This is a genomic window from Lentzea sp. NPDC058436, assembly GCF_042721515.1.
In the GTDB taxonomy this organism is placed as follows: Bacteria; Actinomycetota; Actinomycetes; order Mycobacteriales; family Pseudonocardiaceae; genus Lentzea.
The window spans coordinates 1-57,671 of sequence record NZ_JBHXLF010000012.1; the positions used below are offsets into that span (position 1 = coordinate 1).

The following is a 57,671-nucleotide window of genomic DNA, read 5'->3' on the forward strand; positions in this document are numbered from 1 at the left end:
TGTGTTATTTCTCTTGTGGTTTAATTTCTTCCTAACTGGGGGGCCGTCCCACACCCCTGCTCACGTGCAGCAAGAGCTATGGCGCGACTCGTGACGGGACCCCACCGCCGGTTCCTCTTGTCAAGGACGGCTCGCCTGCGGCATCGCGGGAGAGCGGACGGCTCGCCTGCGGCATCGCACCGATCACACGGCTCGCCTGCGGCATCGCGGAAGCGCAAGGGCCTCCCGTGTCCGGCTTGCCGGACTGCGGGAGGCCCCTGTGTGTGGCTGGGTCAGGCGTTGCCGTCGAACAGGCTCGTCACGGAGCCGTCCTCGAACACTTCCTGGATCACGCGCGCCAGGAGCGGTGCGATCGAGAGGACGGTCATCTTCGGGAAGCGCTTCTCGGCCGGGATCGGGAGCGTGTCGGTGAACACGACCTCGCGCGCGCCCGAGTCCTGCAGGCGCTGGGTTGCCGGGCCCGAGAGGATGCCGTGCGTGGCTGCGATCACCACGTCGGAGGCGCCCTCGTTCAGGAGCTGCTTCACGGCGCCTGCGATGGTGCCGCCGGTGTCGACCATGTCGTCGATCACGATGCAGAGGCGGCCCTCCACCTTGCCGACGACCCTGTTCGAGACGACCTCGTTCGGGCGGAGCGGGTCGCGGGTCTTGTGGATGAACGCGATCGGGGCGCCGCCGAGGGTGTCCGCCCACTTCTCGGCCAGCTTGGTGCGGCCCGAGTCTGGGGAGACGACGGTGATCTCGTGGCCCGCGTACTTGCCGCGGATGTGGTCCGCGAGGAGCGGCATGGCCCACAGGTGGTCCACCGGGCCGTCGAAGAAGCCCTGGATCTGCGCGGTGTGCAGGTCCACGGAGACCAGGCGGTCGGCGCCTGCCGTTTTGAACAGGTCCGCTACGAGGCGGGCGGAGATCGGTTCGCGGCCTCGGTGCTTCTTGTCCTGACGGCTGTACGGGTAGAACGGCATGATCACGGTGATGCGCTTGGCGCTGGCGCGCTTCAGGGCGTCGACCATGATCAGCTGTTCCATCAGCCACTGGTTGATGGGCGCGGTGTGCGACTGGATGACGAAGGCGTCGCAGCCGCGGACCGACTCCTCGAAGCGGACGAAGATCTCGCCGTTCGCGAAGTCGTAGGCCGACTGCGGGGTCACCGTGACGTTGAGGTGCTTCGAGACCTCTTCCGTCAGTTCCGGGTAGGCACGCCCGCCGAAGAGCATCAGGTTCTTCTTCGGTGTGCCGGGCATCTGCGGGTTCACGGTCAGCGACCCTCCTCTGTCTTCTCGTCGGCATTCTGCTTCGCCAGGGCCTCGGCCGCTGCCTGGGCGGCGGCCGTGCCCTCACGACGGCTGAGGACCCAGCCTTCGAGGTTGCGCTGGGGGCCTCCGGACACGGCCAGCGCGCCCGGCGGGACGTTGCGGCGCAGGACGGTGCCCGCGCCGGTGTACGCGCCGTCGCCCACGGTCACCGGTGCTACGAACATGTTGTCCGAGCCGGTGCGGCAGTGGGATCCGACGATCGTGCGGTGCTTGTTCACCCCGTCGTAGTTGACGGTCACGGATGCCGCACCGATGTTGCTGTGATCGCCGATCGTGGCGTCGCCGATGTACGACAGATGGGGGATCTTCGAGCCCTCGCCGATCGTCGAGTTCTTCGTCTCGACGAACGTGCCGATCTTGCCCTTCACGCCGAGCGACGTGCCGGGGCGGAGGTAGGCGAACGGGCCGACGGACGCGCCGTCGCCGATCACCGAGTCGCTGCCGTGGGTCCGCACGACGGTGGCCTTGGAGCCGACCGTCACGCCGGAGAGCGTCGTGTCCGGGCCGACGACCGCGCCGGAGCCGATCACGGTGCCCGCGCGGAGCTGCACGTTCGGTTCGATCAGGGCGTCCTGGCCGACCTGCACGTCCGCGTCCACCCACACCGAGGCCGGGTCGACGACGGTCACGCCGCCGCGCATCAGGCCCTCGACGATGCGGCGGTTCATCTCGGCGCCGACGGCCGCTAGCTGCACGCGGTCGTTGATGCCCTCGACCAGCCAGCGGTCGGACGCGATCAGGGCGCCGACGCGCAGGCCGTCGCCGCGGGCGATGCCCAGGACGTCGGTCAGGTAGAGCTCGCCCTGCGCGTTGTCGGTGGACAACCGCGAGAGCCCGTCGCGCAGCACCGCCGCGTCGAACGCGTACACGCCCGAGTTGATCTCGGTGATCAGCTGTTCGGTCGCGGAGGCGTCCTTCTGCTCCACGATCCGCAGCACGGAGCCGTCGGAGTCGCGGACGATCCGGCCGTACCCGGTGGGGGTGTCCACCACGGCCGTGAGGACGGTGACCGCGTTGCCGGCGGAGCGGTGCTCGGCGAGCAGCGCGGTGAACGTCTGGGTGTCGAGCAGCGGCACGTCGCCGTAGCTCACGATGACCGTGCCGCCCAGGTCGCCCGGCAGCTCGGCCAGGCCGCAGCCGACCGCGTGCCCGGTGCCCTTCTGCTCGGCCTGCACCGCGACGGTGACCTTGCGGCCCAGCGCCCCGGCGAGAGTGTCCAGATGCTCAGTGACTGCTTCACGGCCGTGTCCGACGACGACGGCCAGGTGGTCGGGGTCTGTGCCGGCCGCCGCGCGCACCGCGTGTTCGACGAGTGAGCGTCCGGCGATCCGATGCAGCACCTTGGGCGTGGACGACCGCATGCGGGTGCCTTCCCCGGCGGCGAGCACGACCGTGCTGACAGGGCCCTCGAGCATCAATGCTCTCCCTAACAGGCTGGGTGGTTCGAAGTCCGCGGACCAGCCTAAGCCTCCGCGGACGGCTCCCCGGCCACGGCCGCAACCTGGCAGCCACCTTGACGCTTCGCCACGTACATCGCCGAGTCCGCCCTTGACAGGGCCTGGTTGGCGGATTCGCGGGGGCGCAGGGAGATGACGCCGACCGACAGCGTGACCCCTCTGGAGAGGTCGATTGGCAAGCCCGCCACGGCATCCACGGCCCGGCCCAGTGCCGCTTCCGCGGCGTGCAGAGGGGCTCCCGGCAGCAGCACGACGAACTCGTCGCCGCCGTAGCGGGCCACCATGTCGTCACCCCGCAGGGCCTGCCGGAGTGTGCTGGCAATCACCCGAAGAACATCATCACCCTCGGCATGTGAATGCCGGTCGTTCACGCCCTTGAAGCCGTCGAGGTCGACGAGCGCGATCGAGAACGGGTCGACCTGTCCCGCGATGAGCTCGGCCATCTTGTCGTCGAGCGCGCGGCGGTTCGGCAGCCCGGTCAACGGGTCCTGCAACGCCTGCTGCGCGATGGCGCCGTGGGCGCGCGTCAGCCGTTCGTGCTCGCGGCGGGTCTGCAACGTGTTCTTGCGACCCTCCCGCATCTGCCAGAGCTCCTGCTCCAGCCTCGCGTTGTAGGCCTGCAGCGCCGACGTCGTGTGGGGTCCGCAGAGGTGCGCGTACTCGCGCTCCAGGGACAGCACCAGCGACGGTTCCGACGTGTCGTGCTCCATCTGCGTGCGCGTGTCGTCGAGGACCTTCAGCGCGTCGTCCAGCCTGTTCGCCTCGACCAGGCACCGGGCCAGCGCGATCGCGACGATGATCAGCTCCCGCGCGTACATCGACAGGCCGCGCAACGACCACAGCCGGTCGAGGTGGCTCTCGTTCGGGCTCGTCAACGCGTGCGCGGCGCCGAGGATCGGCACCTGCTCGGCGGCGTCCCTGTCGCGCCTGCCGGGGTGCAGCGACTGCCGGAACGGCACCTCGGCGGCCTCGGCGAGGCCGGACGCCATCCGGAACTGCTCGCTCGCCTCGTCGTCCAGGTTCACCCGTTCGAGCCGCAGGCCCCAGCCGATCCGCAGCCGGGCGCGGTTGACCAGGTGCACGTAGATCTGGTGGGGCTGGCCGCTCTCGCGCAACGCGTTGTTCGCGCCCGCCAGCACGTCGTCCGCCATCTCGTAGACGCCGAGCTGGGTGAGGACCAGCGCGATGTCCTGCAACGTCGTGGCGAGCAGCTGGTCCCAGGTCCGCTTGTCGAAGACCGGGTCGACGTCGGGTTCCTCGTCGAGCATCATCGCGAGCGCCGACGCGATCTCCGTCAGCGCCTTGTCCTCGGCGTTGCCCAGCAGGAACCGGCGTCCGCGCAACGCCCGCGCGTCCGCCTCCAGCACGATCAGGCCGTGGCGGCGGCAGTGGGCGAGCATCTCGTCGAGCTGCGGGTCGGACATGTCGACGAGCCCCGGCGTGACCAGGCGGACCACGGCCGCGGCTCTGAGCAGCTGCGCGACGATGCGGGGCTCTCCACGACCCTGCGCCTCGGCGAGGATGTGGTCGATCTCGGAGGCCGCGTCCAACTGCGCGGCGAGGTGGCTGCTCTGGGCCACGGCGACAAGTTCGCTCGCGCGACCCACCAGCCACGCATCGGACATCTCGTGGTGGCGGTGGCCCACGTTCCCGTGCTCGTCGACCGTTTCCTCGGGCAGCTTCCACCTCCCAGGACCGCGACCCTGTGCCCTCAAGGCCCCTGCTCCGCCACCAGGATTCGAACCTGGACCATCTGAACCAAAATCAGAGGTGCTGCCTTTACACCATGGCGGAACGGGCGGACTCGCGCCCGCCTCAGCGCACATGGTGTCACGAGTGGTCCTCTTCTTGTCCAACCACCACTCGCTCGGCTCAGTTCAAGATCACGGCTTGGCACCGATTGACCTGGTCAGGAAGTCGCCGAGCGCGCCACGATACGTGTCGGTCGCCACATTCCACCCCGAGGTGTGGTCGGCGCCCGGGATCTCGACGTACTGCAACGGCCACCCCAGGCCGTTAGCCGCGGCCGCGAGATCGCGGGACGACTGGGCCGGCACCGTGCCGTCCGCCGAGCCGTGGACGACCAGCGTCGGCGGCTTGAGCGCGGGCGGGTTGGCCACCAGGTCGAACCGGTCGAAGTCGATGTCCGCGCGCCAGCCGGACACGACCTCGGCGACCGGTGTGAGCCACGTCGGCACGCCCCGGTTCTGCGCCTGGAGGTTCAGCGTCTGCGTCCAGTTCGTGACGGGGGAGTCGAGCACCACGGCGCTCACGGCGGACGCGGAGCTGGACCGGGCCAGCGTCTGGCCGATGATCGCGCCGCCCATCGACCAGCCGTAGAGCACGACCTTCTTCGCGCCCTGGCCCTGCGCGTAGTGGATGGCGGCCTCGACGTCGTGCCACTCGGTGTCGCCGAGGTGGTAGAGGCCGTCGGGCGACTTCGGCACGCCGGGGTCGTTGCGGTAGGTGATCAGCAGGACGGGCAGCCCGGCGCCGTGCAACTGCGGAACCACGCGCAGCGCCTCTTCGCGGGACGCGCCACGGCCGTGCACGGTGATGACCCACGTGTCCTGGTTCGACGCCGGGACGAGCCACGCGGGCATGTCACCGAGTTCGCCGGGGATCGCGACGTCGCTGTAGACGAGGCCGAGCGTCGTCTTCGGGTTGCCGTCGTAGAGGTCGGTCTCGATGCGCACCTTCGTGCCCTCGGGCGGTGCGGTGCCATCGAGCAGAGGACGTTCCACGCGGCCGGCCTCGTTCGAGGAGACGTCACCGACCTTCGCGGCGCCACCGGGCCAGACGACGCCGAACGTGCCGCGCAGCGTCGTCAGCTTCGACTCGGCGAGGACGAGGTTCTTGCCCGCCAGGCCGAGCGCGGTCTCCGGGTAGCGCTGCGGCAACGCCTCCGCGGGCTTGAGCAGCTCGTTGCTGTAGTACCAGCCGACACCGCCCAGGGCCGCTGTGACCAGCACGAGCAGGACGAGCAACGAGGTCGCGGTGATCCGGATGATCTTGCGTCTGGCCATTCGTCGATGATGCCCGGTCGAGGTCTCGATTCCAGCCGACACAGCGCGGTGACCCGGAAATCCGCCCACGAGTTTCCAGGTGGGGTATGGCGCGGCCAGGCGAACCTAACCTACGCTTCCGTAAGTTACGGTTCCGTAGGTTCGCTGACCCCTCACCCCACCAGAGGTTCGCGCATGACCACGACGATGGACCAGTCCACCGACAAGGGCCCCAAACCGCTGTTCGACGGACGACGCAACCACGCCGAACAGCTCGGCGTGTACGTGTTCGTCATCGTTCCCCTGATAGCCCTGCTGGCCGCCGTGCCCTTCGCCTGGGGCTGGGGCCTCGGCTGGGTGGACGTGGCCCTCTTCGTCGCCTTCTACTACCTGTCCGGCCTCGGCGTGACGATCGGCTACCACCGCCACTTCACGCACGGCTCGTTCAAGGCCAAGCGCCCGTTGAAGATCGCGCTGGCGATCGCGGGCTCGATGGCGTTGCAGGGACCCGTGATCGACTGGGTCGCCGACCACCGCCGCCACCACGCGTTCTCCGACCGCGAGGGCGACCCGCACTCGCCGTGGCTGTTCGGCAGCGGTCCCGTGGCGCTGGCCAAGGGCTTCTGGCACGCGCACATGGGCTGGCTGTTCGACCGCGACAAGACCAACCACAAGCGGTTCGCGCCCGACCTGCTGGCGGACAAGGACATCGTGTGGGTGGACAAGCACTTCGTGCTGTGGACGACGATCTCGCTGGCCGCGCCCGGCGTCCTCGGCGGCCTGGTCACGTGGTCCGTGTGGGGTGGCCTGACCGCGTTCTTCTGGGCCGGCCTGGTCCGCGTCGCGTTCCTGCACCACCTCACGTGGTCGGTGAACTCGATCTGCCACATGGTCGGCGACCGCCCGTTCGCCGCCCGCGACCGCTCCGCCAACGTCTGGGCGCTCGCGATCCTGAGCTTCGGCGAGTCGTGGCACAACCTGCACCACGCCGACCCGACCTCCGCGCGCCACGGCGTGAAGCGCGGCCAGCTCGACATCTCGGCACGGCTGATCTGGGTGTGCGAGAAGCTCGGCTGGGCGACGAACGTCCGCTGGCCGAGTGAACAGCGGCTGGCCAGGATCACCGCGAAGAAGTGACCTTTGTAGGCTGACTCGGTGGCCAGGGTCAGGATGACGGGCAAGGAGCGGCGGGAACAGCTCCTGGACGTCTCCCGCGCCCTGTTCGCCGAGAAGGGCTTCGACGCGACCTCGGTCGAGGAGATCGCCGCTCGCGCCAGCGTGTCGAAGCCCGTCGTCTACGAGCACTTCGGCGGCAAGGAAGGCGTCTACGCCGTCGTGGTCGACCGCGAGATGCAGCGCCTGATGGACCAGATCGTCGACGCGCTGGACGGCGGCGACCACCCGCGTGAGCTGCTCGAACGGGCCGCCTGCGCGTTGCTCGACTACATCGAGGGCTCGACGGACGGGTTCCGCATCCTGGTGCGCGACTCGCCCGTCGCCTCGTCCTCCGGCACGTTCTCCTCGCTGCTCAACGACATCGCGTCGCAGGTCGAGCACATCCTCGCGCTGCACTTCGCGAAGCAGGGCTACGACCGCAAGCTCGCCGCGCTGTACGCGCAGGCGCTGGTCGGGATGGTCGCGCTGACCGGTCAGTGGTGGCTGGAGGCGCGCAAGCCGAAGAAGGACGAGGTCGCCGCCCACCTCGTGAACCTGGCGTGGAACGGGCTGTCGGCGCTGGAGCACAAGCCGAAGCTGCGCAGCCGGTCCTGAGCTCTTGGTGCATCTGCACGTATGAAGAGCCCTTTGTTAGTGCACAAGGCTGAAGTCGTGGCGGACGGTGAAACGGCGCGTGCACGCTGGAGCGATGACTCCGGGTGGAACGGCTTGACGTCCGGGCTGTCCGTCGAGGGGTCGGACGGCCCGGACGGGATCACGCGTTCCCGCTCAGCCTGAGCAGCTTGTCGTCGCTGCCGTTCGACGACGTGATGTAGAGCGACCCGTCCGGCCCGGTGCGCGCGGCGCGGAGTCGTCCGTACTTGTCGTTCAGCTCGTCCGGGATGCTGACGTTCTGCACCTTGCCGTCCGCGTCGAGCGTGAACAGCAGCAGCTTCGTGCCCTTCAACGCGGTGATCGCGAGCTTGCCGTTCCAGAACGCCGCCTGGCAGATCGCCTCGGTCGGCGAGCCTGAAGACCACACCGCCGGCACCGCGTCCGGGAACCGCTCCAGGTCGGTCATGGGCACGCTCTCGTCGTACCTGCTCTGCGTGCCGCCCTGCGACGGGTCCCAGCCGTAGTTGGCGCCCTTCTTCACGAGGTTGACCTCGTCGTCGACGGACGGGCCGTGCTCGCTGGAGAAGATCTGGTCGCTGTCCGGCCGGAACACCACGCCCTGCACGTTGCGGTGGCCGTAGCTGTAGACGCGGCGCTCGTTGGCGTTGCCGGAGCTCGCGAACGGGTTGTCCTTCGCGCCCTCGCCGGTCTCGGCGTCGATCCGCAGCACCTTGCCGCCGAGGCTGGTGCGGTCCTGCGGGTTGCGGGCCTGCGCGATGTCGCCGGTCGCGACGAACATCGTGCCGTCCGGCGCCAGCGTCGGCCGGCACCCGGAGTGGCGGCCGCTGGAGTTCGACGGCATGCCGGTGAGCAGGTCCTTCACCTTCGTGGCCTTCGTGCCGTCGAGGCGGAACGTCACCAGCCGCACGTCGTTGCTCGTGTTGTAGCAAACGGTGAAGCGCTGCCCGTCCGGGTGGATCACGAGGCCCATCAGGCCGCCCTCGCCGCGCGCCTGCACGTCGTCCAGGTTGATGTCGAGGGGCGTGACCTGGCCGTTCCTGACGATCTTCATCGTGCCGGGGCGTTCGGTGACGAGCATGGCTCCGTCGGGCAGGAACCCGATGTCCCACGCGTGCTGGAGACCGCCCGCGACCTCCTCGACCTTCAGCCCCGTCGGCGCGGGAGCCTTCGACGGCGCGTTGCCGCCCGGTTCCGGCGACGAGCAGGCCGCGACGACCAGCACCAACCCTGCAGCAACGAGTGCGCGCATGTCCCAACTATGCGTTTTGTGCCGTGGTGGTTCCGTAAGGCCGCTCCACGGGCAGCAACGCGCGCGCTCCGTCCAGATCACGCTCACGCACCTTCTCGTGCACCTGGCGGGCCAGCGCGGTCACGTCCGTGATGCCGATCGTCCACTCGTGCACGTACTTCTCCACGGCTTCGCGGGTCAGGCCGATCTGGATGGACCTGTGCGGCAACGCCTCGTGGTTCAGGCCGCGTTCCGGGTCCCACTGCACGCGCACGGACGGCTTGCCGCTGACGTTGCTCTCGACCGCGTTGGAGACCGCCCAGTCGAAGCCCGCACGGGTGATGCGCACGGCCAGCACGCGTTCCTGACCCTCCTTGAGCGCGTACCCGCAGCGGTACATCATCCAGAGGAACGACGGCTTGATCCACGTCATCCGGTCCATCTTGAACGGCGGCACGAACCGTTGCGCAGCCACGGCCGGATCGGCGATCGCCGGTGAATAGGCCTGGTAGACCACGATGGACTGATCGTCGTGGTCAGCCCGTATTTCCCTTTGCTCCACAGCGACGGGATGTTAGACACCCCCGGTGCAGAACACCCTGGGGTTTTCCGACCTGCTCCGCCTGATCGACGAACGCTCTGCCGCGTTCCGGGCCGCCATCGCCGCAGCCCCGAGCCTCGACGTGAAGGTCCCGACCTGCCCCGAGTGGACGCTCGCCGACCTCGCTCAGCACATCGGCGACGGCCGCCGCGTCTGGGCGGCCACCGTCGCCGCGGGCCCCGCGACCGCGAGGGCCGCCGGCAGGAACGTTCCGATGCCCGAACAGCGCGACGAACTGCTGGCCTGGCTTGAGGACGCGACCACCGAACTCCTGCAAGCCCTCGAAGCAGCGGGCCCCGACCAGGGGTGCTGGGCCTGGTGGACCGGCTCGCCGCACACCGCCGGCGCCGTCGCACGCCACCAGCTCCAGCAGCTCGCGGTCCACACCTACGACGCCCAGATCACCATCGGCGCCGAGCAACCGCTGCCGGAGGAGATCGCGCTCGACGGCGTCGACGAGTTCCTGCGGACCTGCGTCACGACGACGTCCCCCTGGCCGCACGAGCCCGCGACCATGGCCTACCACGCGGCGGAAGGCCGGAGCTGGTGGATGAGGTTCGACGAGAGCGGCGCGCACGTCGTGCCCCAGGTCGCGCCGACCGCCGACTGCACCGCCACCGCCAGTGACCTGGTCCTCTTCATGTACGGCCGCTACGAGCTGAGCGAGATGAAGACCAGTGGCGACCGGCGCGTGTTCGAACGGCTCATCGCGTGGGAGCCCGCCTGAGCCGCGCCAGTGCCGCGGCAGCCGGCCTTTGCCCCGTGTTCGGCGTTCAGACGGCCGCATCGGGGTGCCGGCCCCGCGTCCCTGTACTGGTAGTACCGGGGCGCGGGGCCGGTGCCGCGAGGTGGCCCGCTGAGCGTCGAAGACGCGGCGAAGGTCGGCTGCCGCGGCACTGAACCACCCGATGAGGGGTCGCGGAACGAGCTAAGGTGAGTGGTGAGACCCCTCGTCCCAGGCAGGGGTCTGTCCGGCGTCCGCGACCCGTTCGCCGCTCCGCACTCGACCGGGGTTTCTCACATGCCGCTGCTCGGCCTGCTCGATGGTGTCCTGCCCGACAAAGCCCTCCGCACGTTGATCGACTCCGCCGGTGTCCCCGAGCTGGAGCTGGACGGTCCGCTGGCCGCCCGCCCGCTCGTGACCGCCGCGCTGTCGACGGTCAGGCCCGTCCTGGCCGTCACCGCCACGGGCAGGGAGGCCGAGGAGCTCACGAACGTCCTGCGCGACCTGATCGGCGCCGACAAGGTCGCGTTCTTCCCCAGCTGGGAGACGCTGCCGCACGAGCGCCTGTCACCGCGTGCGGACACGGTCGGCGCCCGCCTGCAGGTGCTGCGACGGCTCAGGCACCCCGAGGGCAACCCGATCAAGGTGCTGGTCACGACCGTCCGCAGCCTCATCCAGCCGATGGCGCCGGGCCTGGGCGACCTCAAGCCCGTGCACCTCGTGGTCGGCGAGGAGCAGGACTTCGTCGAACTGGTCACGCGCCTGGCGGAGAACGCGTACAGCCGCGTCGACATGGTCGAGAAGCGCGGCGAGTACGCGACCCGCGGCGGCATCCTCGACATCTTCCCGCCCACGGCCGAGCACCCGTACCGCGTCGAGTTCTGGGGCGACGAGGTCAGCGAGATCCGGCCGTTCTCCGTGCAGGACCAGCGGTCGCTGCCCGAGGAGGTCCAGGAGTTCGTCGCGCCGCCGTGCCGCGAGCTGCTGCTGACCGAGGACGTGAAGCAGCGCGCGGCCGGGCTCGCGGAGGAGCACCGGTCCGACGCGCACCTCGCGGAGATGCTGGAGAAGATCTCGGGCGGCATCGCGGTCGAGGGCATGGAGGCGCTCATCCCGGCGCTGTGCCCCGGTGAGCTGCAGCTGCTCACCGACGTCGTCGAACCCGGCACGCACGTCCTGCTCAACGACCCCGAGAAGATCCGGGCCCGCGCGGCCGACCTGGTGCGCACCGGGCAGGAGTTCCTCGAAGCGTCCTGGATGGCGGCCGCCGCCGGTGGCAAGGCCCCGATCGACCTCGGCCGCAGCGCCTACCAGGGCATCGGCGAGGTCTCGGAGCAGGCGAAGGCGAACGACCGTCCGTGGTGGACGCTCAGCCAGCTCACCACGGACTCCAAGGACGTGGTGCACCTCGACGTCAAGCCGGTCGAGGCCTACTCCGGCGACGTCGAGCGCGCGTTCGCCGACCTGAAGGCGCACACGGCGACGGGTGGCGCGGCGGTGCTCGTCGTGCCCGGCGCCGGTACCGCGCACCGGGCCGAGGAACGGCTCAAGGAAGCCGAAGTGGCCGCGGTCTGCGTCGAATCCCTCGACGTGGCACCGAAAGCCGGCATGGTCACGGTCGTGCGCGGCGCGCTCGAAGACGGCTTCGTGCTGCCGGACCTCGCACTGGTGGTGCTCACCGAGACCGACCTGACCGGCGGCCGCGGCGGCACGTCCACCAAGGACATGCGCAAGATGCCGTCCAAGCGGCGCAACGCGGTCGACCCGCTGGCGCTCAAGGCCGGCGACTTCGTGGTGCACGAGCAGCACGGCATCGGCAAGTACGTGGAGATGGTCCAGCGCACGGTCGCCGGCGCCACCCGCGAGTACCTGGTGCTGGAGTACGCGTCGTCCAAGCGCGGCCAGCCCGGCGACCGGTTGTTCGTGCCGACCGACCAGCTCGACGAGGTCAGCCGGTACGTCGGCGGTGAGCTGCCGACGCTGAACAAGCTCGGCGGCAGCGACTGGAAGAACACGAAGTCCAAGGCGCGCAAGGCGGTCAAGCAGATCGCGGCCGAGCTGGTGCAGCTCTACGCGGCCCGGCAGAGCGCCCCCGGTCACGCGTTCGCGAGCGACACGCCCTGGCAGCGCGAGCTGGAGGACGCGTTCGCGTTCACCGAGACGCAGGACCAGATGGCCGCGATCGACGAGGTCAAGGCCGACATGGAGCGCGGCGTCCCGATGGACCGCGTCATCTGCGGTGACGTCGGCTACGGCAAGACGGAGATCGCGGTCCGCGCGGCGTTCAAGGCGGTGCAGGACGGCAAGCAGGTCGCCGTGCTGGTGCCGACGACGCTGCTGGCCCAGCAGCACCTCAACACGTTCGCCGAGCGCATGCGCCAGTTCCCCGTGAACGTCAAGGGGCTCAGCCGCTTCACGGACTCGATCGAGTCCGCGCAGACCGTCGCCGGTCTCGCGGACGGCGAGGTCGACATCGTGATCGGCACGCACCGGCTGTTGCAGAAGTCCGTGCGGTACAAGGACCTCGGCCTCGTGATCGTCGACGAGGAGCAGCGCTTCGGTGTGGAGCACAAGGAGCACATCAAGGCGCTGCGCACCCACGTCGACGTGCTGACGATGTCCGCGACGCCGATCCCGCGCACGCTGGAGATGTCGCTCGCCGGCATCCGCGAGATGTCCACGATCCTGACCCCGCCGGAGGAACGGCACCCGATCCTCACCTACGTCGGCGCGTACGACGACAAGCAGGTCGGCGCCGCGATCCGCCGCGAGCTGCTGCGCGACGGCCAGGTCTTCTTCGTGCACAACAGGGTCTCGTCGATCGAGAAGGCCGCGCGCCGGATCCGCGACCTGGTCCCGGAGGCACGGGTCGTCACCGCGCACGGCCAGATGAACGAGGACAGGCTCGAAAAGATCATCCAGGGCTTCTGGGAACGCGAGTTCGACGTGCTGGTGTGCACCACGATCGTCGAGACCGGTCTCGACATCTCCAACGCCAACACGCTGATCGTCGAACGCGGCGACCTGCTCGGCCTCGCCCAGCTGCACCAGCTGCGCGGCCGCGTCGGCCGTGGCCGCGAACGCGGGTACGCGTACTTCCTGTACCCGACCGAGACGCCGCTGACGGAGACCGCGCACGACCGGCTCGCGACGATCGCGCAGAACACCGAGCTCGGCGCCGGCATGGCCGTCGCCATGAAGGACCTGGAGATCCGCGGCGCCGGCAACATCCTCGGAGCCGAGCAGTCCGGTCACATCGCGGGCGTCGGCTTCGACCTCTACGTGCGGCTGGTCGGCGAGGCCGTCGAGGCGTTCCGCAAGCACGCGGGAGCCGACGGCGGCGTCGAGGAGGAAGAGCTCGCCGAGGTCCGGGTGGACCTCCCGGTCGACGCGCACATCCCCCACGAGTACGTGCCGGGCGAGAGGCTGCGGCTGGAGGCGTACCGCAAGATCGCGGCCGCGTCCGACGAGGCCGCGCTCAAGTCCGTCTGGGACGAGCTCAAGGACCGCTACGGCACCCCGCCGGAGCCCGTCGAGCGGCTGCTCGGCGTCGCCCGCCTGCGGCACGCCTGCCGCCGCCACGGGGTCACCGAGGTGATCGCGATGGGCCAGAACCTGCGGTTCGCGAAGCTGGAGCTGCGCGACTCGCAGCTGGTCAGGCTGCGGCGGCTGTTCCCGAAGGCCCTCTACAAGCAGGCGATGGGCACGGTCACCGTGCCCAGGCCCACGGAGGGGGCGGCGGGCGGCCGAATGGGTGCACCGCAGCTGCGCGACCAGGAGCTGCTGGACTGGTGCGGTGCGTTCCTCGACTCACTCGCGGGGACTCCCGTGACCCCGGTCACCAAGGCGTGAGAGGGTAGGTCCTCGTGAGCACTGTTCTGAAGCGTTTCTCGCTGGTCGGTGTGGCTGTGGCGTTGCTGGCCACCGGGTGCGCGGCTGGTCCCGCGAAGGCCGGGTCGGCCGCGATCGTCGGAGATCGGACGATCAACCTGGAGACCGTCCAGGACCGCACCGTGAAGGTGCTCAAGAAGGAGCCCGCCGCCCAGCAGATGCAGGACCAGGGCAAGCTCGACCAGGTCTCGAAGCTGGTGGTGGCCGACGAGATCTCCCACCTGATCGCCGCTCGGGCCGCGGAGCTGGAGAACATCACGGTCGACGAGACCAAGGTGTACGACGCGATCCAGGAGAAGGGCGGTCCCGAGGCGGCCGCCAAGCAGAGCGAGCAGGACGAGACCACGATCTACCGCCGTCAGCGCGACGTGCTGGTGATGGGTGAGCTCGCCCGCCGCAACCTCTCCACGCTCGAGGTCGTCATCGACTTCTTCCAGGTCCAGGACCCGAAGGAGGCGAAGGAGAAGGCGGCGGAGGTCGTCGCGGACTCCTCGAAGATGTCGCGGTTCGTGCAGGAGGCCCCGCGCACCTCCAGCGGCCAGCAGGCGTCGGCGACGAACCAGCGGGTCCGCGTCACCGAGAACCCGTCGCTGGTGCACACGATGCTGTGGGGCGTGAAGCCCGGCACCGTCGTCGCCTTCCCGGCCGACGAGCAGCAGTCCAGCTGGATGGTCGCGCTCGTCAAGGAGCGCAACAAGGTCTCGGCGAAGCCCGGTGAGGAAGACCTGATCGAGCGCATCGACCCGCAGCTGCTCGCCGCGTTCGGCCTGCGGATCGCGCAGTTCCACACCGCCGACCTGAACATCGAGGTCAACCCCCGCTACGGCGTGTGGGACCCGACCAACGCGCAGGTCGTCGGCAACGCCGGCGAGCGCGCCGGTTTCGTCGGCGTGGCAGCGACCAAGAACAAGTCTTGATCACCGTCGTAGTCCTGAGCGAGCGGCTCGGAGCCGTGCTGCCCGCTGCCGCTCTGCCCGCGTTGCGCACGGCCGAGGCCGTCTACGCGGGCGAGGGCGTGCCCCCGGAGTTCTGGTCCTCGCTCGGGGTCGACGGGCCCGCGCCCGCCGACGTCCCCGACGGCTCGGTGGTGATCACCACCTCGGCCGGCGAGTACCCGGACGCCCACGTGATCACGACGCCGGAGCCGCTGGGCGCCGCGCTGCTCGACGCGGCCGCGGTGATGGACAGGCTGCGGTCGCCGGGCGGGTGCCCGTGGGACGCCGAGCAGACTCACGACTCGTTGCGCCAGTACCTCGTCGAGGAGACCTTCGAGCTGCTGGAAGCCATCGAGGACGGCGACCGCGCGGCGATGCGCGAGGAGCTCGGCGACGTGCTCCTGCAGGTGCTCTTCCACGCCCGCGTCGCCGCCGAGGACGCCGACGACCCGTTCGACATCAACGCCGTGGCGTCCGAACTGGTCGCGAAGCTCGTCGGACGGCACCCGCACGTCTTCGAGGGCAACGACCCCGCCGTGCACGACGCGACCTCGCAGCAGCACCGCTGGGAGGAGCTCAAGCAGGCCGAGAAGCAGCGCGAGTCCAGTGTGGACGGTGTCGCGCTCGGTCAGCCGGCCGTGGCGCTGGCCGCGAAGCTGGTGCAGCGAACCAAACGCGCGGGCTTCCCCGTCGACCTGCTCCCCGAGGGCGACGACACGGGCACGACGTTGTTCGCCGTGACCGCTTTGTCCAAGCTCGCGGGCGAGGACCCGGAGACCGAGCTGCGCCAGGTCTCCCGCCGTTTCGCCGCGAACGTCCGCGAGGCGGAGGCCAAGGCACGGGCCGAAGGTCTTGATTCTCTTGCAGCTGAAGACTGGCGGCGCTTTTTGCCCTCCTGAAACGGCAGGCGTGGGCTAACGTCGATCACGTGACTTACCTGCGGTATCCGCATCTGCGCGGTGACTTGGTGACGTTCGTGGCCGAGGACGACGTGTGGCTCGCGCCCGTCGACGGAGGACGGGCCTGGCGCGCGTCCGCTGATCAGGTGCCGGCCCGCACACCCCGTTTCTCGCCCGACGGCACCCAACTGGCCTGGGCCAGCTGGATCGACGGTGCTCCGGAAGTGCGCGTGGCGCCTGTGGACGGTGGCCCCGCACGCCGTTTGACGCACTGGGGCGTCGTCCGCACGGCCGTGTCCGGGTGGACGCCGGACGGGCGAGTGCTGGCGGTGTCGACGACCGGGCAGATGTCCCGCCACCGCAAGCAGGCGCACGCCGTTCCCCTGGACGGCGGGACCGCGGAGGTGCTGCCGTACGGGTGGGTCAACGACGTGTCGTTCGGCCCGGACGGCCAGGTGGTCACGTCCTCCAGCTACATGCAGGACCCGGCGTACTGGAAGCACTACCGCGGTGGCACGGCGGGCAAGCTGTGGGTGGACACCGAGGGCTCCGGCGACTTCGCCCGCGTGCTGGCCGACCTGAAGTCGTCGCTGACGAACCCGATGTGGGTCGACGGGCGGATCGCGTTCCTGTCCGACCACGAGGGCGTCGGCAGCGTGTACTCGGTGCTGCCGGACGGCACCGACCTCCAGCGCCACACCTCCGGGGAGTTCTACGCCCGCAACGCCTCCACCGACGGCTCGCGGGTGATCTTCCACCAGGCCGGTGAGCTGTGGCTGCTCGACGGGCTGTCCGAACTGCGCAAGCTCGACATCAAGCTCGGCGGGCCCCGCACCGGCCTGCAGGCCCACCACGTCAAGGCCTCCGGCAACGTCGAGTCGTTCGCCGTCGACCACAGCGGCCGCGCGTCGGCCGTCGAGGTCCGCGGCTCCGTGCACTGGGTGACGCACCGCGACGGCCCCGTGCGCGTGCTGGCCGACCGTTCCGACGTCCGCGCGCGACTGCCCAAGGTGCTCGGCAAGACCGACCACGTGGTGTGGGTGACGGACGTCGAGGGCGAGGAGGCCCTGGAGATCGCGCCCGTCGGCGGTGTCGAACCCGGCAACACCGCGCGCCGCGTCGCCTCCGGTCAGCTCGGCAGGGTCATGTCCCTGGCCGCGTCGCCGGACGGCGCACGCGTGGGCGTCGCGACGCACGACGGCCGGCTGCTGCTGGTGGACGTGGCTTCCGGTGAGGTGCGCGAGGTCGTCCGCGGGGCGAACGCGCACATCACGCACCTCGCGTTCTCGCCCGACTCGTCGTGGCTCGCGTGGTCGCACCCCGGCCCGACCCCGTTGCGGCACATCAGGATGGTGAACGCGGCGGATCTGTCCGTTGTGGACGTGACGCCGCTGCGGTTCGCCGACTTCGCGCCGACCTTCACCGAGGACGGCAAGCACCTGGCGTTCCTGTCGATCAGGACGTTCGACCCGGTCTACGACGCGCACGTGTTCGACCTCTCGTTCCCGACCGGCTGCCGCCCGCACCTCGTGCCGCTGGCCGCGACCACGCCGTCGCCGTTCGCGCCGATGCACGGCGGCCGCCCGGTCGGTGACGAGGACAAGGACTCCGACGACGAGGACGAGAAGACGCCGACCACGAAGGTCGACCTCGAAGGCCTCGCCGACCGCGTGGTGCCGGTGCCCGTCGCCGCCGCCGACTACGTTTCGCTGAAGGCGGCTCGCGGCGGTCTGCTGTGGCTGCGCCGGCCGTTGCTCGGCGTGCTGGGCGACAACCTGGCGTCGCCAGAGGCGCGCCCGCCGCGCACGGTGCTGGAGCGGTTCGACTTCACCAAGCGCAAGACCGAGTGCCTCGCGGACAGCGCGGAGGCGTTCGCGGTGTCCGGCGACGGCAAGCGGATCGTCATCGAGGACCGCGGTGACCTGCGGGTCGTGCCGTCCGACAGCAAGACCGACGACGACTCGCCGGACTACGTGGAGATCGACCTCTCGCGCGTGCGGGTCGTGGTCGAGCCCGCCGCGGAGTGGGCGCAGATGTACGCCGAGAACGGCCGCCTCATGCGCGACCACTTCTGGCGCACCGACATGGGCGGCGTCGACTGGCAGGGCGAGCTGGACCGCTACCGGCCGCTGGTGGCCGAGGTCGGCAGCCACGACGACCTCGTCGACCTGCTGTGGGAGGTCCAGGGCGAACTGGGCACGTCGCACGCGTACGTCTGGGGTTCGCCGTCGCACGTGCCTGCCTCACGCCGTCAGGGCCTGCTGGGCGCGGACCTCACGCGTTCCGGCGACTCGTGGGTGATCGAGCGCGTGATCCCCGGCGAGACCTCCGACCCGCACGCGCGTTCGCCGCTGTGCGCGCCTGGCGTGGCCGTGCGCGCGGGTGACGCCATCGTGGCCGTGGACGGCCGTCCGGTCGGACCGGCGGGCCCCGGTGCGTTGCTGGTGGGCACCGCGGGCAAGCCCGTGGAGTTGACCGTGCGTCCCGCCGGCGGTGGGGAACTGCGTCGGGTCGTGGTGGTGCCTCTGGCCGATGAGGAGCCTCTGCGTTACCACGACTGGGTCGCGAACCGCCGTACGTTCACGCACGAGGCGTCCGGCGGGCGCGTGGGCTACCTGCACGTTCCCGACATGATGGGCGCCGGCTGGGCTCAGCTGCACCGCGACCTCCGCGTCGAGTTGGCTCGTGAGGCCCTGGTGCTGGACGTCCGCGAGAACGGCGGCGGCCACACCTCGCAGCTGGTGATCGAGAAGCTCGGCCGCAAGGTCATCGGCTGGTCCGTCGCCCGCGGCTACACGGCCTCCGAGTCGTACCCGCAGGACGCGCCTCGCGGCCCCGTCGTGGCGGTGGCCGACGAGTTCGCCGGGTCCGACGGCGACATCGTCAACGTGGCGATCAAGGAACTCGGGATCGGACCGGTCGTGGGTGTGCGCACGTGGGGCGGTGTGATCGGCATCGACATGCTGTACACGCTGGTCGACGGGACGATGGTCACCCAGCCGAGGTACGCGTCGTACTTCAAGGGCCACGGCTGGGACGTCGAGAACTACGGCGTCGACCCGGACATCGAGGTCGTCATGTCGCCCGCCGACCGCGTGGCCGGCCGTGACCCGCAGCTGGAGAAGGCCGTCTCGCTGGCACTGGAGACTCTCTCCTCCACGCCTGCCGCTCACGCTCCGGAGTTGCCGCCGCTGAAGTGAACACCCCATCGTGTGACTAAAGAACTGTGACGGACTGTTCCATGTGGACGATCAACCAGATGGAACAGTCCTCACCGTTCGGGGGTGTGCTGGAAGATGAGTCATCGTGAAGAGCCGCGCAGTGGCCGCGGGTGCTTCGGGGCCGTGGTCGTGGTGCCGTTCCTGGCGCTGGGCGGCATGTTCGCGTTGATCGCCTTCACCGGGGCGGGCGGTGAGTCGCCGCTGGCCGCGCCGCCGCCCTCCGTCCGGCCCACCTCGTCGTGGTGGACCGAGCCGTTCGAGACCGGGGTCTCGCTGGCCACCGTCACCGAGACCGTGGTGGTGGAGGGTGCCGCGCGGGAGGTTCGGGCGGCTCGGATGGCCACTCAGACGCGGGAGGTCGGCGGGGCCACCGTCACCGAGACCGTGCGGGTCAGTTCGACGAAACCCGCTGCCGTGGAACGGAATGAGCCCTCCGAGCCCGACGAGGAGGAGCCGGCATCCTCTTCGCCTGTGGTGACAACGACTTCCGCCGTGGTGTCCACTGTGGAGACCGCGCCGCCGCCAGTGGTGGAGACGCCTGTCGTCACGGTGCCTCCGTCTGTTGAGGTGCCGCCGTCCACTCCGCGGGCCGAGGACCCCGTTCCTCCGGTGACCACGCCGGCCGAGCCGCCGTGCGACCGTAGCGAGCCTCCGGCGGGGGAGGACACGGTTGGTGGGGACGAGGGTTCTGCCGAGCCTGCCGATGAGTCGGCTGCGGGTTCTGCGGTTTCGGCTACGGGTTCTGCGGCTTCGGCCACGGGGTTCGAGCCTTCGGCGGGGGCCTGAAAGCGGGGCCGGGGCCGTCTTTCCACCCGGTCCCGGCCCTCTCGCCGGTCGTTCTGGCTGCTCGCCCGGCCCTTCAGCCGCGCTGCTGCGCGCTCGCCCAGCCCTTGTGTCCCAGCGCTACTGCTGCGCGCTCGCCCAGCCCTTGTGTCCCAGCGCTACTGCTGCGCGCTCGCCCGGCCCTCCGCAGCGCTACTGCTGCGCGCTGGCCCGCGCGTAAGCGTCCGCTCCGCTGAACACGTTCTGCCCGTACTCCACGGAGTTGTTGTAGGCCAGCACCGCGGCCCACCACCCCGGACCGGTGCCCAGGTCCCGCGCCCCGCCCCCGCACAGGTAGCGGGCGGCGGTGAGGGCCGCGTCGTCGATGTTCTGCGGGTCCGCGGGGAGGCCGTCGCCCGCCGCGCGCTTCGCCCAGCGGTTCCAGGTGCCCGGGATGAACTGCATCGGGCCCACGGCCCTGTCCCACGTCGTGTCGCCGTCGAGGCGGCCGCCGTCGGTGTCGTGGATGGCCTTCACGCCGGGGCCGCCGTCCAGCGGGATGCCGATGATCGGGCGGGACGGCATGCCGTTCTCCTGGAGGCGGGCGCCGTTGATGTTGCCGTGGTGCGACTCGATCCTGCCGATGCCCGCGAGGGTGGCCCAGCTGATGCGGCAGGCCGGTGCCTCCCGCTGCATGGCCAGGTCCGCGGACGCGTAGGCGTGCAGGGCGCGGACCGGGATGTCGGTCTTCGACGCCACGCGGGTCGCCCAGTCGGAGAGCGGGTTCGCGGTCTCGGTGGTGCCGGGGGACGCGGCGCTGCCCGGTGCGGCGGCGCCCGGTTCGACCTCCTGGACGGGGACCAGGAACGGGGGCGGGCCCAGCGGTGCGGCTTCCCTGCGGTTCAGCGCGCCCAGGCCCCAGGCGCCCGCGGCGACCAGGACGATGAGCAGCAGCACCAGGACGATGCGGCCGGCGATGTTGCCTTTGCGGTTGCGGCGGGCGGGTTCCTGGAGAGACGGCGACGGCGGGACCACGGCACCCAGGCTACGTGCTCCGCGGCGCTGGTGGCGGGCTGAACCGTGACGCAACCGGCACTGATGGCGTCTGGACAATCAGGTGAGGCTTACCTTAAATAGGGCGACCTAATTTTCGGAGGCGCCGGGATGTTGTTCGCCAATGGGCTCATCGGGCTGCGTGAGGGGCTTGAGGCTGCCCTTGTGGTGAGCATCCTGATCGCATTCCTGGTTAAAACGGACAGAAGGTACGCGCTCAAGTGGGTGTGGGTCGGTGTCGCGACCGCGGTGGCACTCTCCGTGGCGGCGGGTGCGATCATCACCTTCAGTGCTGCCGGCATGACGTTCGAGCAGCAAGAGGCGTTCGGTGGGACGATGTCGATCATCGCGGTCGCGTTCGTCACGGGAATGATCTTCTGGATGCGCAAGGCGGCCAAGACGATTGCCGCGGAGCTGCGCGGCAAATTGGACGAAGCGCTCAAAATCGGACCATTCGCCATCATTGTCGTGTCCCTTTTGTCCGTCGGACGGGAAGGGCTCGAAACGGCGGTCTTCTTCTATTCCAGCGTGCAGGCGGCCGGAGGCGGAACCACCCAGCCATTGATCGGGTTCATGGGCGGCATCGGGGTTGCTGTGGCGATTGCCGCACTTCTGTACCAGGGCGCGATCCGGTTCGATCTTGGAAAGTTCTTCACGGTCACGGGTGTGCTGCTCGTGTTCGTGGCGGCGGGGGTCCTCAGCTACGGCATCCACGACCTTCAGGAGGCCGCGATCCTGCCCGGCCTGAACACGCTGGCGTTCGACATCAGCGACACCCTGCCGGAGGACTCCTGGTACGGCGCGCTGCTCAAGGGCTTCTTCAACTACTCGCAGCGGACGTCCGTGCTGCAGGCCATCGCGTGGGTCGCCTACGTGGTGGTGGTCCTGACCCTGTTCCTCATCCGGCCGCGCCGCCGCGCCGCCGTGGCCAACTGATCAACTGGAGCGATCGTGCGCAAGGCAGCAGTCATCCTGGGTTCTCTCGCGGTGCTGGCGGCGTGCAGCGGCAACGGCGGCACGACCGGCGCGAGCGGCACCATCGCGGTCGAGGCGAGCGACGACGCGTGCAAGGTCGCCAAGACCGAGGCGAGCACCGGCAACGTCACGTTCGAGGTGGCCAACAAGGGCACCAAGGTCACCGAGTTCTACCTCTACGCCGAGGGTGACCGGATCCTCGGCGAGGTCGAGAACATCGGACCCGGCCTGAGCCGCAAGCTGATCGTCGAGGTCACGGAGTCCGGCAAGTTCCAGACGGCGTGCAAGCCTGGCATGAAGGGCGACGGCATCCGCGGCGACTTCACGGTCACCGGTGACGCCAAGAAGTCGACCGACGGCAACGCGTTGCTGGCGGAGGCGACCAAGAGCTACCAGCGCTACGTCAACTCGCAGGCCGACCAGCTGCTGGTGAAGACCGAGGAGTTCGTCAACGCCGTCAAGGCCAAGAAGGTCGACGACGCCAAGGCGCTCTTCCCCGTCTCGCGGATCTACTGGGAGCGCATCGAACCCGTCGCGGAGAGCTTCGGCGACCTCGACCCCAAGATCGACGGCCGTGAGGACGTCATCGAGGAGGGCATGGCGTTCACCGGCTACCACCGCCTGGAGAAGGACCTGTGGGAGTCCGGGCTGCAGGCAGACTCCGACAAGATCGCGGACGACCTGCTGACGAACGTCAAGGAGATCGTCGCGAAGGCCAAGGCGGTCGAGCTGACCCCGGTGCAGCTCGCCAACGGCGCCAAGGAACTGCTCGACGAGGTCGCCACCGGCAAGATCACTGGCGAGGAGGACCGCTACTCGCACACCGACCTGTGGGACTTCCGCGCGAACGTCGACGGCTCGCAGGCCGCGATCGCCGCGCTGCGTCCCGTGGTGGAGCAGAAGGACAAGGCACTGGTGTCCACTTTGGACGAGAAGTTCAAGGCGCTCGACGAGGCGCTGGAGAAGCAGCGCAAGGGTGACGGCTTCAAGCTCTACACCGAGCTGACGCAGGACGAGGTCAAGGCGCTCGCCGAGGCCGTCGACGCGCTGGGCGAGCCGGTCAGCAAGGTGGCGGAAGTGGTGTCGGCCAAGTGACGGGCGTTCCCCGGCGCAGGCTGCTCGGGTTCGCGGGCGCCGGTGTGGCGCTCGCGGGCGCGGGGGCCGCCGCCGGGGTGCTGGCGTCGCGGGAGTCTGCGGCCGTGGAGAACGTCGCGGCGGCCAAGGTGCCGTTCCGCGGGGAGATCCAGGCCGGCATCACCACTCCCGCGCAGGACCACATGCACTTCGTCGCGCTGGACGTGAAGACCAAGAGCCGTGACGAGCTGGTCGCGTTGCTCAAGGAGTGGACCGTTGCCGCGGAACGGATGACGGCCGGCCAGGAGGCGGCGGAGAACGGCGCGGTCGGCGGCAACGTCGAGGCACCGCCCAAGGACACCGGTGAGGCGCTCGACCTGCCCGCGTCCGCGCTGACGATCACGATCGGCTTCGGGCCGTCGCTGTTCGACGACAGGTTCGGGCTCGCGTCGAAGCGTCCGGAACGCCTGATCGACCTGCCGCGGTTCCCGAAGGACGACCTGGACCCCGCCCGCAGCAACGGCGACATCTGCATCCAGGCCTGCGCGAACGACCCGCAGGTCGCCGTGCACGCCGTCCGCAACCTGGTGCGCATCGGGTTCGGCAAGGTCGCGGTCCGCTGGTCGCAGCTCGGCTTCGGCCGCACCTCCTCGACCACGCGCGACCAGGCGACGCCGCGCAACATGTTCGGGTTCAAGGACGGCACCCGCAACATCAAGGCCGAGGACACCGACCACCTGCGCGACCACGTGTGGGTCTCGGAGGAGGACGGCCCTGACTGGCTCGTCGGCGGCACGTACCTGGTCAGCCGCCGGATCCGCATGCACATCGAGATCTGGGACCGCACGTCGCTGGTCGAGCAGGAGCAGATCGTCGGCAGGAACAAGGGCGAGGGCGCGCCGCTCGGGCAGGCGAAGGAGTTCGACGAACCCGACCTGCACGTCAAGGGCGCGGGCGGGATCCCGTTGATCGGCGACATCGCGCACATCCGGCTCGCGTCACCGGAGTCGTTGAACGGCGCCAGGATCCTGCGCCGCGGCTACAACTTCACCGACGGCTCGGACGGGCTCGGGCACCTCGACGCGGGCCTGTTCTTCGTGGCGTTCAACCGGGACTCGCGCACCCAGTTCGTGCCGATGCAGCAGGCGTTGTCCACAAAGGACGACATGATGGAGTACGTGGAGCACACCGGGTCCGGCCACTTCGCCGTGCCGCCGGGCGTGCGCGAGGGCGGGTTCTGGGGAGACGGGCTCTTCCGCTAGTTCCCCAGGGCCAGCCGGGCTTTGACCTCTCCGAGCGCCTCCTGGTACTCCGGCGACGGGTGCATCGCCACCGCCATCCGGAGCTGGGCGAGCGACTCGGGGAGCCGCCCCTGCCGTTGCAGCGTCTTGCCGAGCGCGAACCGCGCGTAGTGGTCGCTCGGATCGAGGTCGAGCACCTTGCGGAACGCCTCTTCCGCCCGGTTGAGCTGCGCGGACCCGAGATAGGCCCGGCCGGCCAGCAGTTGCACGGACGGCGCCTCGCCGGCCTCGTCCAGCACCTGCTTCAGTTCGCGCAGCGCGTCGAGAGGCCTGCGCTGCGCCATCAACGCCTCGGCCTTCCGAAACGCTTCGAAGGTGCCGTCCGTCATCTGATCAACGTTACCCACCGCTCGCGCGTTCTTCGACTGCCGTCCGGGCGACAGAACTCGAAGGTGTGGAGGTCCCGAGCCAGCACGCTCCGAAACCGAGCACCAGCCCCGCCACCACCCCGGCCGTCGGCACCTGCCCGAGCAACGGCCACGCGATCAACGCCGTGACGGACGGGACCACAGAGGACAGCGTGGTCATCGCGGCCGCACCGCCCCTGCGCACGCCGACGAGGAACAGCGACGCGCCGCCCATCGAGTTGACCAGCACCAGGAACGCCACCGTCAGCCAGAACTGCCGCCAGTCCGTCACCGGTGAGCTCTCCGTCAGCGCCAGCAACCCGACCACCGGCACCGACACGGCGTGCTGCACGGCGTTGGCGCTGCGGAAGTCCGCGTCCCGGCAGAACCTCTGCTGGTACACGCCGCCCGCGACGAACCCGAGCATGCCGAGCACCGTGAACACCGCGCCGCCCCCGAACGACCCGAGCCGGTCCCACAACGCGAACAGCACGGCCGCGACCCCGAGCACCAGGCCGGCGACCTGTCTCGGTCCAATTCGGACGCGGAACACCCACGCGGCCACCACGGCCGTCAGCACCGGCGTGCACGAGATCACCAACGCCGTCGTCGCCGCCGGCACCCCCATCCGCAGCCCGAGGTACACGCCGGAGAACTGGCACGCCTGCACCAGCAACCCGGCCACGCACGTGTGCGCGAGCTGCCACCCGCGCGGCCAGCTCGCCGTCGTGACGAGCGCGATCAACGCCATCAGGGCCGCGGCGATCGCGAACCGGATCGTGGTCATCAGGAACGGGGGCGCCACGGCGACGGCCAGCGCGCCCACCGGGTAGCCGGACGCCCAGACCAGCACTGTCGTGACGGCGAAGCCGGGTTTGATCCGCACCCGATCCAGTGTGTCGGGAAGGCGGGAATGCGCACAGGCGTTGTGCTGTTGCATGAGCCTGCGCTTCTCACTGATGGGTCCGGTACGAGCCTGGCGCGACGACGAGGAGATCGACCTGGGGCCGCGCCAGCAGCGGGCGGTGCTGGCGGCGTTGCTGCTGAACAACGGCATCCGGCTGAGCAACGACCAGCTGATCGGCATGGTCTGGGACGACCCGACGCCGAGCGCCGTCATGGCGTTGCGGACGTACACCTACAAGCTCCGCAAGCTGATGCCGGAGCTGGACCTCAGGTCCAAGGACGGCGGCTACACCCTGCGCGCCGAGCTCTTCGACGACTGCCGCGACGAGCCGTTCGTGGGGCTGACCAGCACCTACTTCGAGGCGCAGCGCGTGCGGGTCGCCAACGAGCGGCTCCAGTGCCGCGAGGCCCTGCTCGAACGCGAGATGGACGTCCTCGAACTGCAGAAGCACGTCGCCGCCTTCCCGCACCGGGAACGCCCGCGTGCGCTCCTGATGCGCGCGCTCTACCGCGAGGGCAGGCAGGCCGAGGCGTTGGAGCAGTTCCATCAGGCACGTGCGCTGCTGAACGACGAGCTGGGTCTTGAACCCGGCCCGGACCTGCGGGAGGTCCACGCGCAGATCCTGCGAGGTGAGCTCACCGTCCCGCGCCGGCCCGAGCAGCTGCCGCCCGACGTCGATGACTTCACCGGTCGCGCCGAGGAGATCGCGCGGGCGTTGAAGACCCTGCCGCGCACGGTTGGCATCGCGGGCATGCGCGGCAGCGGCAAGACCGCGCTGGCCGTGCGCATCGGCCACCTCGCCGGGAACCGGTTCCCCGACGGGCAGATCTTCGTGCGCGGGAACGACGTCGCGAACGAGCTGCTGCGCGCGGTCGGCGTGGAGAACCCCGTCGGGGACAAGGCGGCGCTGTGGCGGGAGAAGGCGCGCGGCAAGCGGTTCCTGGTCGTGGTCGACGACCTGCGGGACGCCGACTCGGTCAAGGACCTGCACGTGCCCGGCTCGGCCATGATCCTCACGTCCGTGCGCCGGTGGAACGAGCTGCCCGGCGTCACGTGGCTGACGATCGCCGGGCTCGCGGCGTCCGAGGCCCGCGACTTCTTCGACAAGGTCACGGACCCTGCACGGCTCGCGGCCGAACCGGAGAAGGTGGCGGGGATCCTCGAACGCGTCTCGTACCTGCCGAACCCGATCCGCGTGCTCGGCGGCAAGCTCAGCACCCGCCCGCGCTTCACCGTCGCCATGCTGCTGCGGCAGATGGAGCGGGAGACCGCCCTCGGCGAGGCGGTGCCGTCGGACTGCCGCGCGGTGCTCGCGCCGATGGACAAGGCCGACGCGGAGCTGACCGGCGACCAGCGGCACCTGCTGGAGTGCTTCACCCGCCAGGGCGCCGAGGAGGTCGACGTGTGCGAGGCCGCGGCGATGTCCGGCGGCGAGATCGCGGCCATCGAACTGTTGATGGAGGCGCTCGCCGACGTGCACCTGATCGAACCGCTGGAGCTCGGCCGCTACCGCATCCCATCCTACGTGCGCACCTACTACTCGCTCCGCACACCTGCGCTGACCAGCTGATTCACGCACAATTTATGGCGCGACGATGTGGTGTCGGCAAGTTCGTAGACATGTCAACCAAGGAATTCCAGGGCAAGAAGGCACTCGTCACCGGAGCCACCTCGGGCATCGGCCGCGCGATCGCGGTCCGGCTCGCCGAGGAGGGCGCCACCGTCTACGTCACCGGCCGCCGCGCCGAGCTCGGCAAGGAGACCGTCGAGCTCATCGAGCAGGCGGGCGGCACCGGCCACTTCGTCGTCGCGGACGTCGGCGACCTGAACGACGTCCGCAAGCTCGCGCAGGAGGTCGGCGAGGTCGACGTCCTCGTGAACAACGCGGGCATCTTCCCGTTCTCGCCGACCCCCGACCAGTCCGTCGAGGCCTACGACAAGGTGTTCGACGTCAACGTGCGCGGCACCTACTTCCTCACGGCCGCCCTCGCGCCGGCGATGGTCGCGAGGGGCAAGGGGTCGATCGTCAACGTCTCGTCGGTCGCGAGCCAGCTCGGCTCGCCGGTCGGGTCCGTCTACCACGCCTCGAAGAGCGCGATGGACGGCCTGACCAGGTCGTGGGCGCTGGAGTTCGGCGGTTCCGGCGTGCGCGTCAACTCGGTCGCGCCCGGCCCGATTCGCACCGAGGCGGCCGTGACGCAGGTCGGCGAGGTGTTCGAGAGCTTCGTCGACGTCGTCCCGGTCGGCCGTCACGGCACCGCCGAGGAGGTCGCGGAGGCCGTGCTGTTCGTGGCCTCCGACAAGGCGGGCTTCGTCAACGGTGCCGTGCTCAACGTCGACGGCGGGCTCGTCGTCGCCTAGGAGAGCAGCGGCCGCAGCGAGGAGGGCGACTCGACGTGCACGTTGTGGCCCGCGCCGGGGATCACCACCGGCTCGGGCACCAACTCCTTCAGGTGCTCCTGGGGACTCATCGGGTCGTTCTCGCCCGCCGCCAGCACGACGTGGGCCTGCGAGGCCATGACCAGCCCGGCCATGTCCGGCCGGCCTACGCCGAAGGCCCTCATGTCCAGCGACGGCGCCCATCCGCCGTCCACTTCGGACACTCCGTGCCTGATGGGGACGCCCGCCATCTTCGACGCCCGTTCCTCCGCCTCTTCCCTGATGGCGAAGACCTTCTGCGGTTTGCCGGCCAGCGCGGCGGCCTTCGCCAGTTCCTCGTCGGTCCACTGCACCTTGATGCCGACGCCGACGCAGGTGGTCACCTCGACCCCGAACCAACCGCTCGCCAGCGCCAGCCCGACGACACCGCCCAGCGAGTGCCCGACGACCGTGACGGGCCCCGGCGGGACGACCTCCGCGACCTGCGCCGCGAGCGAGCCGAACGAGTAGCGGTCGATCCCGGCGCTGCGTCCGTGACCGGGCAGGTCGGGCACGAGCCAGCTGCCCTCCCAGTCGTCCACGACGTCCTGCCACACCTCGCCGGTCGCGCCCAGCCCGTGCAGCAGCACCAGCAACGGCCCGCTTCCACCACGTTCGACATGAAGCACGTCAGAATCCGTTCTATGCCCAGGACCGATGCCGACCTCATCGTCGACCCGGACACGTATACCTCGGGAGTCCCGCACGACGCACTAACCCGGTTGCGTGAGAAGGACGTGGTGCGCATCGACGACTTCTGGGCGGTCTTCCGCCACGAGGACGTCCGCACGGTCCTGCGCACACCGTCCGTCTTCTCCTCGCACCGCGGCGCCACCCAGATCCGCGACCCGCGGCCGGACGACCTCGCGTACGTCCAGCGCATGATGCTCAACCAGGACCCGCCCTCGCACACCCGGTTGCGCCGCATGCTGACCAGGGCGTTCACCCCGCGAGCCGTGGCGTTGCTGGAAGACCGCATCCGCGCGAACGCCCGCGAGATCGTCGCGGGCCTGTCCGGCGACTTCGCCCACGACGTCGCCGACCTGCCGTTGCTGACGCTGGCCGACGTCTTCGGCGTGCCGCGTCAGGACCGCGCGCTGCTCTACGACTGGAGCAACCGCGTGATCGGCTTCCAGGACCCCGAGTACGCGCTGTCGTCCAGCTCCACCGCCGGCATGACCGACATGGCCCTGCAGGCGGTGGAGCTGCGCCCGGACGATGGCCGCGACCCGCGCGCACGCGGCGGCATGCCTGATCTGTACGCCTACGCGCACGCGCTGGGTGCCTACAAGCGCTCGCACCCGTCCGACGACGTGGTCAGCAACCTCATGCGGGAGGACCTGTCACTGGAGGAGTTCGAGAACCTCTTCTGGCTGTTCTCCGTGGCGGGCAACGAAACCCTGCGCAACGGCATCCCCGGCGGCATGATCGCGTTGCTCTCACACCCTGACGAGTACGCGCGCCTGCGCGCCGACCGAACGCTCCTTCCCCTTGCGGTGGAAGAGATGTTGCGCTGGTGGACGCCCGTCATGCACTTCCGGCGGACCTGCGTGCGCGACACCTCGTTGTCCGGCCAGGAGATCAGGGCGGGGGACAAGGTCGTCGTGTGGTTCTCGTCCGCCAACCGCGACGAGCGGGTGTTCACCGACCCGCACCGGTTCGACGTGGGCAGGCGCGAGGCCGACCACCTGAGCTTCGGCCACGGCCCGCACTTCTGCCTGGGCGCGCAACTCGCCAGGACCCAGCTGCGGGCGATCTTCGACGCGGTCCTGGACCTGCCGGGGACGCTCCGGCTCGACGGCGAGATCAGCCGCCTGCGGTCGAACTTCCAGAACGGCGTGAAGCACCTGCCCGTGCGTTAGGCAGGCGTCTCCGCGGTCGCGACCAGCACCGCGCGCCCGAGGACGTGCGCGGACATCAGGAACCCGAGCAGCGCGGGCGTGCCGTCGGCCGGCACCCCGATCGACTCGACGCCAAGCGCGTGCACGACGAAGTAGTAGCGGTGCTCGCCGTGCCCGGCAGGCGGCGCGGCCCCGACGAACTGCGCGAGGCGGGCGTCGTTGGGCAGCTGGAACGCCCCCTTCGGCAGCTCGTCGACTCCCTCGGGCAGTTCCGTGCAGCCAGCGGGGATGTCGGCGACCGCCCAGTGCCAGAACCCGGACCCGGTGGGGGCGTCGGGGTCGTACGCGGTGACGGCGTAGCTCTTCGTGCCCTCGGGAGCCCCGCTCCAGCTCAGCTGAGGCGAGATGTCCTTGCCGGACAACTGCTCCGGCGGCAGCGGTGCGCCGTCGGTGATCGAGGTGCTCGTGACGGTGAAGGACGCGGCCTCGGGGAGGCGGGCGAAAGGATCGTTGCTCATGAGATCGACGATAGCACCAATAATCGATTATCCGATGGTTCTATGCTTTTCGTCGTGACGAAGCCGATGCTCTCCGAGCAGGTCCACACCCGCCTGCGGGACGCGATCATGCACGGCCTCCACGCCCCAGGCGCCCCCTTGAAGCCCCAGGACCTGGCCAAAGAGCAGGGCGTGAGCCTCGCCGTCGTCCGCGAGACCCTCGTCCGCCTGGTGGGCGAAGGCCTGGCCGACCGCCTGCCGAACCGCGGCTTCGCCGTCCCCACCATCTCCGACCGCCGCTGGCAGGAGATCGCCGAAGCCCGCCTGGCCGTGGAACCCGTCCTGCTGCGCATGGCGATCGACTGCGGCGACGTGGACTGGGAGGCGCGCGTACGGGCCGCGCACCACCGTCTCGCGCGCACGCCGGCGTTCGCGGAGGGTCCGTACTACAGCGACGCTTGGTCCGAGGCGCACCGCGTCTTCCACCGGACGTTGCTGGAGGGGTGTGGGAACTCCGTGTTGCTGGAGACGTTCGACCGGTTGTGGACCGCGAGTGAGTTGGGGCGGCGGTTCTCGGCTCGGCGCAACGGGGAGCGGGATCACGTGGGGGAGCACCGGGCGTTGGAGGAGGCGGTGCTGGCGCGGGATGCCGATGCCGCGGTGGGGGTGTTGGTGCGGCATCTGTCTTTGACGGCGGCGGGGCTGGTCGAGAGCGCCTGACCGGCGCCGACTCCGGGTGATCGATCGGGGATGGGCAGCACGTCACGCGTCTGGCACGATTCAGACGACAGGCGCGGGGGCACCACTGTGATCTGACGGTGTCGAGCCCCAGCCGGTCACCTGGCCCAAGTAGGCTCGTCGCGAGACGAGACGCAGGAGAAACAGGGAGCGCAAGTGGCGGTCATCGAGCAGGTCGGAGCACGCGAGATCCTGGACTCTCGCGGCAACCCCACCGTCGAGGTCGAGGTGGCGCTGGACGACGGCACGCTGGAGCGTGCGGCTGTTCCGTCGGGTGCCTCGACCGGTGAGCACGAGGCGGTGGAGCTGCGGGACGGCGACGCCAAGCGGTACCTGGGCAAGGGCGTCGAGCGCGCGGTCACCGCGGTGCTGGACGAGATCGGGCCCGAGCTGGTCGGCATCGAGGCCGTCGAGCAGCGCGTCGTGGACCAGAAGCTCGTGGACCTGGACGGCACGCCGGACAAGGGTCGTCTCGGCGCCAACGCGATCCTCGGCGTGAGCCTCGCGGTCGCGAAGGCGGCGGCGACGTCCAGCGGCCTGGAGCTGTTCCGCTACATCGGTGGACCGAACGCGCACGTGCTGCCGGTGCCGATGCTGAACATCCTCAACGGTGGTTCGCACGCGGACACCGACGTGGACATCCAGGAGTTCATGATCGCGCCGATCGGCGCGGAGACGTTCCGCGAGGGCCTGCGCTGGGGCACCGAGGTCTACCACGCGCTGAAGTCCGTGCTGAAGAGCAAGGGCCTCGCGACCGGTCTGGGTGACGAGGGCGGTTTCGCGCCGAACCTCGGCAGCAACCGCGACGCGCTCGACCTCATCCTCGAAGCCATCGAGAAGGCCGGCTACCGGGCGGGCCGCGACATCGCGCTCGCGCTCGACGTGGCCGCCACCGAGTTCTACTCGGACGGCGCCTACTCGTTCGAGAACAACAAGCGCTCGGCCGAGCAGATGATCGGCTACTACTCGGAGCTCGTCCGCGACTACCCGATGGTCTCCATCGAGGACCCGCTGTCCGAGGACGACTGGGACGGCTGGGTCCAGATGACCGCCGAGCTGGGCGAGAAGGTCCAGATCGTCGGCGACGACCTGTTCGTCACGAACCCGGAGCGCCTGGAGGAGGGCATCTCCCGCCGCGCCGCCAACGCGTTGCTGGTGAAGGTCAACCAGATCGGCACCCTCAGTGAAACCCTCGACGCGGTCTCGCTGGCCACGTCGTACGGCTACAAGTCGATGATGTCGCACCGCTCGGGCGAGACCGAGGACACGACCATCGCCGACCTCGCCGTCGCGACCGGTGCCGGCCAGATCAAGACCGGTGCCCCGGCGCGTGGTGAGCGCACCGCGAAGTACAACCAGCTCCTGCGCATCGAGGAGAGCCTCGGCGACGCGGCGCGGTACGCGGGCGAGCTCGCGTTCCCGCGCTACACGCCGGAGAGCTGAGAGGCTGTAAGGCATGGCCGAGCGCGCGCGTCGTCCCCGTCGCCCCCGCGAAGAGCGGGAGGCGAGGCCCGCACGCGCGCGCAAGCCACCCCGTCCGAAGGCGCCGGCGCGGCGCGGTGAGGGCACGGGTGGCGCGTTCGGGATGACCGGTACGCGGCGGGCCGCGTTGTTCGCGATGGTGCTCTGTGCACTGGCGTTGAGCATCGCGGTCCCGTTGCGGACGTACCTCTCGCAACGGGACGAGCTGCGGGACGTGGGTTCCGAGCAGCAGAAGCTGAGGGAGACGGTCGCCGCGCTGGAGAAGCGCAAGGCAGAGCTGAGCGACCCGGCGTACGTCGAGATCGAGGCGCGCAAGCGGCTGCACTGGGTGCGGCCCGGCGAGACGCCCTACATCGTGCAACTGCCGGGTGACGAGGGTCGCAACACTGAAACGGAGAGGCCGTCGGGCAAGCAGGCGGCACAAGGGTCTTGGTACGAGGAACTGTGGGAATCGGTGACGCACAAGTAAGTGCTGCTGACCTGGAAACGGTCGCTCAGCAGCTCGGTCGCACGCCACGCGGGACGCGTGCGATCGCTTCGAGGTGTCCCGGCGGGCACCCGAACGTCGTGCAGACCGCCCCGCGGCTGCCCGACGGGACGCCGTTCCCGACGCTGTACTACCTGACCTGCCCCAAGCTGAACTCCCTGGTCAGCACGCTCGAAGGCGGCGGGCTGATGAAGGAGCAGCAGGACCGGCTGGCGACCGACGAAGAGCTCGCTGCCGCCTACCAGCGCGCGCACGAGGCGTACCTGGCCGAGCGCGACGCCATCGAGTCGCTGGGCACCCAGGTCACCGCGGGCGGCATGCCGGTGCGGGTCAAGTGCCTGCACGTGCACGTCGCGCACGCCCTCGCGAAGGGCCCCGGCGTGAACCCGATGGGCGACGAGGCGCTCGCGATCCTGGGCGAGCAGGGCCTGTGGCCGGCAGGTGAATGCTCGGCGAGTTAACGGTCAACGGAACCGAACACACGCTTCACTCCGTCTTGGGTACACCTAGGCTTCGTAGTGGGGCAGGGTGGTACAGGTCACCGACTGGGGCATTCGCCGTAATGGCAGGACGGCGAGCCGCGATGACACACGAGAGGTGAGTATTCGTGGCAATGGCCAAACTGCGTGGACCGTCGGTGCTGAGCCCTAGGCAAAAGGGCTTCGCCGTCGCTGCGCTCGCCGCGATGCTCGCCCCGGCCATGATCGTCGGCACCAAGCTCGTCGACTGGGTCAACCTGTCGAAGCACAACGACATCGCCGTCTCCTTAGGCCCCGCCGACGTCTTCAGCGCTCTGCAGCGCGACCCGGCCGAACTGGGTGCCTCCGGCCGCCTGCCGCTGTCCGAGGAACTGAGCGCCGCGCTGCTCGCCGACCTCGAAGACGGAAGCCTCGACATCGACGAGGGCAGCCTGCTCGACGGCTTCCCCGGCCAGCACGGCATCCCCGGTGTCATGGTGGAGGCCTACCTCCGCGCCGAGGACAAGATGGCCGAGCTCGTCCCCGGCTGCAACCTCCCCTGGTACCTGCTCGCGGGCATCGGCAAGGTCGAGTCGAACCACGCCAACAACGGCCGCGTGAACGCCGTCGGCGACGCCACCCCCAAGATCCTCGGGCCGGTGCTGAACGGCGCCCCCGGCATGGCCGCGATCCGCGACACCGACGGCGGCCGCCTCGACGGCGACACCGCGTGGGACCGCGCGGTCGGCCCGATGCAGTTCATCCCGTCGACGTGGGCGAGCTTCGGCGGCGACCTGAACGACGACAACACCGTCAACCCGAACAACATCTACGACGCCGCCCTGGGCGCCGGCCGCTACCTCTGCGCGGGCGGCGGCGACATGACCAAGCAGGCCGACAAGGCCGCGGCCGTCTTCCGCTACAACCGCTCCACCGCGTACGTCGAGACGGTCCTCAAGTGGGCCACGGAGTACAGCGAGAACGTCGACACCCTGCCGCCGCTGACCGACATCGGCAACGACACGCAGAACCCGACGCCGGGCAACCCCGACCCGGGCACCCCGACGAACCCGCCGACGACGACCACGCCGCCGACGACCACCACCACGACGACCACGACGACGCCGCCGAACTGCCCCACCACGACGACGTCGACGACCACGTCGACCACGACCTCCACCACCACGTCGACGACCACCACGACGCCGACCACGACGACGTCCCCGTCCACGTGCACGACGACCACCACGACGACGACCACCACGACCACTACGACGCCGCCGACCACGACCACCACCACGACGACGACCGTGCCGCCGGCGCAGACGACGTCGTCGAGCGCCGCCCAGTCGTCCTCGCAGCAGCAGTCGTCGCAGGCCCCGTCGAGCAACAGCGGCGCGTCGTCGTCGACCCCGCCCGCGATCATCACGAGCAAGCCCAGCTAGCACGGCGTGTCGGGTTGGAACGATTCCAACCCGTACTTCGTTCGGGGCGATTCGGGCAGAAACGTTGGAGTGAAGGGGAGTTCGTCTCCTAGCTTCGTCCGCATGCCGAAGCGCAACTCGAGCGTGGTGGGCCGCGAGTTCGGCGATGGTGTCCGCGACGCCATCGACCAGAGCGGCATGACCCAGCGCAGACTCGCCGAACTGGTGGACTGGCAGGAAGCCAAGGTCTCGGACCTGGTGCAGGGCAAGGGCGGGGTGAGCGAGGTCGACCTCGTCCGGCTGTTGTCCTACTGCCGCACCCCGCACGAAGAGGTCGACCGCCTGCTCACCCTCTACCGGGAGTCCCGGGAGAAGGGCTGGTTGCTGTTCCCCGAGGACGGAGTACCGGACCAGGTGCACTCGCTCATCAGCCAGGAACGCCTCGCCAGCAAGATCACCGTGTGGTCGATGAACCTGGTCCCTGGCCACCTCCAGATCGCCGGCTACATGCGGGCCGCCGCCGAGAAGTCAGCCAAGATCAAGCCCGCCGACATCGACTCGCTGATCCGCGCGAAGCTCGACCGGCAGGTGATTCTCAGGCCTGGCAGGGAGTTTGTCTTCTACGTGCACGAGCAGGCGCTGCGACTGCCGGTCGGAGGCCCTGACGTGATGCGTGCGCAGCTCACCCACATCCACGTGATGCTGGTGCGGCAGTACATCACCTTCCGGGTCGTGCCGATCGCCATCGGCGCCCACGCCGGGATGTCCGGCTCGTTCACCCAGCTCAACTACGACAGGTTCGAGCCGGTCGTCTTCATCGAAAGCCAGAACTCAGGCCTCTTCCTCGAAGACGCGGCCTCACTGGCCAGCTACACCGAAGTGCTGAAGCGGTTGGATCAGGACGCCTTGGATGCGGAAGAATCGAGGAGGTTGATCAACACCATGCTTGCCTGAGGAGGCGTGCCGCATGTCCGAGTGGCGTAAGAGCAGCTACAGCCCTGAGGCAAGCGACTGCGTCGAGGTCGGCCACGGCGTCGGCATCCGCGACAGCAAGGCCCCGGTCACCCACCTGCCCGTGTCGGAGAGGGCCTGGACGGCGTTCCTCCGCCTCGTCAAGGCCGCGTGATCGGATCACGCTCCGAGAGCGTGTGGTCGCGTACGGATATGAGCAGGTAGAACGGGCTATGCGCGTGTGACGCACGTGGCACCGGTACGGCAAAGTCGATCATGTTCGGCGTATTCCATTTTCGCCCGAAGTGATTCATGCTGCTCCAGCACAGGTCGGGGGACCGTTGTGAGCGCCGGGATCCTTCCCGGCCTGGGGGAAAAGATGCGATACGCCACACGGCGTGGCTTTGCCATGCCCACATTCGCCGCTGTCGTCGTTTTCGCGGCCACGCTGATCGGCTCGGTGACGAGCACGACCACCGCCGTCGCCGCGACACCGGACGAGGTCGCCGACGCGACCAGTGCGGAGAAGCTCGCGCAGCAGAGCGGCAAACCGATCGTCATCGGGTCGGAGACGACCGAGGAAACGCAGGTCAAGGCCAACCCCGACGGTTCGCGGACCTTGATCTCCCACGCGCAGCCGGTGCGTGTCAAGAAGAACGGCTCGTGGACGGCGATCGATCTGACGCTGGAGCCGCAGGCAGACGGCTCGCTCGCTCCGAAGGCGACGCCGGTGTCGATGTCGTTCAGTCCCGGTGGAGTCGGGTCGGCCGCCAAGCCGGTGGCGCGCCTGGCCAAGGGTGATGCCGAGGTCGGGTTCGGCTGGGAGACCGATCTGCCGAAGGCGCGGATCTCCGGCCAGACCGCCACCTATCCGGAGGTGTTGCCCGGCGTCGACCTGGAGGTCCAGGCGTCGCTGACGGGTTTCTCGCAGAACCTCGTGGTGAAGAACGCCGAGGCCGCGAAGAACGCCAAGCTCAAGAAGATCACCTTCAAGTCCCACACCAGGAACACCAAGATCACGGGCCCGGTTCAGCCCAGCGGCAGGGCCAAGTCCGCTGCCACGCCGCAGGACGGGCTCGTGGTGTCCGGGGCCGATGACCGGCTGGTGTTCGGCGGTGACGCCTCTCGCATGTGGGACTCGTCCGTGCAGGGCCGGGCGGCCACCATGGGTGTCGAACTCGGGCAGGACACCGTCTCCATCACCCCGGACCAGGCGTTCCTCGCCGATCCGAAAACGGTCTACCCCGTGCGTCTCGACCCCGACTATTCCTGCACGACCTGCACCAAGCAGCACCACGCGGTGGTGCAGTCGCCTTGGGGCAACGCCGAGAACTACGACAAGACCTCCGGCCAGCTGAGCGACCTGAAGGCGGGTTACCTCAACGGCTCGTCGCTCGGTACGCCGACCGGAGCCGCCGGTGTCTCGCGGACCTACTTCGAGATCAACACCTCGCAGATCGTCGGCACGAAGATCCACTCGGCCACGGTGCACGCCAAGGTGATCTCGTCCTACTCGTGTTCGCCGACGCCGACCGAGCTGTGGAACACGTGGGGCATTGGTCCGTGGACGACGTGGGACAACCAGCCGGGCTGGATCAGGAACCTGTCCGAGAACAACACGCGCAACCACCCGGTCTACTGCGCGACGGACGGTGGTGCCGACTTCAACGCGCTCGCCGCGGTGGAACGAGCCGCGTCCGAACCGTGGGGCGCCACGACCTTCATGTTCAAGGCGAAGCAGGAGAACTCACTCGACGCGTCGTGGCGCCGCTTCGACCTGAACCCGTATCTCGAGGTCAAGTACAACTCGTACCCGAAGTCTCCGACCGATCTCGGTCTGGAGGGCTGGGGTCCGAACAGGACGGACGCACTTCCGTGCCGCATCGGTGACACCCGTCCCTACATCGGCAAGACCCGCACGCCGCGTCTGCGGGCGAGACTGCTCGACCCGGATGGCGGCATGATGGACGCCGGTTTCCGGTTGACGGTCGGCCCAGCCGGGAACTCCACGTGGAACGGCCAGGACATCTATGCAGGCAACGTGCCGTCGGGCTCGTTCGCCGAGGTCACGGTGCCGAACGGCTGGATCACCCAGGACGGGGTCCACGGCTTCCACCTGTGGTCCGGCGACTACGAGCTCAACAGTTGGTCGCCGGAGTGCGAGTTCATGGTCGACACGGTCGCACCGAACACCCCCGCGGTGTCCTCGACCGACTACCCCACCACGGGTTTCTCGGGCAGCGTGGGCCGGACGGGCAACTTCACGTTCTCGCCCAACGGGAACACCGGCCTGAGCGGCACGATGGACGTGGCCCGCTACGGGTGGTCGCTCGAGACCAACACGTTCGAGAACCAGGTCAACGTGACCGAGGCGAACGGCGTGACGACGGTGCCGATCACGCCGAAGTCCGGCGGCACGAACACCCTGTACGTGCAGGCCTACGACAAGGCGGGCAACCCTGCGGCCACCCCGCAGAAGTACGTGTTCAACGTGGCGGCGCCCTCCAACCCGGTGGCCGCGTGGAACTTCGACCAGACCAGCGGTACGACCGCCGCCGACATCACCGGCAAGGGTCACACCCTGACGTTGGGCGGCGCGACCTTCGGTCCGGGCTACGCGAACAACGGCCTGGTCAACACCACGAGCACCTCCTCGGCGACGTCGACCGCTGTGACCGACACGTCACGAGCGTTCTCGGTATCGGCGTGGGTGAAGCTGAACGACACCAACGCCGACTACGCGGTGGTGAGCCAGGACGGCAACCGCGCCAGCGGCTTCACGCTGGAATACTCCAAGACCGCCGGCCGGTGGGCACTCAGCACGGCCACGGCCGATCAGGACTACACGGCGTTCACCCAGACGCTGTCGTCCGCGTCGCCGCAGACGGGCGTGTGGACTCACCTGCTGGGCACCTATGAGCCCAACTCGCGCAAGGTGTCCTTGTACGTCAACGGAAAGCTCGAAGGCACCCAGACCGCCACGGTGTGGAACGCCACCGGCCCGCTGTCGATCGGTTCAGTCAAGTGGCTCGGCAACAAGGTCAACCGCCTGGCCGGTTCGGTCGACCACGTCCAGGTGTGGGATCGCCAGCTCAGCGCCGATGAAGCAGCGAAGCAGAACAACTTCGCGGTGCTGCGCGCCCACTACAACCTCGACGAGCGCACCGGTACCGCGACCAAGGACGAGGTGACCGGGCAGAACGCCACCGCCTCCGGCGGCACCACCTGGTCCGGTACGCCGGTCGACCCCGATGACCCGAACCAGATCCTGACCAGCAAGGACACATGGCTGAAGTACGACTCGTCCTGGACGGGACAGGTTGCTGGTCCGCGTCCGGTGAACCTGCGCACCGACCGGTCGTACACGGTGTCCGCCTGGGTGAGGCACGCCGGTTTGGACGCTTCCGCACGAGCCGCGGTCAGCCTGGGAGACGCGACGCATTCGCCGTTCGTCCTCGGGTACCGCCCGGAGACCGGCAAGTGGGGGTTCCTGCTGACGCGCACCCCGTCCGGTGACGGCAGGTACGCGTTGTCCGACCTGCCCGCCGAGGCGAACAAGTGGGTGCACCTCGCGGCGACCTACGACGCGACCAGCGGGACGGTCGCGCTGTACGTCGACGGGGTCAAGCAGAACACGTTCAACGGTTCGAGCACCGGGCAGCAGACCTTCAACGGGTCTGGGGACGTGTTCGTGGGGCGCGCCATCTGGGCGGGTCAGAAGTCCGACGTGTGGAAGGGCGACCTCGACGACGCCCGCATCTACTCGGGCGTTCTCAGCGTCGCCGACATCGAGGACATCCGCACGTCCACCAAGCACCGCTGACCTGGGGGATCACCAGTGAGACACAACAAGAGAAGACGTTTCACGACGTTCGGCGTCGTGGTGACGTTGTTGCTCGCGACCGGTCAGGACGCACTCGCGGCCGGTGACAACAAGTACGGCTGGAAACTGCCGGAACTGCAACAGAACAAGTCGGTGCCGACGAGCTCGGTGGCCACGCGCGGCAAGACCGAGGACGCGGCGGCGAAGGCGGCCGTGACGAAGGTCGAGCAGCCGAAGTGGCCGGGCGAGTCGCAGGCGGAGGTCGACCTGGCCGCTGCCGCACCGGCAACGGCCGCGAAGGCCGCGCCGGGTCTGGTCTCGGTGCGGCGCAAGGACGGCAACGCCGTCACCGCGAGGTCTGCCGCTCCCGCGAAGGTGCGGGTGAGCGTCAAGGGGCAGGACACGGCGAAGAAGCTGGGGCTGCACGGTGTCGTGTTCACCGTCGCGGACACCGGTGGCGCCGCGGGGACGCCGTTGCGGCTGGACGTCGACTACGGGTCTTTCGCGTCGGCGTTCGGTGGTGACTACGCCTCGCGCCTGCGCCTGGTGTCGCTGCCGGCGTGTGCACTGTCCACACCGGACAAGCAGGAGTGCCGCCGCACGACGCCGCTCGCCGGTGGCAGCAACGACAGTTCGGCGAAGAAGGTCTCGGCCGACGTCACCCCGTTGGCGACCACAAGCGCGCAGCGGGCCGACTCGGGTGCCGTGGTTCTCGCCGCGACCGCCGCGCCGTCCAGCGGCAACGGCAGCTACGCGGCGACGTCGCTCGCTCCGGCCGGCTCCTGGAACGCGGGTGGTTCGTCGGGTGACTTCAGCTACGGCTACCCGCTGCGGGTTCCGCCCGCGGCCGGGGGCAAGGCGCCTTCGGTGTCGCTCGGCTACTCGTCGCAGAGCCTCGACGGCCGGATGTCGTCGACGAACAACCAGGCGTCGATCGTCGGTGACGGCTGGGACGTCTCTCCCGGCGGGTTCATCGAACGGCAGTACAAGCCCTGCGGCCTCGACCTCGGTGGCAACAACGGTCAGACCAAGACCGGCGACCAGTGCTGGGCGACCGACAACGCGACCATCAGCCTGGTCGGTGTCTCCGGCAAGCTGGTCAAGGCTTCCGAGGACGCCACAACCGGTGTCACGACGTGGCGGGCGAAGAACGACGACGGTGCGCGCGTCGAGCGCTTCAAGGGCGCCGCGAACGGCGACAACGACGGTGAGCACTGGAAGGTCACCACGACCGACGGCACCCAGTACTTCCTGGGCGTGAACCGGTTGCCGGGCTGGTCGTCCGGCAAGCCGGAGACGAAGTCGGCGTGGACCGTGCCGGTCTACGGCAACAACGACAACGAGCCGTGCAAGCAGGCGACCTTCGATGCGTCGTGGTGCCAGCAGGCGTACCGGTGGAACGTCGACTACTCGGTCGACCCGCACGGCAACGTCACGACGTACTACTACGACCAGGAGATCAACCACTACGGCCGCAATGCCGACGCGGCCAAGGGCACGCCGTACGTGCGCGGCGGTCACCTCACCCGCATCGAGTACGGCCTGCGCAGTGACAACTACTTCGGTGCCGTCGGCGGCCGTGTGCAGTTCGACATGGCCGAACGCTGCCTGCCGAACGGCGCGATCACCTGCGATCCCTCGCAGCTCAACGCCTCCACGGCCGCCTCGTGGCCGGACGTGCCGGCGGACCAGCTCTGCAACGCGGGCGAGCAGTGCACCAACAGGTTGACGCCCACCTTCTTCACCCGCAAACGACTGGTGAAGGTCATCGCCCAGGTCGGCAACGGCAGCGGTGGTCACTCCGACGTCGACTCCTGGACGTTGACGCAGGACTTCCCGGCCACGGGTGACGGCACGTCGCCGGCGCTGAACCTGAAGTCGATCGTCCACACCGGACACATCGGTGGCACGATCGCGCTGCCCGCGACGACGTTCGACCGCGTGCCCATGGACAACCGGGTCGACAGCGGTCACGACAACCTGTCGCCGCTCACGCGGTACCGGGTCGTCGGCATCAACGGTGAGGGCGGGGCGCACACCGAGATCCGCTACAGCGAACGGGACTGCGTCCCCGGCACGCGCATGCCGGCGTCGCCGGAGTCCAACACCCTGCGGTGCTACCCGACGTGGTGGACGCCGGACGGCGCGCAGAACCCGATCCTGGACTACTTCCAGAAGTACGTCGTCACCGACGTCACCGACGACGACCGCACGGGCGCCTCGTCGTTGCTCAAGACGCACTACGACTACATCGGCAACCCGGCCTGGATCTTCGACGAGAACGAGTTCGCCGAGGCAGACCGGAGGACGTACTCGCAGTGGCGCGGCTACGGAACGGTGCGCACGGTCAAGGGTGACTCCTCCGGCAAGCAGAGCGTGTCGGAGAGCGTGTACATGCGTGGTGTGGACGGCGCGTCGGTGTCCGCCAGCGAGGGCGAGCCGATCACCGACGTCGAGCGCCTGCAGGGGTTCGTGCGGGAGACGCGGGAGTTCAACGACGGCGTGCTCGTGTCGGCGTCGGTGAACGACCCGTGGGTGAGCGAGGCGACCGCGACCGGTGCGGACGGCAAGCAGGCCAAGCTGAGCAACGTCCTCGCCGTGCGCGGCCGGACGTTGCTGGAGAACGGGCAGTGGCGGCGCACGAAGGTCGTGAAGAAGTACGACTCGGTCGGCATCGTCACGGAGGCCGAGGACCACGGTGACCTCGGCGTCACCGGCGACGAGTCCTGTGCGCGCTCGACGTTCGCGCGCAACGACGCGGCGTGGATGCTGAGCTACGCCTCGCAGGTGGAGACCGTCAAGGGCCTCTGCACCGTCACGGCGTCCGCGTCGACGGTCTTGAGCTCCGTCAAGTCGTCGTACGACGGTCAGGCGTGGGGGGTGGCGCCGACGAAGGGCGACATCACCAAGGCCGAGGCGCTGGACAAGTGGGATGGCACCGGGCAGAAGTGGGTCACCGCCTCCACCTCGACGTTCGACGCCTACGGCCGTCCGCTCGAAGTGGTGGACGCGACCGGTCAGAAGACGACCACCGCGTACACGCCGGCCACCGGCCCGGTGAAGCAGGTGACCAGCACCAACGCGCTGGGACACGTGTCGAACGGGTACTTCGAGCCCGCGTGGGGCACGTCGACCGCGTCCGTGGACGCGAACGGGCGTCGTTCAGACCTGTCCTACGATGCGTTGGGCCGGACGACGGCGGCCTGGTTGCCGGGTCACCCGAAGGCGACCGCCAAGGCGGACGCGGTCTTCGAGTACACCTACAACACCAACGCACCGAGCGTCGTGGCGGCGAAGCAGCTGCAGGACGACGGCAACACCTACCTGGTCTCCTACACGCTCTACGACGGCCTGTTCCGCGAGCGGCAGACGCAGTCCCCGTCGCCCGCGGGTGGCCGACTGGTCTCCGACACGTTCTACGACTCGCGTGGCCTTCCGTACAAGACGAACGGCGCGTACTGGAACAACCAGGCCGCGAGCGGGGCACTGGCCGGTGTGCTGGACAACGCGGTGCCGAACCAGACCATCACCGAATACGACGGGATGGGCCGCACGACGGCGTCGATCTACCGCAAGTACGCGACCGAGCAGTGGCGCACCACCACGTCCTACGGCGGTGACCGGGTCCACACCACGCCGCCCCAGGGCGGCACGGCGACGACGGTGATCAACGACGCGCAGGGCCGCACGACCGAGAAGCGTCAGTACACGGCGGGTCTGGGCGCGGCGTTCGACGCGACGAAGTACGTCTACACCCCGGCCGGCCAGCTCTCGACGGTCACCGACCCCGCCGGCAACGTGTGGCGGTCGACCTACGACCTGCGCGGGCGCAAGATCGCCTCGGACGACCCCGACGCGGGGCACACCGACATCGCCTACGACGCGGCGGGTCGTGTGACCTCGTCCACGGACGCTCGTGGTCGCACAGTGGCCTACTCCTACGACGTGCTGAGCCGCAAGACCGCGTCCTACGACGGGTCGACCTCGGGTACCAAGCTCGCGGAGTGGCAGTACGACACCACCGCGACGGGACTCGGCATGCTGACGTTGTCCCGCAGGTGGGTCAACGGCCAGCCGTACACGAACAAGGTCTCGGGCTACGACACGGCGGGACGCCCGACCGGCCAGAAGGTCATCGTGCCGGCCGCGGCGGAAGGCGTGCTGGGCACCACGTACGAGGTGGGCTACTCGTACACCTACACGGGCAAGCTGCGGGACCTCGACTACCTGGACGCCAACTCCGGCGGCAGGACGATCGTGCCCGCCGAGACGGTGTCGACCCAGTACAACGCCTTCGGCCTGCCCGCGTCGACGCAGGGTGCCAGCCGCTACGTCAGCGGCACCGTCTACTCGGCCATGGGCGAGACGCTCAAGGAGACCTACGACAGCGACGACAGCCCGAACAACGTGTGGGTGACCAACTTCTACGAGGAGGGCACCCGCAGGCTCGAGCGGACGATCGCGGACCGGGAGACTCCGACCGCGTACCGGATCGCGGACCGCAACTACAGCTACGACGCGTCCGGCAACATCAACCGCGTGGCCGACACCCCCGAGGGCGGCCCGTCGGACATCCAGTGCTTCGCCTACGACCACCTGCGCCGCATGACCGAGGCCTGGACTCCGGGTTCCGGCAACTGCGCGGCGCCGAAGTCGACGAGCGCACTGGGCGGCGCGGCGTCGTACTGGCTGTCGTGGACGTTCGACAAGACCGGCAACCGCCTGTCTCAGACCTCGCACGCGAGCGCCGGCGACACGACGAACTCGTTCACCTACCCGGCAGCGGGCGCGCCACAACCGCACACCGTGACGAAGGTCGACACCACCGGCCCGAACGGCACCTCGCAGGACAAGTTCGGCTACGACGCGTCGGGCAACACGACGTCGCGCAACATCTCCGGCAACACCCAGACGCTGGAGTACGACGTCGAGGGCCGCGTCTCCAAGGTGAAGAACGCGGACGGCAAGGAGTCCACGTACCTCTACGACGCCGACGGCAACCGCCTGATCGCACGTGAGCCGTCAGCCAAGACGCTCTACGTGTTCGGCCAGGAGATTCGCCTGGAGACGGGAACCACCACCCCGTCGTGGACTCGTTACTACAGCCACAACGGCCACACCGTGGCGCAGCGGAACTCGATCTCGGGCCTGAAGTGGCTCCTGTCGGACCACCAGGGCACCGAGATCGCGGCCGTCACCGCAGGAAACCTGGCGACGGCATCACGCCGCCAGACCCCGTTCGGCGAGTCCCGGGGCAACACCGCGACGCCGTGGAACACGAGCGGTTTCGTAGGCGGCACTCGTGAGGAGTCGGGGCTGACGCGCGTGGGTGCGCGTCTGTACGACGCCACTGTGGGCCGGTTCCTGTCGGCCGACCCGATCATCGACAACAACGACCCGCAGCAGCTCAACGGCTACGCGTACAGCAACAACAGCCCTGTGACGTTCAGCGACCCGACGGGTCTGCTGGCCGGTGGGCAGTGCGGTCCGGACGGGATCCTGTGCGGTGGTGGTCGGGAGAACTACCAGAACAACGAGGAGTACAAGAACGTCCAGCAGTTCTTCAAGGACGAGCGCAAGGCTCAGCAGCAGCAGTCTTCGGCGGTGCGTCAGGCGACGCAGAAGGCGATGCAGGACGCCGGTATCAGTCAGGCCGCGTACGAGGAGGCCTTGAAGAACGCCCACAAGACGAAGTGGGATGTGATCAAGGAAGTCGCCTGGGAGATGTTGAAGGACATCTCGGGGTGGAACGACATCGTCGACTGCTTCACCAAGGGTGACGTCTGGGCCTGTGGTGGGCTGGTGATGAACCTGGTGCCGTGGGGCAAGGTCGGGAAGGTGATCGAGGCCGGGTACAAGGCGGTCAAGGCCGTCGCGTCGATGGCCAACATCATCTCCAAGGCGCAGGGGCTGCTTCGGCGGGTCGCGGGGATCGCCGCGCAGGCCCAGCAAGTCACGGTGAACGCATTGCGCAAGGTGGGTGGCGGGTCGCAAGGTCCCGCCGGCGCGGCGGAGATGGACAGCTTCCTCGCCAGCGGGGCGACAGTGCGGCACAGCACCACCGCCACCGCGATCGGCGATGACGCCAACACGCTGCAGAACTTCGCACGTTCGCGAGGTGTCGAGGGACACGACGTTATCGTGCACGGTGACGAGATGGGCAACTTCCGAGTCGACGGGATGATCACTCACCCTCAGCAGATCGCCGATGCCGTGCGGGAGAACCCGTTCTACGACGGTGGCCCCATCAACTTGGTGACCTGTCACGGGTCGTGCGGCCCCGCCCAGGAGCTTCGGGAGATCCTTGGTGTCCCCGTCACGTCGAGTCCGTTCAGGGTTGATCTCAGCCCGAGGACCGGCGTACTGCGTGAGTGGACGTGATGAACGTGGAGGTTGTAGTGCCCGGTACCGTCAAACCGCTCGGGCTGTTCGGCCCCGGAGGTGACCAGCCGTTCGATTTGTCGCCGGAAACCCTGCGACCGCTTGTCGGCGAACTGGACAGCGACCTGCGCAAGAAGGTGGCGAGGTACCTCCGCGGTGGTGTCCTGGTGATCGCGCTGATGGAGTACACCGAAGATGTCCTGGATGGACAGTTCGGAGTCTCCGGCGGTTCCGGCATCATGACCGATGGCTCCTACTACTGGCGGTGTGACGCCGCCGAATACGTCGAGACGTACGGGATCGGCCTGGAGCAGTCCGTTCTGGATCACATGGAGCGGGCAGAGTGGTCCGCTCCGCCGGTGTCCCAGGCAGAGGCGCTGGACATCGATGACTACCTCGTCCGCGCGTTGCGAGCGCGCTGACGGAGTCGATCGAGGTCTGTCGGCCCGATCAGGGGCCCTCGCGCCGCAGCTGTTGCTGCTCCCACCTACTACAGCGACTTGCTGTAGTAGGTGGGAGTTGGCCGTGGGCGCTCGGATGCCCGGCGGAAGTGAAGTTCCGGGCCGGGACGAGTCGGTGAACGGGAGGCGCGTGGCCGTCGTCCTCGGCAGGGTGTACGTCTTGGCTGCCCGCTGAACACCGGCCGCCTGCTCCTGCGCCCCTTCCGGCCAAGCGACCTCGACGACTTCTACGCCTACCGCTACCTCTACGGCGGGTCGGTCACGAGGGAAGAGTGCGCGGACCTGCTCGACAAGCCGATCGACGACCACGAGATCACCTGCGAGGGCCAGCTGCTCGCGATCCACCTGCCTGAGGCGGGCCGGGGTCATCGGCAGCGCTGTGCTGAAGTGGCGCAGCGAGACACATCGACAGGGCGAGATCGGCTACAGCCTCAACCTGGGTTCCACGGTCACGGCTACGCGATCGAGGCGGCGCGGACGATGCTCCGGCTCGGGTTCGATGGGCTCGGTCTCCACCGGATCGTCGCCGAGTGCGCGCGTGCTCAGGCTTGAGCACCCGATCAGGACCGATCGGCTGGTGTTGAGGCCGTTCGAAGCCGGCGACCTCGACGACGTCTTCGCCTACCGCAGGCTGCCCGCGGTCACCCGCTTCCTCTGAAGCGAGGCCGACCTAGGACTGCTGAGCGCCGAGCACCGGTTGGTGGAACGGCTCGGCATGCGCCGGGAGGTGCACTTCCGACCCCACGCGATCCTCCAAGGGCGAGTGGGCCGACCGTTTCGTGTACGCGATGCTTGCCGGAGAACATCGGAACCACTGAGACGAACCCTTGAGGAGTGCTCATGGCGCGGGTCGCGGCCATCGACTGCGGGACCAACTCGATCCGTCTGCTCGTCGCCGACGTGACGAAGCGGGAGGACGGCACCGCGTGGCTGCGGGACGTCCACCGCGAGATGAAGATCGTCCGGCTCGGCCAGGGCGTGGACGCCACCGGGCGGTTGCACCCCGACGCCATCGAGCGCACGCGCCAGGCGCTTCTCGACTACGCGCGCACGATGCAACGCAAGGGCGTGGAGGTCGCACGGATGGTCGCCACGAGCGCGACGCGGGACGCGAGCAACCGCGACGAGTTCTTCGGCATGACCGAGCAGATCCTCGGCGCGCCCGCGGAGGTGATCACCGGGGACGAGGAGGCGAGGCTGTCCTACCTCGGTGCGGTGGCCGATCTTGACCCGGAAGAGGGACCCTTCCTCGTCACCGATCTGGGTGGTGGTTCGACCGAGTTCGTCCTCGGGACGGGCTCGGAGGTCGAGGCCGCGAGGTCGATGGACATCGGCTGCGTGCGGCTGACGGAGCGGTTCCTGCACTCCGATCCGCCCAAGAAGGACGAAATTGAACAAGCGGAAGCGTTTGCGCGTGAAGCCGTCAAAGCCGCATTCGAAGTGGTCCCCGTCGAGAAGATGAAGACGTGGATCGGGGTCGCCGGCACCGTTACGACATTGTCAGCCCTGGTCCAGGGGTTGGAGGTGTACAACAGCGACGATATTCACCTCAGCCGCATCACACTTGACAATGTTCGTGAAATCACCGACCGTATCCTCTCCATGACGCACGAGGAACGTGCCTCGCTGGGGCCCATGCACCCCGGTCGGGTGGACGTGATCTGCGGCGGGGCGGTGGTACTGCGTGCGATTGCCGACGAGCTCGAAAATCGCGCGGGAATCCGCACGCTCGTGTGCAGTGAGCACGACATCCTCGACGGCATCGCGTTTTCGCTGGTCTAGCGCCGAATTAAGGTGCGCTTGAGGTGATCGTGACAATTTTGTGACCGATTTCGATGCGCGTACTGCTGGAAGCCCCGGTTAACGTCCTCTCACGTTTTGGGAGGTGGACGAGACCTCCCGGGGAGGCGCGCGCACGCAATATCTGCGGAGCGGCGCCGGGGAAAGGCGGGAGAGACTGATGTCGCGATCACGGGTTGCGTGGGTGGCTCTGCCAGCCGCGCTCGCCATGACGCTCAGCGCATGCGGCGGCGGCGGCGGGAGCAACAACGCTGCCGATGGCAAGGACAACCCGGACGGCACGGTGTCCATCTACGGCACCGAGCCCAAGAGCACGCTGTTCCCGGCCAACACGACCGAGGCGGGCGGTGGCAAGGTCACCGACTCCCTGTTCTCGCGGCTGGTCGGTTACAAGGCTGAAGACGGCGCGCCCTACAACTTGATGGCTGAAGAGATCAAGTCGGATGACGCCAAGGTCTACAACATCAAGATCAAGCAGGGCTGGAAGTTCCACGACGGCACCGAGGTGAAGGCGAAGAACTTCGTCGACGCCTGGAACTACGCCGCGTACGCGCCGAACGCGCAGCAGGCAGCGTCGTTCTTCTCCGTGATCGCGGGCTTCGACGACGTCCACCCGGCCGACGAGAACGCGAAGCCGGCCAAGGACAAGATGTCCGGTCTCGAGCTCGTGGGCGACTACGAGTTCAAGGTCACGCTCAACGGCCCGACCTCGGTCTTCACGACGATGATCGGCTACACACCGTTCTCGCCGATGGCCGACTCGTTCTTCGCCGACCCGAAGGCCGCCGAGGCGAAGCCGATCGGCAACGGCCCGGTCAAGTTCGTCTCCCGCACGCCGAACGCGCTGATCAAGATGGAGCGCTTCGACGACTACAAGGGCGAGGACAAGGTCCACTTCAAGACCTTGGACTACAAGATCTACTCCTCCCAGGAGACCGCGTACCAGGACCTGGTCGCGGGCAAGCTGGACTTCATGGAGGCCCTGCCCCCGTCGGCCAAGGTCGGCGAGAAGTACAAGGCGGACCTCGGTGACGCGGTCGTGACCGCGAACCTGCTCGGCCAGAGCGCGATCGCGTTCCCGCAGTACATCGACGCCTTCAAGAACGTGAAGCTGCGTCAGGCCGTCTCGATGGCCATCAACCGGGAGCAGATCACGAAGACCGTGCTGGCCGGCTCGTACGTGCCGTCCACGAGCTTCGTCTCGCCCGGCATCAAGGGCTACCGCGCGGACACCTGCGGCGAGTACTGCAAGTACAACCCGGAGAAGGCCAAGCAGCTGTTTCAGGAGTCGGGCTTCACCGGCAAGCTGACCATCCAGTCCAACCAGGACGGTGGCCGCAAGGAGCCGCTCGAGGCCGCGTGCAACAGCATCAAGCAGGCCCTGGGCGTTGAGTGCGAGTTCGTCGGTGCCACCAACTTCGGTGCGTTCCGCCAGATCGTCGACGGCAAGCAGCTGACCGGCATGAGCCGTTCGGACTGGTCGGCCGACTACCCGTCGATCGAGAACTTCCTCAACCCGCTGTACCGCACGGGTGGGTCGTCCAACGACTCGAACTTCTCGAACCCGCAGGTCGACGCCCTGCTCAAGCAGGCCGACAGCACTGCGAACGAGGACGAGGCGATCAAGCTCTACCAGCAGGCAGAGGACATCATCGCCAAGGAACTGCCCTCCATGCCGACCTGGAACGAGAAGGGCATCGGCGGCCGTTCGAAGAACCTGCTCGACGCCAAGATGTCGTTCAAGCGTCAGGGCGTCCTGGAGTCGTTCCGAGTCAAGGCCTGATTCCCGAACACCTGAGTTCTGAACACCGTCCGGCCCCGCGTCCCTCAAGCGTTACGGGCGCGGGGCCGGAGCGGTGTCCGGGACCTTGGGCGCCCCCACCACGCAAGGAGCCGACCTAATGGGTCGCTATGTGCTGCGCCGTCTGCTGCAGCTGATACCGGTCTTCCTGGGGACCACCTTCCTGATCTACGCCCTCGTCTGGGCGATCCCGCAGGACCCCTTCGCGGGCAAGTGCGGCCAGCGGCCGTGCGATCCGGCCTACATCGCCGAGATGAGCCAGAAGCTCAACCTCAACGACCCGTTGGTCATCCAGTACTTCAAGTACCTGGGCAACCTGGTCGTCGGCGACTTCGGCACCACCTTCAACGGCATCTCCGTCGGTGAGCAGATCGCCACCTCGTGGCCGATCACGCTCAAGATGGGCATCATCGCGCTGATCATCGAGGCCGTCATCGGCATCATCGCCGGCGTCCTCACGGGCTTGCGCAAGTCGGGCTTCCTGGACAACCTCGTCCTGATCTCGACCCTGTTCCTGATCTCCCTGCCGGTCTTCGTCACCGGTTTCGTGCTGCGGCTCTACCTCGGCCCGCAGGGCTTCGACCTGATGGACACCTCGGTCAGCTCCGATCCGACGTTCGGCGAGCTGCTCCTGCCCGGCTTCGTGCTCGGCAGCCTCTCGATGGCCTACGTGGCCAGGCTGACCCGCACGAGCATCGTCGAGAACCGTCGCGCCGACTTCGTGCGCACGGCCGTCGCGAAGGGCCAGCCGCAGTCCCGCGTCGTCGGCATCCACCTGCTGCGCAACTCGCTGATCCCGGTGATCACGTTCCTCGGCACCGACCTCGGCAGCCTCCTCGGCGGCGCGATCGTCACCGAGGGCGTCTTCAACATCAACGGCATCGGCGGCCTGATCTTCCGCGGCATCCAGGAGAAGGAAGGCGTCATGGTCACGGGCATCGTGACCCTGCTGGTGCTGGTGTACCTGCTGATGAGCCTGCTCGTCGACCTCCTGTACGCCGTTCTCGACCCGAGGATTCGCTATGAGTGACCCAGGATCCGTGTCCGGCGGAGCCGGACTGGAGGCGTCCGCGGCGGCGGGCGTCGACCAGGCGAGCCACCTCGACGACTCGTCGCAGAAGCAGCGCAAGCCCCGTTCGCTCTGGAGCGACGCGTGGGGCGAGCTGCGGCGCAAGCCCACGTTCATCATCTCGCTGGTGATCATCGCGGTCATCGTGCTGATGGCGATCTGGCCGACGCTGTTCACGTCGGTCGACCCGCGCGCCGCGAACCTCGACAAGTCGCTGCAGCCGCCGTCCGGTGACGCGTGGTTCGGCTACGACCTGCAGGGCTACGACGTCTACGCCCGCGCCATGCACGGCGCCCGCGCGTCGTTGCTCGTCGGGTTGTTCGCGACGATCCTGACCGTCCTCATCGGATCGGTCATCGGCATCTTCGCGGGCTACGCCAAGACGTGGATCGACTCGCTGCTGTCGCGCTTCGGCGACATCTTCGCGGGCATCCCGTTCGTGCTCGGCGCGATCGTCATCCTCACCACGCTGAACGCGCCGACCGAGAACCCCGGTGCGTTCCAGATCATCACGCAGGTCGTGCTCTCGATCGCCGTGCTGTCGTGGCCGGTGGCCATGCGCATCATGCGTTCGGCGACCCTCGTGGCGAAGCAGCAGGACTACGTCAAGGCCGCCCGCGGCCTCGGTGCGTCGCCGCTGCGGATCGTGGTCAGGCACCTGCTGCCGAACACCGTGGCGCCCGTGCTGGTGTACGCGACGATCGCCCTGGGTGCCTTCATCGGCGCCGAGGCGACGCTCGCGTTCCTCGGCATCGGCCTGCGTCCGCCGGTCGTGTCGTGGGGCGTGATGATCTCGGAGTCGCGCGACTACTTCCAGTCGGCTCCGCACATGCTGCTGTTCCCCGCGGGCTTCGTCACGATCACCGTGCTGGCCTTCGTCATGCTGGGTGACGCCGTGCGCGACGCCCTCGACCCCAAGTCCCGATAGGGGAATCCTGTGACTCAGCCATTGCTGGAGGTCGAGGATCTCCACGTGGAATTCCGCACCCGCGACGGTGTCGCGAAGGTGCTCAACGGCGTTTCGTACCACGTCTCGGCTGGCGAAACCCTTGCGGTGCTGGGTGAATCCGGTTCCGGCAAGTCCGTGACCGCCCAGACGATCATGGGCATCCTGGACACGCCGCCGGGGTTCATCACCAAGGGCACGATCAAGTTCCGCGGTGAGGACCTGCTGACCCAGTCGGCGGACGCACGGCGCCAGGTCCGTGGCGAGGGCATCGCCATGATCTTCCAGGACGCCCTGTCCGCGCTGAACCCGGTGTTCACCGTCGGGTTCCAGATCGAGGAGCAGCTGCGCGTGCGGCGCGGGATGTCCAAAGCGGACGCCCGCAAGCGCGCGATCGAGCTGCTCGACCAGGTCAAGATCCCGAACGCCAAGGGACGGATCACCGACTACCCGCACCAGTTCTCCGGTGGCATGCGGCAGCGCGCGATGATCGCGATGTCGCTGGCTCTCGACCCGGAGCTGCTGATCGCGGACGAGCCCACGACCGCGCTGGACGTCACCGTGCAGGCCCAGATCATGGACCTGCTGGCGGAGATCCAGAAGGAACGCGACATGGGCATGATCCTGATCACCCACGACCTCGGCGTCGTCGCCGACGTCGCGGACCGGATCTCGGTCATGTACGCGGGCCGCATCGTCGAGCACGCCGACGTCTACGAGCTGTTCCGCGCGCCGGGGCACCCGTACACCGAGTCGCTGCTGGAGTCCCTGCCCCGCGTGGACCTGCGCGGCCAGGAGCTCAAGACGATCAAGGGTCTGCCGCCGTCGCTGACCAACATCCCGCCCGGCTGCCCGTTCAACCCGCGCTGCCCGCGCGTGTTCGACCGGTGCGTGTCCGAGGTGCCCGCCGTGCACAACCTCGGCATGGGCCGCACCAGCCGGTGCCACATCGCGGAGGAGGTCGTCGCTCGTGGCTGAGCCGATCCTCGAGGTCGAGAACCTCGTCAAGCACTTCCCGGTCCGCGTCGGCGTGCTGTTCAAGCGCACCGTGGGCCACGTCAAGGCCGTCGACGGCGTCTCGTTCTCGCTGAACAAGGGCGAGACCCTCGGCGTCGTGGGCGAGTCCGGTTGCGGCAAGTCCACCCTGGCCCAGGTGCTGATGCGCCTGGAACCGCCCACGTCGGGCCTGGCCAGGTTCGAGGGCCGCGACATCTTCGGCATGAAGGGCGCGGAGCTGCGCAAGCTGCGCCGCGACATCCAGATCGTGCTGCAGGACCCGTACACGTCGCTGAACCCGCGCATGACGGTCGGCGACATCGTCGGTGAGCCCTTCGAGATCCACACCGAGGTCGCGCCGAAGGGTTCGCGCCAGCAGAAGGTCCAGGAACTGCTGGAGACCGTGGGCCTGAACCCGGAGCACATCAACCGGTACCCGCACCAGTTCTCCGGCGGTCAGCGCCAGCGCATCGGCATCGCCCGCGCGCTGGCGTTGAAGCCCAAGGTGATCGTGTGCGACGAGCCGGTGTCCGCACTGGACGTCTCGATCCAGGCGCAGGTCATGAACCTGCTGGGCGACCTGCAGACCGAGATGGGCCTCTCGTACGTCTTCATCGCGCACGACCTGTCGGTGGTCCGCCACCTGTCGGACCGCGTCGCGGTGATGTACCTCGGCAAGATCGTGGAGATCGGCACCGAGGAGGAGATCTACGAGCGGCCGATGCACCCGTACACGCAGGCACTGCTCTCCGCGGTGCCGGTGCCGGACCCGACCCAGCGCGGACGTCGTGACGTCATCCGCCTGACGGGTGACGTGCCGTCGCCGATCGACCCGCCCTCGGGCTGCCGGTTCCGCACGCGGTGCTGGAAGGCGCAGGACATCTGCGCCACCGAGGTTCCCGAGCTCGTGGTGCGCAACGACGGTCACCCCGCCGCGTGCCACTTCGCGGAGGAGCGCGCGGTCGTCTGACCGGCTGTTCTACGTGGCTGAGGGGTCGTGCCTGCGGGCGCGGCCCCTCAGCTCGTCGAAGGCCCTCGTGGCCGGTGGCCGGTCCACGAACTCCTTGATGGCTTCGGCGCACTCACGCGCGCTGCTCGTGGCGGTGTCGACCTCGAAGTCGTAGAGCCCGTGCTGGTGGACGTCGAGACAGTCCCGCAGCCGCCATGGCTCGCTCAGCACGTGATCCACCACGACGTGGTTGCCGGCCTGAGTCGGTTCGTCGAGCTCCAGCGTTCGACCGCCTGCATCGCACCGAAGGCGTCGACACCCATGTGGAAGAACGGGCTGATCACGGCTTGGCCAGGTCGGTGAGCGAGACCCCGGGGCCGACCTCGCGCGTGCCGGTCTCCACGAACCCGCGCTTGCGGTAGAGCTTGAGCGCCGGCTCGTTCTTCGTGCCCGTGCTGACGATCTGCGGTCCGGGCGGCAGCGCGTCGAGGAGCTTCGACGCGATCCCGCGACGGAACGCACGCGGGTGCACGACCAGCCGGTGGATGTCCACAGTGGACCCGTCGAGCCGGTACGACACCGCGCCGACGAGACCCTCGTCGTCGTGCAGCCCGAGGAAGACCTCTTCGGTGGCACGGAGTTCTTCGAGGGTCTCGTGCAGCGGTGGGATGCCGTCGAAGCCGATGAGCTCGGCCTCGACGGCGTACGCCAGACGTTGCACTGTCCACAGTTCGTGCAGGACGGCGTCGTCGGACAGGTCGAGGATCACGTGTTGGACGAGTTCCGCACGAACGCCGCCAGGTCCTCGGACTGCTGCACGCGCGAGGGCTCGTGGACGTACATCATGTGGCCGGCCGGGTAGTAGGCCGACTCGATGTTCGCCGTGAGCTCCTTCGGGATCTGCAGGTGCGCGATGAGGTGCTCGGCCGCGAAGTACGGCGTGGCGCCGTCGAACCAGCCGAACGCGACGTGCACCTTGAGGTGCGGGTTCGCCCGCATCGCCGCGGAGAGCTTGCCCGCCGTGGTGACGTGGCGGCCCTCGAACTCCTTGTACGACCAGTTCTCGATGACCCGCGCGAGCACCTCGTAGGGCAGGTCGCTCTTGTAGCCGAGCTCGGCGTGCACGTAGTGGTTGAGCACCGCCGAGTACGGGCCGAGGATGGCGTCGATGGACGGGTCCGCGGAGATGCCCTCGCGGCCGTAGTCGGTGTCCCAGCCGGTGAAGCGGGCGTCGATGCGGCCGACCGTCTTGCGGTCGCGGCGCAGCAGTTCGGTGAAGAACCTGATGTGCTCGATGCGCAGGTCGACCGCGTCCACGTACTCCTCGGACAGGCCGGTGAGCCGTGCGAGCTTCTCGATCGTGGCGGCGCGCTCGACGTCGCTGAGCCTGTTGCCGCGCGCCAGGGCGTAGGGGTAGTCGCGGACCGCGAACTCCTCGGCCTCGGCGAGCACCTCCTTGAGCAGACGGTCGCCGTGCAGGCCGTGGTAGTGCGCGATGGCCGCGTACGTCGGCAGGAACAGCGTGTAGGCGAGGTCGTGGCCCTCGTTGAACTCCAGCGTCGCGAAGTCCAGCACCGACGAGATCAGCATGAGGCCGTTGAGGTACAGGCCGTGCTTCTTCTGCAGGTGCTCGGCGAGACCGGCCGCCCGGAGCGTGCCGTACGACTCGCCGCAGAGGAACTTCGGCGACATCCACCGGCCGTTGCGCGCCGTCCAGAGGCGGATGACCTCGCCGACGGACTCGATGTCGGGCTGGTAGCCGTGGTAGCTGCTGGCCTTCTCGCCCTCCGCGGCCCGCGAGAACCCGGTCGACACGGGGTCGATGAACACGAGGTCGCTCTCGGCGAGCAGCGACTCCTCGTTGTCCGCGATCCCGTACGGCGGCGCGGTCAGGTTGCCGACGTCCCCGCTGAGCACCCGGCGCGGCCCGAGGAGCCCCATGTGCAGCCACACGCTCGCGGAGCCGGGCCCACCGTTGAACGCGAACGTCACAGGCCTCTTCAGCGGGTCGGCGCCGTCGAGCGTGTAGGTCGTGACGAAGACCTCGGCCTTGGGCTTGTGCCCCTCGAACACGCCGTCCTTCGTCACCTCCTCCTTGAGCACGATCCGCCCGGTGGTCGCGGTGTAGTTCAGCTCGCGGCCCTTGACGGTGATGCTGTGCTGGGTGGTGACCAGATCATCAGCGGGAGACGCGGGCTTCTCTTCGGTCTTCTCCTCGGACATGGGAGCAACATTACGGAACTCGACGAGCGGATAACGGCCTGCCGAGCGTGCCCGCGCCTGGTCGCGTGGCGCGAGCAGGTCGCTGTCGAGAAGCGCGCGGCGTTCGCGGACCAGGAGTACTGGGGCAAACCGGTCCCGGGCTTCGGGCCGATGGACGCCTCGCTGCTCCTCGTGGGCCTGGCGCCGGCTGCTCATGGCGCCAACCGCACCGGGCGGATGTTCACCGGTGACCCGTCCGGAGACTTCCTGTTCCGCGCGTTGTACGAGGTGGGGCTCGCTTCGCAGTCCTCCGCGTGGAGCCGGGACGACGGGATGGAGCTGCACGGCGTGCGGATGGCGTCGCCCGTGCGGTGCGCGCCGCCCGAGAACAAGCCGACCGCCGAGGAACGGGACCGGTGCTCGCCGTTCCTGCGCGAGGAGATCGGGTTGATGCCGAACCTGCGGTCCGTGATGGTGCTCGGTGGGTTCGGGTGGAAGGCGTTCCTGCCGCTGCTGGGGGTTCGTCCGCCCAAGTTCGGGCACGGGGTGGAGGTCGAGGCGGGTGGGTTGCGCGTGTTCGGGTGCTACCACGTGTCGCCGCACAACACGTACACCGGACGGCTGACCCAGGAGATGCTGCAGGACGTGCTGAAGAGGGCGAAGGGCTGATGGGGAGCAGGGCCAACTACGCGATCGTCGACGAACGCGGCTGGGAGCTGTACTTCTCGAACGGCGGTGCGGAGCCGTTGCTCGGAACCTTCGCGGGCGGACCCGCTCGGGTGATCGAGGAGGTGCGTGACGAGCAGCCGGTCGAGGAGTGGCTGGACGACGTCTGGTGCGAGGGTGCCGCGCTGATCGACAGCGTGAACCACGTCCTGCTGCTCTTCACCTGGCACCACGACGGAGTTGACGACAGAGCACGCCGACTTGCTGCCATCAGGAGTTCCTGGCCGGGCTGGCGGATCCGCTGGGCGTACGGTGGGATCGAGGACCTGGTGGCGTACCTCGGACTCGACCGCGCCCTGGTCCGTGCCGGTGACCGTCCGGAACCCGTGCTGCGGGAGGTGGGCGAGCCGCCCGAGATCACCAACACCCTGGTGACGGTCCGGCAGGAGGACGGCTCGGTGCTCGGGCACCGGCTGTGCCACCTGCGCTGCGAACCGCTGTGGGCAGGGCACGGACTGCTGGACTCGTTGGCGACCTGGACCCCGGTGCGAGCCTGGGACCGCCTGACCGCCGACGACCTCGGACCTGAGCTCGGGCTGCACGTCGACGTCGCGAACCGCGAGCTCGGGTTCTGGACGGCCGCGAACTTCACGGGGACCGTTGAGGAGATCGCGGCGCGCTGGCCGGGCTGGAGGGTCGAGTTCTGGGAGGACCGCCACGAAGAGCAGGCACTCCGTTGCGGCAACGAATTCCGGACGTTCCCGTTCAGCTCCACTTAGGATCCGCCGCGTGAA

At 68.8% G+C, this 57,671-nt stretch carries 48 protein-coding genes and 1 tRNA gene (1 of these 49 running past the window's edge); 34 read left to right on the top strand and 15 right to left on the bottom strand.

The genetic code is table 11. The annotated features are described in order from the left end of the window. Nucleotides 1-272: 272 nt before the first annotated feature. The 5 genes from ACFWN2_RS31735 to ACFWN2_RS31755 form a co-directional block, all read right to left on the bottom strand. Nucleotides 273-1,244, bottom strand: coding sequence for a ribose-phosphate diphosphokinase (locus ACFWN2_RS31735; RefSeq protein WP_382434048.1), 972 nt, complete (start codon nt 1,242-1,244; stop codon nt 273-275). A gap of 14 nt (nt 1,245-1,258) precedes the next feature. After that, entirely contained in the window at nt 1,259-2,731 is a 1,473-nt protein-coding gene (glmU, locus tag ACFWN2_RS31740; RefSeq protein WP_382433714.1) for a bifunctional UDP-N-acetylglucosamine diphosphorylase/glucosamine-1-phosphate N-acetyltransferase GlmU, read from the bottom strand. A 47-nt stretch (nt 2,732-2,778) separates the two neighbouring features. Next, a complete protein-coding gene (locus ACFWN2_RS31745; protein WP_382433716.1) occupies nt 2,779-4,488 on the bottom strand; it encodes a GGDEF domain-containing protein in 1,710 nt (569 codons plus the stop codon). 8 nt (nt 4,489-4,496) lie between these two features. Continuing rightward, nucleotides 4,497-4,567, bottom strand: a tRNA-Gln gene (locus ACFWN2_RS31750). 89 nt (nt 4,568-4,656) lie between these two features. Next, a complete protein-coding gene (locus tag ACFWN2_RS31755; RefSeq protein ID WP_382433717.1) occupies nt 4,657-5,799 on the bottom strand; it encodes an alpha/beta hydrolase family protein in 1,143 nt (380 codons plus the stop codon). 174 nt (nt 5,800-5,973) lie between these two features. On the opposite strand from ACFWN2_RS31755, the gene ACFWN2_RS31760 reads away from it, so the two are divergent. Next, entirely contained in the window at nt 5,974-6,915 is a 942-nt protein-coding gene (locus ACFWN2_RS31760; protein ID WP_382433718.1) for an acyl-CoA desaturase, read from the top strand. Between the two features lie 33 nt (nt 6,916-6,948). Next, entirely contained in the window at nt 6,949-7,548 is a 600-nt protein-coding gene (locus ACFWN2_RS31765; protein WP_382434050.1) for a TetR family transcriptional regulator, read from the top strand. A 160-nt stretch (nt 7,549-7,708) separates the two neighbouring features. Here ACFWN2_RS31765 and ACFWN2_RS31770 read toward each other — a convergent pair whose 3' ends face one another. Both ACFWN2_RS31770 and ACFWN2_RS31775 read right to left on the bottom strand, forming a co-directional pair. Beyond that, a complete protein-coding gene (locus ACFWN2_RS31770; RefSeq protein ID WP_382433719.1) occupies nt 7,709-8,818 on the bottom strand; it encodes a PQQ-dependent sugar dehydrogenase in 1,110 nt (369 codons plus the stop codon). A 7-nt stretch (nt 8,819-8,825) separates the two neighbouring features. Next, entirely contained in the window at nt 8,826-9,314 is a 489-nt protein-coding gene (locus tag ACFWN2_RS31775) for a DUF4291 domain-containing protein (protein ID WP_382433720.1), read from the bottom strand. Between the two features lie 70 nt (nt 9,315-9,384). Here ACFWN2_RS31775 and ACFWN2_RS31780 point away from each other — a divergent pair, with 70 nt between their 5' ends. The 6 genes from ACFWN2_RS31780 (at nt 9,385) to ACFWN2_RS31805 (ending at nt 19,854) form a co-directional block, all read left to right on the top strand. Beyond that, nucleotides 9,385-10,125, top strand: a complete 741-nt coding sequence (locus ACFWN2_RS31780) for a maleylpyruvate isomerase family mycothiol-dependent enzyme (protein ID WP_382433721.1) — start codon at nt 9,385-9,387, stop codon at nt 10,123-10,125. A gap of 294 nt (nt 10,126-10,419) precedes the next feature. Further along, nucleotides 10,420-13,974, top strand: coding sequence for a transcription-repair coupling factor (gene mfd / locus ACFWN2_RS31785; protein WP_382434052.1), 3,555 nt, complete (start codon nt 10,420-10,422; stop codon nt 13,972-13,974). 14 nt (nt 13,975-13,988) lie between these two features. Continuing rightward, nucleotides 13,989-14,930, top strand: coding sequence for a hypothetical protein (locus tag ACFWN2_RS31790; RefSeq protein WP_382433723.1), 942 nt, complete (start codon nt 13,989-13,991; stop codon nt 14,928-14,930). Then, the gene (locus tag ACFWN2_RS31795) at nt 14,927-15,847 is read left to right on the top strand and encodes a MazG family protein (protein ID WP_382433725.1); all 921 of its coding nucleotides are present in this window, start codon (nt 14,927-14,929) and stop codon (nt 15,845-15,847) included. Before ACFWN2_RS31790 ends, ACFWN2_RS31795 begins: the two co-directional genes overlap by 4 nt. Nucleotides 15,848-15,876: 29 nt before the next feature. Next, complete coding sequence (locus ACFWN2_RS31800) at nt 15,877-19,047, top strand: PDZ domain-containing protein (protein WP_382433726.1); 3,171 nt, start codon at nt 15,877-15,879, stop codon at nt 19,045-19,047. 96 nt (nt 19,048-19,143) lie between these two features. Next, nucleotides 19,144-19,854, top strand: a complete 711-nt coding sequence (locus ACFWN2_RS31805; RefSeq protein ID WP_382433728.1) for a hypothetical protein — start codon at nt 19,144-19,146, stop codon at nt 19,852-19,854. 189 nt (nt 19,855-20,043) lie between these two features. Here the strand turns inward: ACFWN2_RS31805 and ACFWN2_RS31810 are convergent, their stop codons facing one another. After that, nucleotides 20,044-20,865 (bottom strand): lytic murein transglycosylase, encoded by an 822-nt coding sequence (locus ACFWN2_RS31810; RefSeq protein WP_382433730.1) that lies wholly within the window; start codon nt 20,863-20,865, stop codon nt 20,044-20,046. A gap of 129 nt (nt 20,866-20,994) precedes the next feature. On the opposite strand from ACFWN2_RS31810, the gene efeU reads away from it, so the two are divergent. The 3 genes from efeU to efeB are packed head-to-tail and all read left to right on the top strand — an operon-like array spanning nt 20,995 to nt 24,194. Continuing rightward, the gene (efeU, locus tag ACFWN2_RS31815; protein WP_382433732.1) at nt 20,995-21,819 is read left to right on the top strand and encodes an iron uptake transporter permease EfeU; all 825 of its coding nucleotides are present in this window, start codon (nt 20,995-20,997) and stop codon (nt 21,817-21,819) included. A gap of 15 nt (nt 21,820-21,834) precedes the next feature. Next, on the top strand, nt 21,835-22,953 hold the full coding sequence (gene efeO / locus ACFWN2_RS31820; protein WP_382433734.1) for an iron uptake system protein EfeO: 1,119 nt from the start codon (nt 21,835-21,837) through the stop codon (nt 22,951-22,953). Continuing rightward, entirely contained in the window at nt 22,950-24,194 is a 1,245-nt protein-coding gene (gene efeB, locus ACFWN2_RS31825) for an iron uptake transporter deferrochelatase/peroxidase subunit (RefSeq protein WP_382433736.1), read from the top strand. The genes efeO and efeB overlap by 4 nt, the downstream gene beginning before the upstream one ends. Here efeB and ACFWN2_RS31830 read toward each other — a convergent pair. After that, nucleotides 24,191-24,562: a tetratricopeptide repeat protein gene (locus ACFWN2_RS31830; RefSeq protein WP_382433738.1), complete on the bottom strand. Its 372-nt coding sequence runs from the start codon at nt 24,560-24,562 to the stop codon at nt 24,191-24,193. The two genes, efeB and ACFWN2_RS31830, sit on opposite strands and share 4 nt — an antisense overlap. 10 nt (nt 24,563-24,572) lie before the next feature. Further along, nucleotides 24,573-25,466, bottom strand: a complete 894-nt coding sequence (locus tag ACFWN2_RS31835; protein ID WP_382433740.1) for a DMT family transporter — start codon at nt 25,464-25,466, stop codon at nt 24,573-24,575. Between the two features lie 52 nt (nt 25,467-25,518). Here ACFWN2_RS31835 and ACFWN2_RS31840 point away from each other — a divergent pair, with 52 nt between their 5' ends. Further along, nucleotides 25,519-27,057: a BTAD domain-containing putative transcriptional regulator gene (locus ACFWN2_RS31840; RefSeq protein ID WP_382433742.1), complete on the top strand. Its 1,539-nt coding sequence runs from the start codon at nt 25,519-25,521 to the stop codon at nt 27,055-27,057. A gap of 50 nt (nt 27,058-27,107) precedes the next feature. Continuing rightward, nucleotides 27,108-27,848 (top strand): SDR family NAD(P)-dependent oxidoreductase, encoded by a 741-nt coding sequence (locus ACFWN2_RS31845; protein ID WP_382433744.1) that lies wholly within the window; start codon nt 27,108-27,110, stop codon nt 27,846-27,848. Here the strand turns inward: ACFWN2_RS31845 and ACFWN2_RS31850 are convergent. Next, on the bottom strand, nt 27,845-28,534 hold the full coding sequence (locus ACFWN2_RS31850) for an alpha/beta fold hydrolase (protein ID WP_382433746.1): 690 nt from the start codon (nt 28,532-28,534) through the stop codon (nt 27,845-27,847). The genes ACFWN2_RS31845 and ACFWN2_RS31850 overlap by 4 nt on opposite strands. A 15-nt stretch (nt 28,535-28,549) precedes the next feature. Between ACFWN2_RS31850 and ACFWN2_RS31855 the strand changes: the two genes are divergently transcribed. Beyond that, complete coding sequence (locus ACFWN2_RS31855; protein WP_382433748.1) at nt 28,550-29,767, top strand: cytochrome P450; 1,218 nt, start codon at nt 28,550-28,552, stop codon at nt 29,765-29,767. On the opposite strand, the gene ACFWN2_RS31860 is transcribed toward ACFWN2_RS31855, so the two are convergent. Then, complete coding sequence (locus ACFWN2_RS31860) at nt 29,764-30,264, bottom strand: YbhB/YbcL family Raf kinase inhibitor-like protein (RefSeq protein WP_382433750.1); 501 nt, start codon at nt 30,262-30,264, stop codon at nt 29,764-29,766. The genes ACFWN2_RS31855 and ACFWN2_RS31860 overlap by 4 nt on opposite strands. A gap of 66 nt (nt 30,265-30,330) precedes the next feature. Between ACFWN2_RS31860 and ACFWN2_RS31865 the strand changes: the two genes are divergently transcribed. From ACFWN2_RS31865 to ACFWN2_RS31945, 17 genes are all read left to right on the top strand, one after another. Then, complete coding sequence (locus ACFWN2_RS31865) at nt 30,331-30,963, top strand: GntR family transcriptional regulator (protein WP_382434054.1); 633 nt, start codon at nt 30,331-30,333, stop codon at nt 30,961-30,963. Nucleotides 30,964-31,137: 174 nt separating this feature from the next. Continuing rightward, on the top strand, nt 31,138-32,424 hold the full coding sequence (eno, locus tag ACFWN2_RS31870) for a phosphopyruvate hydratase (RefSeq protein ID WP_382433752.1): 1,287 nt from the start codon (nt 31,138-31,140) through the stop codon (nt 32,422-32,424). Nucleotides 32,425-32,437: 13 nt separating this feature from the next. Then, nucleotides 32,438-32,932 (top strand): septum formation initiator family protein, encoded by a 495-nt coding sequence (locus tag ACFWN2_RS31875; protein WP_382433754.1) that lies wholly within the window; start codon nt 32,438-32,440, stop codon nt 32,930-32,932. Continuing rightward, a complete protein-coding gene (locus ACFWN2_RS31880; RefSeq protein WP_382434056.1) occupies nt 32,914-33,411 on the top strand; it encodes a DUF501 domain-containing protein in 498 nt (165 codons plus the stop codon). The genes ACFWN2_RS31875 and ACFWN2_RS31880 overlap by 19 nt, the downstream gene beginning before the upstream one ends. 152 nt (nt 33,412-33,563) lie before the next feature. Next, complete coding sequence (locus ACFWN2_RS31885) at nt 33,564-34,853, top strand: lytic transglycosylase domain-containing protein (protein ID WP_382433756.1); 1,290 nt, start codon at nt 33,564-33,566, stop codon at nt 34,851-34,853. 102 nt (nt 34,854-34,955) lie between these two features. Further along, nucleotides 34,956-35,786 carry a helix-turn-helix domain-containing protein gene (locus tag ACFWN2_RS31890; protein ID WP_382433758.1) on the top strand — a complete coding sequence of 277 codons (831 nt, stop codon included), beginning with the start codon at nt 34,956-34,958 and terminating at the stop codon, nt 35,784-35,786. A gap of 13 nt (nt 35,787-35,799) precedes the next feature. After that, nucleotides 35,800-35,958, top strand: a complete 159-nt coding sequence (locus ACFWN2_RS31895; RefSeq protein WP_382433760.1) for a DUF397 domain-containing protein — start codon at nt 35,800-35,802, stop codon at nt 35,956-35,958. A gap of 234 nt (nt 35,959-36,192) precedes the next feature. Beyond that, nucleotides 36,193-39,606: a LamG domain-containing protein gene (locus ACFWN2_RS31900; RefSeq protein ID WP_382433762.1), complete on the top strand. Its 3,414-nt coding sequence runs from the start codon at nt 36,193-36,195 to the stop codon at nt 39,604-39,606. 15 nt (nt 39,607-39,621) lie between these two features. Next, nucleotides 39,622-45,987, top strand: a complete 6,366-nt coding sequence (locus ACFWN2_RS31905; RefSeq protein WP_382433764.1) for an RHS repeat domain-containing protein — start codon at nt 39,622-39,624, stop codon at nt 45,985-45,987. Further along, on the top strand, nt 45,978-46,409 hold the full coding sequence (locus ACFWN2_RS31910) for a hypothetical protein (RefSeq protein WP_382433766.1): 432 nt from the start codon (nt 45,978-45,980) through the stop codon (nt 46,407-46,409). Before ACFWN2_RS31905 ends, ACFWN2_RS31910 begins: the two co-directional genes overlap by 10 nt. Before the next feature lie 231 nt (nt 46,410-46,640). Next, the gene (locus ACFWN2_RS31915) at nt 46,641-47,000 is read left to right on the top strand and encodes a GNAT family N-acetyltransferase (RefSeq protein WP_382434058.1); all 360 of its coding nucleotides are present in this window, start codon (nt 46,641-46,643) and stop codon (nt 46,998-47,000) included. A 288-nt stretch (nt 47,001-47,288) separates the two neighbouring features. After that, nucleotides 47,289-48,230, top strand: coding sequence for an exopolyphosphatase (locus tag ACFWN2_RS31920; protein WP_382433768.1), 942 nt, complete (start codon nt 47,289-47,291; stop codon nt 48,228-48,230). Nucleotides 48,231-48,408: 178 nt separating this feature from the next. After that, nucleotides 48,409-50,031, top strand: a complete 1,623-nt coding sequence (locus ACFWN2_RS31925) for an ABC transporter substrate-binding protein (protein ID WP_382433770.1) — start codon at nt 48,409-48,411, stop codon at nt 50,029-50,031. Between the two features lie 118 nt (nt 50,032-50,149). Next, a complete protein-coding gene (locus ACFWN2_RS31930) occupies nt 50,150-51,079 on the top strand; it encodes an ABC transporter permease (protein ID WP_382433772.1) in 930 nt (309 codons plus the stop codon). After that, the gene (locus tag ACFWN2_RS31935) at nt 51,072-52,046 is read left to right on the top strand and encodes an ABC transporter permease (protein WP_382433774.1); all 975 of its coding nucleotides are present in this window, start codon (nt 51,072-51,074) and stop codon (nt 52,044-52,046) included. The genes ACFWN2_RS31930 and ACFWN2_RS31935 overlap by 8 nt, the downstream gene beginning before the upstream one ends. Nucleotides 52,047-52,055: 9 nt before the next feature. After that, the gene (locus tag ACFWN2_RS31940) at nt 52,056-53,042 is read left to right on the top strand and encodes an ABC transporter ATP-binding protein (RefSeq protein ID WP_382433776.1); all 987 of its coding nucleotides are present in this window, start codon (nt 52,056-52,058) and stop codon (nt 53,040-53,042) included. Continuing rightward, the gene (locus tag ACFWN2_RS31945; RefSeq protein WP_382433778.1) at nt 53,035-54,030 is read left to right on the top strand and encodes an ABC transporter ATP-binding protein; all 996 of its coding nucleotides are present in this window, start codon (nt 53,035-53,037) and stop codon (nt 54,028-54,030) included. Before ACFWN2_RS31940 ends, ACFWN2_RS31945 begins: the two co-directional genes overlap by 8 nt. A gap of 9 nt (nt 54,031-54,039) precedes the next feature. Here ACFWN2_RS31945 and ACFWN2_RS31950 read toward each other — a convergent pair whose 3' ends face one another. The 3 genes from ACFWN2_RS31950 to ACFWN2_RS31960 form a co-directional block, all read right to left on the bottom strand. Next, nucleotides 54,040-54,240 (bottom strand): hypothetical protein, encoded by a 201-nt coding sequence (locus ACFWN2_RS31950; protein WP_382433780.1) that lies wholly within the window; start codon nt 54,238-54,240, stop codon nt 54,040-54,042. A 109-nt stretch (nt 54,241-54,349) separates the two neighbouring features. Further along, nucleotides 54,350-54,778: a GNAT family N-acetyltransferase gene (locus ACFWN2_RS31955; protein WP_382433782.1), complete on the bottom strand. Its 429-nt coding sequence runs from the start codon at nt 54,776-54,778 to the stop codon at nt 54,350-54,352. Further along, nucleotides 54,775-56,232, bottom strand: a complete 1,458-nt coding sequence (locus ACFWN2_RS31960; RefSeq protein ID WP_382433784.1) for a S10 family peptidase — start codon at nt 56,230-56,232, stop codon at nt 54,775-54,777. Before ACFWN2_RS31960 ends, ACFWN2_RS31955 begins: the two co-directional genes overlap by 4 nt. Between ACFWN2_RS31960 and ACFWN2_RS31965 the strand changes: the two genes are divergently transcribed. The 3 genes in view from ACFWN2_RS31965 to ACFWN2_RS31975 are tightly spaced (at most 10 nt apart) and all read left to right on the top strand, a layout consistent with a single transcriptional unit that may run on beyond the window. Beyond that, the gene (locus ACFWN2_RS31965) at nt 56,188-56,880 is read left to right on the top strand and encodes a uracil-DNA glycosylase (protein ID WP_382434060.1); all 693 of its coding nucleotides are present in this window, start codon (nt 56,188-56,190) and stop codon (nt 56,878-56,880) included. The two genes, ACFWN2_RS31960 and ACFWN2_RS31965, sit on opposite strands and share 45 nt — an antisense overlap. Continuing rightward, nucleotides 56,880-57,656 carry a hypothetical protein gene (locus ACFWN2_RS31970; RefSeq protein ID WP_382433786.1) on the top strand — a complete coding sequence of 259 codons (777 nt, stop codon included), beginning with the start codon at nt 56,880-56,882 and terminating at the stop codon, nt 57,654-57,656. Before ACFWN2_RS31965 ends, ACFWN2_RS31970 begins: the two co-directional genes overlap by 1 nt. A gap of 10 nt (nt 57,657-57,666) precedes the next feature. Then, on the top strand, nt 57,667-57,671 hold the beginning of the coding sequence (locus ACFWN2_RS31975; RefSeq protein WP_382433788.1) for an SMI1/KNR4 family protein. 460 nt of this gene lie beyond the right edge of the window; the window shows 5 of its 465 coding nt (coding positions 1-5); it begins with the start codon at nt 57,667-57,669; its stop codon lies off the right edge, out of view.

What these genes read in the sequence shown, in the direction of transcription:
- ACFWN2_RS31760 (WP_382433718.1), top strand. Translation starts at nt 5,974, where the DNA reads ATGACCACGACGATGGACCAGTCCACCGACAAGGGCCCCAAACCGCTG.
- mfd (WP_382434052.1), top strand. Translation starts at nt 10,420, where the DNA reads ATGCCGCTGCTCGGCCTGCTCGATGGTGTCCTGCCCGACAAAGCCCTC.
- ACFWN2_RS31970 (WP_382433786.1), top strand. Translation starts at nt 56,880, where the DNA reads ATGGGGAGCAGGGCCAACTACGCGATCGTCGACGAACGCGGCTGGGAG.
- glmU (WP_382433714.1), bottom strand. Translation starts at nt 2,731, where the DNA reads ATGCTCGAGGGCCCTGTCAGCACGGTCGTGCTCGCCGCCGGGGAAGGC.
- ACFWN2_RS31755 (WP_382433717.1), bottom strand. Translation starts at nt 5,799, where the DNA reads ATGGCCAGACGCAAGATCATCCGGATCACCGCGACCTCGTTGCTCGTC.
- ACFWN2_RS31925 (WP_382433770.1), top strand. Translation starts at nt 48,409, where the DNA reads ATGTCGCGATCACGGGTTGCGTGGGTGGCTCTGCCAGCCGCGCTCGCC.
- ACFWN2_RS31830 (WP_382433738.1), bottom strand. Translation starts at nt 24,562, where the DNA reads ATGACGGACGGCACCTTCGAAGCGTTTCGGAAGGCCGAGGCGTTGATG.
- ACFWN2_RS31930 (WP_382433772.1), top strand. Translation starts at nt 50,150, where the DNA reads ATGGGTCGCTATGTGCTGCGCCGTCTGCTGCAGCTGATACCGGTCTTC.
- ACFWN2_RS31935 (WP_382433774.1), top strand. Translation starts at nt 51,072, where the DNA reads ATGAGTGACCCAGGATCCGTGTCCGGCGGAGCCGGACTGGAGGCGTCC.
- ACFWN2_RS31840 (WP_382433742.1), top strand. Translation starts at nt 25,519, where the DNA reads ATGAGCCTGCGCTTCTCACTGATGGGTCCGGTACGAGCCTGGCGCGAC.
- ACFWN2_RS31865 (WP_382434054.1), top strand. Translation starts at nt 30,331, where the DNA reads ATGCTCTCCGAGCAGGTCCACACCCGCCTGCGGGACGCGATCATGCAC.
- ACFWN2_RS31770 (WP_382433719.1), bottom strand. Translation starts at nt 8,818, where the DNA reads ATGCGCGCACTCGTTGCTGCAGGGTTGGTGCTGGTCGTCGCGGCCTGC.
- efeU (WP_382433732.1), top strand. Translation starts at nt 20,995, where the DNA reads ATGTTGTTCGCCAATGGGCTCATCGGGCTGCGTGAGGGGCTTGAGGCT.
- ACFWN2_RS31735 (WP_382434048.1), bottom strand. Translation starts at nt 1,244, where the DNA reads ATGCCCGGCACACCGAAGAAGAACCTGATGCTCTTCGGCGGGCGTGCC.
- ACFWN2_RS31895 (WP_382433760.1), top strand. Translation starts at nt 35,800, where the DNA reads ATGTCCGAGTGGCGTAAGAGCAGCTACAGCCCTGAGGCAAGCGACTGC.
- ACFWN2_RS31860 (WP_382433750.1), bottom strand. Translation starts at nt 30,264, where the DNA reads ATGAGCAACGATCCTTTCGCCCGCCTCCCCGAGGCCGCGTCCTTCACC.
- ACFWN2_RS31805 (WP_382433728.1), top strand. Translation starts at nt 19,144, where the DNA reads ATGAGTCATCGTGAAGAGCCGCGCAGTGGCCGCGGGTGCTTCGGGGCC.
- ACFWN2_RS31960 (WP_382433784.1), bottom strand. Translation starts at nt 56,232, where the DNA reads ATGTCCGAGGAGAAGACCGAAGAGAAGCCCGCGTCTCCCGCTGATGAT.
- ACFWN2_RS31885 (WP_382433756.1), top strand. Translation starts at nt 33,564, where the DNA reads ATGGCCAAACTGCGTGGACCGTCGGTGCTGAGCCCTAGGCAAAAGGGC.
- ACFWN2_RS31920 (WP_382433768.1), top strand. Translation starts at nt 47,289, where the DNA reads ATGGCGCGGGTCGCGGCCATCGACTGCGGGACCAACTCGATCCGTCTG.
- ACFWN2_RS31875 (WP_382433754.1), top strand. Translation starts at nt 32,438, where the DNA reads ATGGCCGAGCGCGCGCGTCGTCCCCGTCGCCCCCGCGAAGAGCGGGAG.
- ACFWN2_RS31765 (WP_382434050.1), top strand. Translation starts at nt 6,949, where the DNA reads ATGACGGGCAAGGAGCGGCGGGAACAGCTCCTGGACGTCTCCCGCGCC.
- ACFWN2_RS31900 (WP_382433762.1), top strand. Translation starts at nt 36,193, where the DNA reads ATGCCCACATTCGCCGCTGTCGTCGTTTTCGCGGCCACGCTGATCGGC.
- ACFWN2_RS31855 (WP_382433748.1), top strand. Translation starts at nt 28,550, where the DNA reads ATGCCCAGGACCGATGCCGACCTCATCGTCGACCCGGACACGTATACC.
- ACFWN2_RS31845 (WP_382433744.1), top strand. Translation starts at nt 27,108, where the DNA reads ATGTCAACCAAGGAATTCCAGGGCAAGAAGGCACTCGTCACCGGAGCC.
- ACFWN2_RS31890 (WP_382433758.1), top strand. Translation starts at nt 34,956, where the DNA reads ATGCCGAAGCGCAACTCGAGCGTGGTGGGCCGCGAGTTCGGCGATGGT.